Here is a 57,671-nt window from a genome sequence, read left to right on the forward strand (position 1 = left end):
CTTCACGGTCGGCGTTGGTGTCGGCTTCACGGTCGGCGTTGGTGTCGGCTTCACGGTCGGCGTTGGTGTCGGCTTCACCGTTGGCGTTGGTGTCGGCTTCACGGTCGGCGTTGGTGTCGGTTTTACAGTCGGTGTTGGCTTTGGAGTTGGAGTGCACACAGGTGTAGGTGACGGTTTTATGGTCGGTGTTGGCTTCACTGTAGGTGTAGGCGTTACCGTCGGTGTTGGCTTCACTGTAGGTGTTGGCGTTACCGTCGGTGTTGGCTTCACTGTAGGTGTTGGCGTTACCGTTGGTGTTGGTTTCACAGTCGGTGTTGGCGTTACCGTTGGTGTTGGTTTCACTGTCGGCGTTGGTGTCGGTGATGGACTAGGTGTCGGCGTTGCGGTCGGCGTCGGACTCGGCGGCGGCCCCTCTCCCTCGTACAATCCCAGGTGCATCTCTACCCCGCCGCTAAAAGATTTTGCAATCAGGGTTCCGTACAGCTCTGCTCCGGCATAATGAACATCCGCTCTAGGTGCGAGGATCGTCCCGAAGAATGAGGTATAAGCGATATTCACCTCAGAAGCTTCGTAAAAGTTGAACAATACCTGACTGGCTCTGCCGTTATTCATTGAAAAGCTCGGCACATTGACTGTAGACCCGCTTATATTAATAATCAGCGTAGCGTTCTGTGCAATGTTGAATTCGATATAGTTGGTCTTCGCCAGTGTCGAGGCATCCAAATGAACTACATTGAAACGATCCGGTGCACTTATCTTGAGCTGTCCATAATGATTATCGCCAATCTCATTCGTGTCGGCCAAGGCCCCATACTCTGTGGATCGGGAGATCAGAGCTTGCTGCTCGGCTGCAAAATCAATCGGGCTGGCATTTTTCTTCCCGCCTTTGATGTTGACACCAGGCTCATTGGCTGTAAAGCTATCCCCAAATACCACATTTCCATAGATCTCTCCACTGCCTAAATGTACAAAATTCTTACCGGCCACAAGTACATCCGTCGGCGAAGCATCCCTGTATGCCCTGGCTACTCCGTATCCTCCGGAGAGGGTAATGTTCCCCGCCGCTGCCAGGCGGCCTTCAATCTGGTCATTGGCTTGTTTAAAATCCCCGAGGATAAAAGCATTAAAATTCCCTGCAACCCCCAAAACCGGTGTTGGCGTATACGGCACCCCTGAAGCTGCTCTAACATCCGTCCCCCACGTAAAGGCACTGGATAGGGTCAATAGGCCTGCCATAAGGATGGCAGCTGTTTTACGTACTCTTTTCTTCAATAGTCCACACCTCCTAGTTACTATTCTATGAATCTGTCACGCGACTATAACAACAAAAAAACCGCCACGAAGGGTTAGCTTCACGGCGGCCGGACGACCCTAGCCTCAACTTTAGAGACAGTAGATTCCTGACTTTGCGTCCCGTTCTTTCGATACGGTTTGCGTTTGTACATGATTTCGGTATGCAATTAAGATTTGTTTATGTAAGATCATTGTTGAGTCTATGACATTTGTTACTTTTGTACTAATTTCAGTTTATCCGCTCCCCCACCCTGTTGTCAATCCATTCCCAGTATATTTTTTGAAATTATTTTTGCGAAGATTCCTCATTTAACCCTTTTATCATAAGGCTTCAGGGGCGAATCTTTTTTTATATGCTGACGAAAAAAGTCGAGAAATCAGAGGATTGGCTGTAGCCGTTTATCTCTCTTACCTATAATAATATCAATTTATATTATTTAAATTTGATGCATTTGTCCTATTTTATCGCCTTCAGACCCCTCCTACTCATTGTCTGCTCCTGTTCAATGCAATTTTACCTATTTACAGGCACCTCAGCTCGAAAAAAAAGTGCCGCCCATAGGGACGACACCTGCTAATAGACTTCATATATTTTGAATAAAATGTCGCCTAGGCAGACCCGAACAGCTGAACCCAGCCAATCATCGATACCCAGAGCGGAACACTTAGAATGATCCCGAATACCAAACCACGGCGGAGGCTTCCTTCACGACTCATTGCCATTCTCCTTTGAGCTGATTTATTTTTCAATCTTTAATATTTCAATTTTAATATAAAATAATTCATCTTATTTTTTGTGAAATATATCACATTATTTGAGTTAATTTATAAAACCCATTGATTATTTTTTGAAGGATGAGTTACAATGCGAATATACGTTCTCTTCGAGGGGTTGAGAAGGATGCAAAGAGCAGAGAGCCAGGACAACCTGCTGGTCAAATCTTATATTTTGCTGCCGCTTATTCTATCCGCCTTCGAGCGCGATGCTTCTGCTATAGCCTCTGAGCTGCGCACGCCTGCACCTTATCTGGAGGTAATCCAGTCGGCCGCTCATGCCGCTTCTGCCGATCTGCGGGAGGTCCGTGCCGGAATGCGCGCACGTGGTCTGAAGGTCTATGAGCAGCAGCGGCTGGAGACGGGTGTTGAAGCCAAATTTGTCTGCAGGGGCTATCACGAACGGATGCTGCTGCTGGATGATGTGATTGCCGCCCAGGCCACTCTGCATATGCGCAGATATCTGGGTATGGAGAAGATGGAGCAGCGCTAACAAAGAAGCCTGCCGCAAGCGGCAGACTTCTGCATTAAATGATCGCCCGGATGCGGCTACATTAACAACGTCCAATACCCCAATGTGCCGCATATCACCACCACAGCTACCGGGTACAGGATTCTCCGGCTTACCTGATCCCTGAACGCAAGAAACAAACAAAGCATACAAAGCCATGCAATTAGAAGGCTTCCCATCTATTATGCATACGCTCCTTCCCGGCATTTCTGCCCCTCTCCAGCGGTAGACCGCCTCAGAGCACAACTCTCCTTATATATAGGAAGATTTCCCGCCGAATATCCCAATTATACCAGCTGACAGCCAATCTGGAGCAATTTTTCTTCACATTGCCGTCAAGAAATTCACAATTCCTCTTCCAGCACAGGATATTCCCAGAAACCCAGACGTCCCTTAGCAGGTATGGGATGTACCAGCGGAACAACCTCCTCCAGCATCCAGGCATACCTTCCTTCGGCATAATTGCCGAATACATATTCATTGCCGCCCGGCCAGCCTTGCTGCGCAAGCTCCGGCGTCACCTCACAGCAATCCGCAATGCGGCTGACTGCAATGATCTTGCCGGTTGGCAGGTTGTCCGCAGTGTAACCGTAACGTGCCAGCAACGACTGATACGGCTCCGTCCGGCAGATCGCCTTATTCACCTGCATCCCGGCATGAATGGCTAACTCTCCCCGCTGGGCGGTCCGCCAGGTCCGGGTTTCGATTTGTTTTTCTCCCAGCGCAATTAACGTGGCCCACGGCTGGCGAATGGTTAGGCATTTCATAATGCAGCTTGCCTCCTCTGTTGAACACCTTTTTACTCAGAATGACTATGGCCTTCTATGGGAAACATTAATAGCTAAGAAGGGGGACTGACGAACTATGGGTAACGGATTAGATCAAGGGTACGGGGTATTAAAATGCAAATTATCCAATGAGAATACCATATATAAGCTAGGTGTCAAAAATAATCATGTCCAGGTACTGGTTGAGGTTGAAGGTGATATTAATAAAAAGTACAGGGTGGCTATCAATATCAGATCAAGCGCAAAAGCGGAACATTTACCGGAGGACACCGCAAATCAGGTGCTTTATTATGTGGGCGAAGATTTCAAAGCGGAAGAAACGGCCCGTTGGCTCACGCTTGAATCCGGCTTCACGAAGATCACCGGGCATAACCGGAGCCTTGCCCTTGATTATATCAGGGGAAACCTGGTGATTCCCAGTAAGATGGTAGCTCTGCCTAATACGAACCGGAATGAACCCGAAGACAGCGATCCCCGCAACAATCTTTATGATAAAATCACCTCTTATCTCAAGGAGGCACATCAACAGGATGCAACCCTGTACGTATTCGGCGAGCCTTGGGGACCCGAAGAGGATAAGCCTGATAAGTACTTCGGCTTCTCCCCTGGGCAGGGCGTTCATAATATTCATATGAACCAAGGCAATGCGGGCGGGTACGCCAGTGAAAATGGCACATGGCAAGACGGCGGCGTCCTTATTCATTTCGAGAATGAACACAGATGGGTGGCTATCTTCCTGGCCTTCCAGTCCCAATCCTGGTGCACTAACGACCAGGGAGATGCCACCAAGCCGGTTAGTGAATGTAATCATACCAATGCTTAAGGCCAATAAAAAACGCGGTCCCCAGAACCGGAAGGCCGCGTCAAGCTTAATTCATAAGAATGCTGGTGAAGGGAATTGAACCCCCGGCCTACGCATTACGAGTGCGTTGCTCTACCCCTGAGCTACACCAGCGAACAGGCTTTGCTGTCCTGCCAAACACAAAATATTATAACTCTTCCAGCGGAAAACGCAACCCCTTTTTCCGCTGGCTGCTGTGTCATCAGCCCTGCATCAGCCCTAGCCCGCGGAAATAATCCAGTGCGAGCTTAGCGCTTGCAAGAGAAGATACCTCATATGCCTCTTGCTCCACAATATAATAGAGAATTCCGCTCTGCTCCGCGATCTCGAAGACGCTCCGGAAATCGACCTCTCCCTTTCCGAGATCAGTCTCCTCATTGTCTGCTCCGAAGTCCTTAATGTGAACCAGCGGAACACGGCCGGCGTACCGCGACACATAATCAACGGGCCGGGCTCCCCCCCTGTATACCCATCCCAGATCAAACTCAGCCAGCATATGCTCGGCAGGAATCTGCTCCAGCCAGATATCGATGACCGCCTTGCCGTCAACCTCTTTGAATTCATAATCATGGTTGTGGTAGCCGTACTGCATCCCCGCCGCCCGGACCATTGCGGAAGCCTTCTCCAGGAATGGAATGATTCTCGTTACATCCTCTATGGAAGGGTTCGGCGGAAGCGGTGCCGACGGGGTGATCATATATTGCAGTCCGAGCTCTACACCGTATTCAATCTCTTTGGCTAATGCCTGCTCCATCTTATCCAGACTGCTGAAGTCCAGGCCTACATGCGCCGAAGGGGCCGCCAGGCCAAGTTCATCCAGCTTACGGCGCAGTTCCCCTGCAGATACACCGAAATAACCGGCGAATTCCACTGCCTGGTACCCCATCTCTGCCACCTTGGCCAGTGTGCCGAGGAAATCGCGTTCCGTCTGGTCACGCAGTGTATACATTTGAATTCCGATCTGCTGTGCTGCTTCTGTCATTAAGAATCCGCTCCTTATCGGTTGATTCTGATTAGATACTATTGTGGTTACTCTCCCTGTAGCTTGCGCTCCACAGATTCCAGCTTGCTGCGGCTGGTCGAGGTCTTGTCGCGCCGGTCATCGATCTTGAGTGAGGTTGAGACTCTCTGTGCCCCGGCGGTAAACGGCGACTCATGCAGCGCTTCTACCGCAGCCAGAATCCGCGCTACCGGTCCCTCAATAATTGTACCCATAGAAGTTAGCTCATAGGTAATGCCCTCCACCGTCTGCAGCACACGCTGCATCTCGGCCACATAGCTGCTGAGACTGGTGCTGCCTGTCCCGATCGGAATAACGGTCACTTCGCCAATTGCCATTGTGATCTCCCTCCTAATTATCTGGTATGCCTGAGTCTCTTATTTATCCTCTTATTGTAACGCTTCGCCAGGCTTGCTACAAATCACCTGCACCCTCTCTATTCTATTAATATCCGTCAAAATGATTACCAGGATTAGACGCACTCTATTTATGGATTCTTTGTGGCGTATTTTCGGAGATTTTATGAAAAATTCACGGCAGATTCATAGGAAAGTTGTGGATTACCTGTGGACTAACTGTGGATCAGCTGTGAGTAAAAGCGCCGAACCCGCTCCCCGTGCGGGATTGCAAAAAAACATTTACAAACACAATATATTGCGGTAGCTTTAATAGATAACAACAAAATATAGTAGAAACGGGTGTTTCACCCCTTGTAATAGAGGTGCGACTTAATAGGGAAGCGCGGTGCAAAACCGCTGCGGTCCCGCCACTGTAACCGGATGCTCCCAGGGTGCGATGCCCAGGGCCGCATTCTCCGGCTAAATGCCACTAAGGGGCGGAATAAGCCCCCCGGGAAGGCGCCGGAGGAGTTGCCGGAAGCCAGGAGACCTGCCTGTTTCGGTGGCACCGCTTAGACTCCTGCGAGGAACAGGGGAGGTGTCCGTATGCGGCCTGCCATAGCAGAGTTAGCCTTCCGTCAATCGGGCCAGAGGCTGCCGATACCTGAGGACGATCGTGGATTATCTTCAGGTATCGGCTCTGCGGAATGTACAAGAACGGGCGTAAGCTATTTGCCCAGTGTCTGCTCGTATATTCCACCCAGACCACAGGCAAACTTCCGCTTTCCGGATCTTTGCATCATGCATTCGGGCATTTCCGGCCTTCCCGGCCGGAGGTGCTTTTTTAACGCTTACAATACCCGAGAGGAGAGAGTTATATAATGACGCTGCTGGAGAAACGTTATAACGAAGGACAAGCTGCACAGGAGGATCTTTTGGAAGAGGTCATTCATCTGGGACGGGATATTATCGACAGCCGGGATCTGGATCTGCTGCGCGAGAACGCCAACCTGAACGGGGAGAGCTTCTCCGGCAAAATGAGCAAATTCGGCAGTGAATACTCCAAATGGTATGCCCGCAACTTCACCATGCCGCCGCAGCTGGTACAGGCTACCCTGGATAATGTCGTCTATGTGCATGACCTGGATCAATACGCCATCGGAACCACCAACTGCATCTTCATCCCGTTCGAACGGCTTCTCCGTGAAGGCTTCAACACCGGCAACGGCAGCGTACGGCCTCCCAACTCGATTATGACGGCGATGTCGCTGGTGGCGATTATTTTCCAGTCGCAGCAGAATGCGCAGTACGGCGGTGTGTCCGCCAACAAGCTGGATTATGATCTGGCTCCTTATGTGACCAAGTCCTTCTCCAAGCTCTTCCGCAAAGGTCTGGAGTATTTCGAGGAGAATGCAGAGGTTTCAGAACTTGGGGAGATTACGATGAGCCGCAGCGATCTGGCTGAGCAGTATCCGCGCGCCTTCCGTTTTGCCCTGAAGGAGACGCAGAGCGAGACCCTGCAGGCCGCAGAGAGTATGGTACATAACCTGAATACGATGTCCAGCCGCTCCGGCGGCCAGATTCCTTTTACCAGCATCAACTACGGGACCTGCACCTCCCCGGAGGGCCAGCTTGTGATCAGCTCACTGCTGACGGCTACGATGAACGGACTGGGCAGCGGGGAGACGCCGGTGTTCCCGATTCAGATCTTCAAATGCAAGCAAGGCATCAACCAGCAACCGGGTGACCCTAACTATGAGCTGTTCCTGAAGGCAGCGGAGTGCTCGGCGCGCAGATTGTATCCGAACTTCGCCAACCTGGACGCTCCGCTGAACATGCAATATTATGATCCGGCTGACCCGGATACCGAGTTCGCTACGATGGGCTGCCGGACCCGTGTGCTCGGCGACCGCTTCGGACGCAACCATTGCTCCGGCAAAGGCAACTTGTCCTTCAATACGCTCAACCTGGTGCGTCTTGGACTGGCCCACGGCACGATAACCGGCCGCCGCCTGGCTGCTGATGAAGAAGGGTTCTTCGACGACCTGAATCACTATATGGATATTGCGCTGGACGGTCTGCTGCACCGCTTCCGTATCCAGGCTTCCCAGAAGGCCAAAGCCTCCGATTTCATGATGCGTGAAGGCGTCTGGGAGGGCGGCGAGCAGCTTGCCCCTGATGACAGTGTAGGCGAACTGCTGAAGCACGGCAGCCTGTCGCTGGGCTTCATCGGGATGGCCGAATGCATGAAAGCCATGTACGGCAAGCATCACGGCGAAGATATGGAGATTCACGCCAAGGCTGTAGCCATTGTCCGCCACATGCGTGAATATTGCGACCGCAAGAGCGAGGAGCTTAACCTCAACATCACCTTGTTCGCAACACCGGCCGAAGGTCTCTCCGGTAAGTTCACCAAGATCGACCGCAAGGTGCTCGGTTCTATCCCTGGGGTAACCGACCGTGAATACTATACGAACTCGTTCCACATTCCGGTCTACCATGAACTTAGCGCAGCCAAGAAGATCAGCCTGGAAGCCCCGTTCCATGAATATTGCAACGCCGGAGCGATCTCCTATGTCGAGCTGAACGGCAATGCCCGGAGCAATCCTGCAGCCTTCGTCAAAATCATCAAATATGCGCTGGAGCAGGACATCAGCTACTTCAGCATCAACCATCCGATTGACCGCTGCTCCGGCTGCGGCTATGAAGGGGTCATCGGCACGAATTGCCCGACCTGCAATGCCCATGAGGATACCACCCATATCCGCCGTCTGCGCCGGGTTACCGGGTATCTGACCGGTGACTATCAGACCCGTTTCAATGCGGCCAAGCAAGCCGAAGTCCGGGACCGTGTTAAGCATCTATGAACATCTGCGGATATTATCCGGAGTCGATCAATGAAGGGGAAGGCCTGCGGGCCGTCCTCTTCGTCAGCGGCTGCCGCCACCGCTGCCCGGGCTGCTTCAACCCGAAGACCTGGAACTTTAACTACGGGGAGGCCTTTACCCCGGAGCGCCGGCGGGAGATTATAGAGGAGATTGCAGGCAATCCGCTGCTGGACGGCTTGACGCTGGCGGGCGGGGACCCTTTTTTCTCGGCTGAGGAGGCTGCAGACTTCATACACGAGCTGCGCGCCGAGCTGCCGGCCTTCCCGGTCTGGATCTATACCGGCTATACGTACGAGGAGCTTACGGCTTCCCCGGGCTCTGCGGAATGGAAGCTGCTGGCCTTGTGCCAGGTCGTGATCGACGGACGGTTCGTCGAAGAGCTCAAAGACCTTACCCTCTCCTACCGGGGAAGCAGCAACCAGCGGATCATTGATATTCCGGCGAGTCTGGCGGGAGATAGGGTTGTTCTGTGGGAGCCGGAGCTGAGCTTTCAAGGAGTATAACTCCTAAATAGACAAAGGCACTAAACTCCCGCATCCGGGTGGTTTAGTGCCTTTTGATTGTACCGGGGATGATCGGACCGGCAGCGTAACCTTATTCCGCGGCTCCTGTCTGTCCTGCCTTGCGCCCCACCTTATGCTCCGTCTCCTCCGCCAGCTCTTCCAGCACGCTGTTCAGGCGTAAACGCAGCTCTTCAGCCAGCTCAACTACGCCCTGGTCGTTACGAACCGCCTGGGAGTCTACGGCGTAGACGCCGCCAAGAATGTAGCGGGCGCCAAGCACGGACAGTACCGGCTTCAGTGCATAGTCGATCGCCAGCAGATGTGCAAGACTTCCGCCCATGAAGAGCGGCAGGACGATTTTGCCGGCCAGCCCTTTTTGCGGCACCAGATCCAGGAAGGTCTTCAGTACTCCCGTGTAAGAAGCCTTATATACCGGACTGACTACGATTACCGCATCAGCTTCCGCTACGAGCCCATTCGCCTTGACAATGGCCTCGCTCTCGAATTTGGTATGGATCAGATCCTCCGCAGGCAGCTCCGCCACATTGATCCGCTCCACTTCATACCCGCGCTCCCGCAGGGCATTCTCTGCATACTCAATCACGGCATTGATCCGTGAGACCAGCGAGGGTGTTCCGTTAATTACGACTATTTTGGCCATTTCCGCACCTCTTCCGTCCGCATAATAGGATAAACCGGGCTGCTTCGCCGGGCATCAATACTTTAAATTAGTAATAATCCTAGCAGAGTACAAGGAATATTGTCAAACCCCTCTTATGCTTGCAAACTGCTGCCGCTCTGGTTATAATAAACGGCAAACCTATATCCCGACCAGGCCAACGACCGGCATCCAACCGCGAGGCGTCTGCGACCGGAGCAGCTTCCTGTTCCCTAAGTTTACCGGGTTTCGCCCGTTACCGCGAAGACCAAAGAGGGCCTGATTCCGCGCTGCTTAGCTGCTATACGCGAATGAGGTCAACCTGGGTGGCACCGCGAGCTGACGCTCCTCGTCCCATGGATGAGGGCGTTTTTTGCGTTTTTTTACCCACACTTAAGGAGCGGATGCAGATGTTGGATATGAATTGGATCAGGGAGAATGAGGACCTTGTACGGAAGACGGCCGAATGGAAAAGATTGAAGTTCCCCCTGGAGGAACTTCTGGAGTGGGATGACCGGCGGCGGGAGGTACGCCGGGCCACCGAGCAGCGGCGCGCGGAGCGCAACGCGCTGACGAAGGAGGTCGAGCGCCTGCTGCGCGGGGGCGACCCTGAAGGCGCCGAGCACGCAAAGGCGCAGGTGCGGGGCACCCTCAGCGAGCTGGCGCTGCTGGAGGCGGAGCTGGCAGAAGCGGAGCAGCGCTGCGGCGAGCTGCTGCTGGAAGCGCCGAATCCCGTGTCGGCGGATACGCCGATCGGGCCGGATGACAGCGCGAATGTGGAGCTGCGGCGGCATGGCGCGCCGCCGGTATTCGGCTTCCGCGCGCGGGACCATGTCGAGCTCGGAGAGCTGCACGACATCATCGACCTTCCGCGCGGTGTCAAAGCCGGAGGGCCCCGCAGCTATGTGCTGAAGGGGGCCGGGCTGCTGCTGCACCTCGCCGTGCAGCGGCTGGCGCTCGATGTGCTGATGCAGCGCGGCTTCACCGCGATGGATGTGCCCGTGATCGTCCGGCCGGAAGCGCTGGAGCGGACCGGGTTCTTCCCCGGCGGCCGGGACCAGACCTACGAGCTGACAGGCGAGAAGCGCTGGCTGGCCGGGACCTCGGAGGTGTCGCTGGTCTCGCTGTACAGCGATGAGATTCTGGAGCTGGATCAGCCGCTGCGGCTGGCCGGGATGTCGGCCTGCTTCCGCCGCGAGGTCGGCTCGGCCGGCCGCGATGTGCGCGGGCTGTACCGGGTCCACCAGTTCTCGAAGATCGAGCAGGTGGTCATGTGCAAGAACGATCCGGCAGAATCAGAGCAGATGCTCCAGGAGATTCTCGGCAATGCCGAGCATATTCTTCAGCTGCTGGAGCTGCCTTACCGGGTAGTCGCCGTCTGTAGCGGAGACATGGCGATGAAGACCCATAAGCAGTATGACATCGAGACCTGGATGCCGGGCAGAGAAGCTTACGGGGAGACCCACTCGGCTTCCAATCTGCTCGACTTCCAGGCCCGCCGCTCGGGCATCCGCTACCGTGATGAAGACGGGCGGCTGCAATACTGCCATACCTTGAACAACACAGCGGTGGCCACGCCGCGCATTCTGATTCCGCTGCTGGAGAACCACCAGCAGGAGGACGGATCGATCTATATCCCGCAGGCGCTGCGGCCGTATATGGGCGGGGCGGAGCGGATTGAAACGGGAGTGAATCACGGCTGATATCCGGCTCTACAACGTCGACTATAATTGATTTTCTATTAATAATCGATAATAGCCATTCCCCAATATTGGGGAATGGCTATTTATATAGATTTTATACTAAACATTACTACTATTTTTATGCATTTCTAATAAACTTCTCTATTATTCTTTTGAATTGGTCTCAATTTAATATATATTTATATGAAGCGACCCTTTATTTAACAATTAAATGGTAGAATAATGGGGAATGCCAATCATAGTTTTGAGAGGAGTGGGTTTAGGATCATGGTTATTTCTCACAGGATGCGAAGATGGCTGTCTACAGGGTTATCCGTGCTAATGCTGCTCGGACTGTTAACGCCTGCTGGACAAAGTGCACAGGCAACAGCGGATAACAGTAATATTGTAATCTCACAAGTCTACGGTGGCGGCGGCAACGGCGGCGCTAAATACAAAAATGACTTCATTGAATTATACAATCCTACGGATACAGCAGTGAGTCTTGAGGGATGGAAGGTGCGTTATGCCAGTGCCAATGGTGACCTAATTAACACATCCGACATCTCAGTATTAACAGGAACCATTGCCGCGAAGGGATACTTTCTGATCCAGCAATCGGCTGGTACCGGAGGTACGGTTGAATTGCCAGCCCCTGATTATACAGGAACATTAAAGCTTGGAGCTACCAATGGCAAAATTGACCTTGTAGATGCCTCCAATGCAGGTGTTGATATGGTTGGCTTCGGAACTGCCACTACTTATGAAGGCAGCGGAGCTACAGCCGCACTAAGCAGTACCCTTGCCGCAGTGCGCAAGACCGCAGACATTTCACCTGCAGATAACCGTGCCTTCGATACCGATAATAACTCTAAGGACTTCACCGTCCAGCCCCCTGATCCCCGCAATAGCCATTATGGTCTCAGTCAGACTGTAGCGCCGGTTATTGCCACTCCGTCTGCCAATGCCTGGCCCGCAGGCACTGAAATCTCCCTTAATACTTCAACCGTTGGCGCATCCGTGTACGCCGCAGTCTACATAGACGGCGCCGAAGCGGCATTCAAGCCATACAGCACCCCTATCCTACTAAATGCACCCACGACAATCAAAACCTATGCTGTATCCGATGCAGTCTATAGCACAGAATCGAGCTATGATTACACTCTCCTTAAACAACAGGATATTGCCTCTGTCCGCCCGGCACCTAAGGGTCAGAACGTATGGACGGAAGGAACGGTTACACACATCGACGGCGCAAAAATGTACATTCAGGATGCCACTGCTGGCCTTGTGCTGTACGGGTACCCTGACTTCGCCAAAGCAGGAGATATTGTTAATATTCAAGGTGTTATGGATATCTACAGTAACCTCCAGGAACTTAAACCGTCCGCCGGGCTTAACTACAGTGTAGTGACTCCGGATGCCGGTGTTCCTGCTCCCCAGTTAATTACCGCCGCAGAACTGACAACAGCAAATGGTGAAGCTTATGAGGCTAAACTTGTCACACTTGAGAATGTAACAATCAAAAGTAAAGACGGTAAGAATGTCACCGCCATTCAAGCTGAGCAGCCGTTCAGAATTTACTCTGACCTGCCTCAACTGACCGCAGAAAAGCATTTTGATAGAATCACCGGTGTTATTGAACAGTTTAATGATGTCTATCAATTCATTCCGCTGAATGCCGAGAGTCTGGTAGAAGAGCTATTCTCTGTGACCGCCAGCCCCGGCGCCGGACGAATCATTAGCGGAGGCTCTGTAACACTATCCAGTCCTACAGAAGGAGCAGCTATCTATTATACGCTCGACGGCTCAGAACCTACCGTGACCAGTACGTTGTATACCGTTCCGGTTACGATTACTAAGGATACTGTAATTAAAGCTATCGCTTCCATTCCGGGCCAGACCAGCAAAGTATTCACGTTCAGTTATACCGCTTCAGCGCCTCCGCGCATCCATGATATTCAAGGGGAATCCCATTCCTCTGAATATGCCGGCCAGACCGTTACTGATGTCGAGGGGATTGTTACCCAATATGGATATACATTTGCGAACGGCAATTATAAAGGATTTTTCATCCAGGACCCTAAGCCGGATAGCAATGACAATACCTCTGAAGGCATATTCGTATACAGCACGAATGCCAGCCTGAAGCCCGATATTGGAGATCATGTGACTGTATCGGGTATGGTGTCGGAGTACAATGAGGGCAGCAGCAAGAATCTGACTTCCACCCAAATTACACTCAGTACAATCAAGACAGTTGCCAAAAACGTAAAACTTCCAGAGCCTGTAGTTCTGGGCAAAGGCGGGCGGATCATCCCGTCCTCAGTCATCGACGATGATAAACTAACCGAATTCCAGCCCGATGAGGATGCTATGGACTTTTATGAATCGCTTGAGGGGATGCTCGTTACACTTCCGACTCCTACGATTCTCAGTCCGTATTGGACAAGCGGCGGCGGTACCTCCACCGTATATAACATTCCTACGAGAGTGGACAATATGATGGACGATGTTATTACACCGGCAGGCGGACTTGTTCTAAAAGGCGCCAAAAACCTTAATCCGCAACGGCTGCTGATCGCCTATGGCAATCCCGGCCAAGAGGTTGGTACCGGTGATACATTCAACGGTGATGTGACCGGAGTAATCGGCTACAACAATGGAAATTTCAAGGTTATTCCGGCGAATGGAAGTCTGCCCGGCATTACGCAAGGAAGCTTCACACAGGAGACCTCTACGATTGCTGTAGCTGAGGACAAGCTGCTGGTGGCTTCGTATAATATCGAGAACTATTACCCTGGCGTAGGAGCCGCGAAGATTCAGAAGCTGGCTCAGTCCATCGCTGTAAATCTCCAGAAGCCGGATATTATCAGCGTCGTTGAAATGCAGGACAGCAACGGCGAGACTGACAACGGTATCGTGGAAGCCAATGCCGCCGAGCTGATCGAAGCGATTCAGACCGCCGGAGGCCCGGCGTACCAGTATATTGATATTGCTCCATCGGATAAAGCAGACGGCGGTGCTCCCGGCGGTAACATCCGGGTTGGATTCCTCTACAATCCGGTAAGAGTCAAGCTGTCTGACAGCATCAGCGGACAGAAGGGTTCCGCTCTGCAAGCGGTCAGCTACAATGCGGCTGCGGACAAGCTCACCTACAATCCGGGAAGAATTGACCCGGCGAACGATGCCTTTAAAGAATCCCGCAAGCCGCTTGCGGCACAATTCGAGTTCAAAGGCAAGAAGGTCATTGTAATTGCCAATCACTTCAATTCCAAGTCGGGGGACAACGGCCCGTTTGAGAACGTTCAGCCACCGGTTTTGTCAAGTGAGACACAGCGTCACAAGATTGCCGCCGTCGTGAACGGCTTCGTCAAGGATGTGCTCGCAGCCAACCCGTCGGCGAATATTATTGCCATGGGCGACTTGAATGATTTCCAATTCACCAAGACCGCAGATATTCTCAAAGGTAATGAGCTGGACAATCTGATTGACAAGCTGCCGCTTAATGAACAGTACACTTATACGTATGACGGAAACTCACAGGTACTGGATCATATTTTGGCGAGTAAAAATATTGCGAAATCCGCAGAAATGGACGTTGTCCATCTTAATGCAGACTTCCCGGCATCGCGTGGACGGGCATCCGACCATGATCCGGTAGTCGCTCAGTTCGACCTATCCAACTTCGCTCTGCGTGTGCTGCACACGAATGACACGCATGGACATCTGGAGACGATTGCCAAGCGTGCTACGGCGATCAAGCAGGAACGCAATCCCTATACTCTACTGTTAGATGCAGGAGATGTGTTCTCAGGGACACTCTATTCCACTACGTTTAAAGGCATGGCGGATGTTGATTTCATGAACGACCTCGGCTATGACGCGATGACCTTCGGCAACCATGAATTTGATCAGAATAAGGAGCATCCTGAATACCTGAGAAATTTCGTGGAAGCGGCGAAATTCCCGTTCGCGAGCGCAAACATTGACTTTACCTCTAAGAACAGTGAGCTTGCAGACCGGTACCACAACGATATCGTTACCATCGGCGAAGGTGACACCGCGTATAACGGGAACATCTATCCGGCTGTAATCAAAGACGTCTACGGGGAGAAGGTCGGTGTCTTCGGCCTGACCACTGAGGATACGGTCGGATTATCTTCTCCGGGGGATAAGATTAGCTTCAAGGACCATATAGAGAGCGCGAGGAACACTGTAGCGATGCTCGAAGCTAAAGGGGTTAATAAGATTATCGCGGTAACCCATCTGGGGTATACCGTAGACAAGAATCTCGCTGCCGCCGTCGACGGCATTGACATCATTGTCGGCGGGCATTCTCATACCAAGATCGACAACCCTCCTGAGCCGGTTACCAACGTTGGTACAGGTAAGCCTGTGCTGGTGGTCCAGACAGGAGAATACGGCCAAAATCTGGGTGAGCTGAATGTTGTCTTTGACAAAAACGGTGAAATTGTATCGTACAACGGAAAGCTGCTGGATGTAGCCAAATACGCTGAAGATCCGGCGGCCAAAGCCAAGCTCGCTTCTGAATACGATTCTAAGCTCTCCGCCGTTCGGGCTGAGAAGGTAGGATATTCAGACGTTGATCTCTACACAAACCGCGACATCGACGGGAAATCCGTCCGCGTGGTGCGTAAGGAAGAGACGCCGATAGGTAATATGATTGCGGACAGTATTGCGGAGAAGGTTACCGAGCTGATGCCTAACTTCGTGTCCAAGGAGGAGCTTGGTACGATCAAAGGCGTCGTGGCCATCCAGAATGGCGGAGGGATCCGTGCAGCGATTGATAAGGGTGAGATTACGATGGGCGAAGTGTTAACCACACTCCCATTCAATAACAGCCTGGTTGCCCTGAAGGTTACCGGCGCGGAGATTATCTCCTCCCTGGAGAACGCAGTCAGCGGCCTGGAGCTAGACCAGGGACGTTTCGCCCATGTCTCGGGGATGAAATACACGTATGATTCGACTAAAAAACCAGAGATTGTGAGTTCATTGACCGGTCAGGTGACCCAGACCGGGGAACGCATCATCTCCGTTGAGATCAAGCAGGCGGACGGATCTTACCAGCCGATTGATCCGGCAGGCTATTATATTCTGTCCACGAACTCCTTCATGGCTGGCGGCGGGGACTTCTACCGCGCACTGGCTTCAGCCAAGGCGGATGGACGTTATTATGAACTGGGTCTTCCCGACTTCGAAGTCCTGCTGGCCTATCTGAAGAAGCATAATCCGGTAACTTCAAGCGTTGAAGGACGGATCACCGATCTGAAGGGTGCCGTTCCAAACCCAAGTCCGACTGTAACGCCTACTCCGGCTCCAACCACGGCACCGGAAGGCGGAAGCCCAGGGGGCACCGGAGGAGTGACTCCTACGGCAACGCCATCAGTAACCTCTACTCCAAGCGCGGCAGCACCGCAGGTTACCACGCTTACAGCAGCAGAGCTTACAGCGAAGCTGGCCGCACTGCCAGCCGGTTCTAGTGAGCTGATCATTCCGCTTACAGCGTCGGCAGGAGGCGCACAGGTTGTCCTGCCAGGCAGTGTGCTGGTTCAGCAGGCGGCTGCCCGCCCTGATACCGTGCTTACCTTCACCTCATCAGGCGGAGCCTCCTACTCCCTGCCGCTGAGCGTTGTGAACGGATCAGCACTGGCTGCAAGATTTGGCACCGGGGAGTTCACGGTCACTGTCTCGCTGCTTCAGGCCGGACCTGCTGCACTTGACGGTCTGAACAAGGCCATTGCCGCACAGGGCAATGTGGTCACACTAGCCGGCCCCGTCATTGAATTCAGTGTCACTGCCCAGGCAGGCACCACCAATGTACCGCTGAACAGCTTCGGCAGCACTTATGTGAAGCGGACAATCACGGCCACAGGTGCACTTGATGCCAAGGGTGCGACCGGTGTCGCCTTTGACCCGGCCACGGGCAAGCTTTCCTTCGTGCCTTCTGTCTTCGCAAGCCCGGCAGACGGACATACAGAGGTAACGATCAAGCGCAACAGCAACAGCTACTACACTGTCGTTAAATCGTCCAAGACCTTCGGTGACACTGCCGGCCATTGGGCACAGGGCTCCATTGAGCTGCTGGCCTCCAAGCTGGTGATTAACGGCACCAGCAATACCGCCTTCTCACCTGCGCAGTCTATTACACGGGCAGAGTTCGCAGCCTTGATCACCCGCTCGCTGGGGCTTGCACCGGCAGCAACAGGAACATCCTTCAGTGATGTCCGTGCTGGCGCATGGTACACGGATGCTGTACAGACAGCAGCAGCCGCAGGTCTGATTACCGGTTATACCGATGGCAGCTTCAAGCCGGGCAGTCCGATTACCCGGCAGGAGATGGCAGCCGTCCTGTCCAAAGCTATGAAATACACCGGCAAGACCCTGACGGCCGATTCGGCTGTACTGGCTAAATTCCGCGATGCCTCAAGCATCCCGGCCTGGTCCAGAGCAGCGGTAGCAGAGATCGCCGCCGCAGGCATCATCCAGGGTACCCCTGATGGTGCGTTCGCTCCGGCGAAGCTGGCTACCCGTGCGGAAGCGGCTACGATGCTGGAGAAGACCTTGAAGTCGCTGCAATTCATTAACTAACGCACGCACGCTACAGCGTTATACGAGGTTTAAATCAGTAAAGGCGGTTCCCAAGGCGCATGATGCGCTGCGGGAACCGCCTTTTTTTGAATAATAAGATTTGCCAAACCAGAAAAGTTCGTTTATGATAAAACAAATATAAGTTCTATGTTTATAGAACTTTTTTTTAATTCCAAGCTCAGTTATCCTTCACTATCTATTATCTCTGTTATATCTAACCCCACTACACCAGAAAGCAGGAATTCCTTATGGATTATAAAGTAACTGTGGACTTCGCGCCTGTCTATGAATGCATTACCAGCCTGAACGCTTTTATCGGCAAGCAAAATCATACGGCTATGGATGCCGGGACCTCCTGGGTCCGCCAGGTCCAGACGCAGTTTGCCCCTGTCATGCTCCAGCGCATGAAGGAAGTGCTGAAGCTCACCGATAATTTCAGTCTCTCCCCCTACATCTGGAGCTGTCCCGGAGAGCGTACGCCGGAGGCATTCCTGCATTGGTTCGAAGAATTGTCTCCGGGGGAGCTCTACGACATTGCCGGGCGGTTCGGGCAGAGTGTGCCTGCGAATCTTGCCGGGCTGCGGGATGCTGCGGCTGAAGTGATCCGGGTGTGGAATGACAGCTATTTCAGCAGCATTGATCCGGCCATTATGGAAGGGCTGCGGCAGGAGGCCGAAGCACGGGCAGCGATGCTGGACGGCACGAATGATATGGCCATCTACGAGGCAGCTACCGAAGGAATGCGGCTCTATCCGTCTAAGACGCTGAAGCAGGTTATTATCACTCCGCAATATCATGCCCGACCGCTGGTCATCTCCTCTCAATATGATGAGTTTGTGTTCACCAGCTACTCTTGTGATGCGCTTCCCCCCGAAGAAGGACGGCCCACTGCCGCGCTACTGCGGCTTACCCGGGCGTTATCGGATGAGACCCGGCTGTTCATTCTCCGGCAGCTTACCGGCAGCCAGATGAATTTCACAGAGATTGTGAAGGCGGTCCAGCTGTCCAAAAGCACGATTCACTACCACCTGATCGCGCTGCGCGCAGCAGGTCTGGTCATCGTTCACACCAGCGGCAAAAGTGTCTCCTACAGCCTGCGGCTGGAGGCTCTGGACGATCTGCCTGGGCAAATTGAGGATTACCTGAAGGGGTGAGAAAGTTGCAGAAACGGAGCTATTACGGATTGTTATCCACGGTTTCACTCAGCGCCTTCGGCGACGCCTTTGGGCTGCTGGCCATGGAGTGGCTGGTCTATGACCTGACTGGCTCCAAGGTAGCGATGGGGGCGCTTGCGCTCAGCTCCATGATTCCCGAGCAAGTGCTGCGCCTGCTCGGCTCGCCGCTATCCGACCGGCTGCCCCGCGTGCGGTTCATGGCCTGCCTTGCCGTGCTGCGGCTGCTGGCGCTCCTGCTTCCGCTCGGCATGGGCCTCGCCGGCCATCTCCAGCTCTGGCAGCTGTTCGCGGCCGCCAGCCTGAGCGGCGCCTGCTCCGCGCTGTTCCTGCCGACGGCCATGGCCGTCATCCCGGAAATCGCCGGAACCGGCAAGCTGATGCGCGCCTTCGCCATCATTGACGGCTGCAAGGGCGCTGCCGTGCTGCTCGGTCCAGCGCTTGCCGGTATCCTGACCGCGGCCAGCGGCGCCTTGCCAGCGCTCGGGGTCAACGCCGTCTGCTATATGGCTGCGATTGCCATGCTGCTGTGGCTGCCCCGGATGGGCAAGCCCGCCGGGCCGCCTGCTGCTGCCGTTTCCGTATCCGGCTATCTGCGGGAGGTAGCCGAAGGCTTCTCGTTCTATCGGCGGTTCCCGGCCATGCTGACGATCATGATGATGGCTGCCGTCAGCAATCTTAGCTCCACAGCCATATGGACGATGATGGTCCCTTATGTCCGCGAGGTGCTGCACCGCAATGCGGCGGCTGTAGGTACGCTGTCTACAGCTTCTGCGCTTGGGTACCTCGCCGGACTCGGGGTCATCTCCATCATGGGCGAGATTAAGCAGCGGCGCGCTGTCATGCTGGGCAGCCTGGGCTTGTCAGGTATCGTCACCATGCTGTGGGGCTTCATCCCCAGCTATGCCTTCGCCTTGTTCGCCGTATTCGCCGCCGGGCTGATGGGGCCGTTCTTCAGTTCCCTAAGCTCCTCCCTGCACGGGCGGCTCGTACCCGGTCAGCTTCAGGGCCGGGTGAATTCGGTCCGCTTCCTGATTGGCGGGAGCCTGTCGCCGATTGGCGCCTTGGCAGCCGGTACGGTCGCTGAGCTGTACGGGGTTCCTGTGCTTTTGATTGCCGCAGGCCTTCTTCCGGTGCTGTACGCCGGAGTGGCCCTGCGCCTGCCCGGCCTGAAAGCGCTGGACGGCGACCTGTCTGTGCTGGAGCAGCGGGACCGCCAGCGCCAGGAGGCTGCGCTGACGGGCAATGCATCTATGTAGATGGACCTTAAGGAGCTGACAGTGTTGCATTCCGTGCAGGATCTCTGCGTAGATCGCCCCTATCAAGCTCCAGTGTTGCACTTTATGCAAGATTTTTCTTAATTTGTTACTGATTATGGCACATTGTTGCAGCTTTTGCAGGATTTCGGGCGATTCGGGGCTAACGGGAGCTGGATTGTTGCATTTCGTGCAGGATCTCCGCACAGGCCGTTCTTATCGAGCCCCATTGTTGCATTTCATGCAGGATTCCTACACACTGCCCCCTAGCGAGCCCCAGTGTTGCACAATGTGCAAAATTCCCGCGCACGCCTTACGCCGCCCCACGCCAAACAGGCGATGCCACATGCGCATCGCCTGTTTATCGTAACTCTACCTGCTGTGCTGCTATCCAGTAACTGCTACTCAGGACTCCAGCCCGCCCTCACTGGTCACATAATGACTGGTGTCCCCGTGCAGCACAATCTCCGGCACGCCGTCAGTAATATCAATTCTGCATAGGCAGGTAGGGTGAATGTAGGGCAGATCCCATAGCTTGTCCATGGCCCGGTCTTCAAAATAAGCCATCAACACCTTCACTACTACCGTATGGGTGGCAATAAGGATCGTGCCGCCTTCGTGCAGGTCTATGAGCTCACGCAGCTTGCCGAGCGCACGCTCCTGCACTGCTGCGAAGGTCTCGCCGCCCTGGATGCTGAACAGCGCCGGGTCCCCCCAGAATAGCTGGTGCTGCTCCGGGTACTGCTCCTCCAGCTCACCGGCCTCCCGGCCTTCCCAGACGCCAAGGTTAATCTCTTTGAACTCATCATAAGCGGTAAGCGGGATCTCCCGCCCGCCCCGGATAATCTCTGCCGTCCGCAGCGCCCGGGGGCTGGAGCTGGCATAGACCGCGTCCAGATGGACATCCTTCATAGCCTTGCCCAGCCACTCCGCCTGCTGGACGCCCAGCGGCGTAAGCGGCGAATCCTGATGACCCTGCATCCGCTTCTGCACATTCCATTCCGTCTGCCCGTGTCTTGTAATATACACCGTTGTAGTCATGAATTCCTATTCCCCTTTACCCAATTATGTATCGATGATTGGACCATTCCGGCCGCTATGACACCAGCATGTGCCAATCGTCTCATTCAGGGTCTACCTGCGGCGGCGCTCCAGCCACTTCACCCCATAATCGACAATCTCCCGCTGCGGGACCAGCTGCGCCGCAGATGCTGCAATGAAGCCCTTGGCAATCCGCCCGGTCTCCTTGTCAAAGTCCGCGCCAAGCTGAGCGAAATCATCCGAATTCCAGTTGTAATCACTGAACTCCACCCATTGCCGGACGCCATCCACCAGCATCGGAGCACCTGCGATAACCTCCTGCTTCCCTGCATAATCGGCCCGGTGCTCCGCGAGATGCAGCGAGGTATTGTTCCCATGGTCCACGCCAAGCAGCAGCACGCTTCCCCCCAGCTCATAGATCCGGGCCAGCGGCGACCGCTCTCCGAAGGCATATTCCAGGCCATGGCTGTCAATAATGACATCCCGGTGCTTCCCCCAGGCGGCAAAAGAATCAATCGGATGGCTGCTGCGCCGCACACCCCGCTGCTTGCGGAAGCAGTCCGGGATAATCCCCATACCGCGAATAGGCGTCAGGTCCGGGTCATACGCCGGCATATGCTCCCGGATCTCCGGCCACCAGGCCTCCGGCACCGGCGGTCTGCTCCAGCCTGACGGATCGGTCAGATCCGAGGATTGCGTCGGCATCACCAGCGTTCCTTCCTCGCCCAGCACCTGCTCCAGCGCGAGGATCACGGCAACGGGTCCGCCTGCCACCCACTGCCCGAGTGACTTCAAGGAGGAGTGCAGCAGCAGCGTCATGCCTTCTTGCACGCCCAGCTGCCGAAAATCGGCGGCAAGCCTATCTACCGTAATCAGTGTTCCTTGGATCTCTTCCATACAAATACCTCCAGACCTTCCATCTATCCTATCATAGACCAGAACCTCAAGTCTTGCCACCCGGCCCTTAACTCCCGCTCTTTATCATTCCTGCAGCTGCTCTAATCCTAAGACTCCTTATCCTCAGCCTGGCCGGGATAACGCCCCATCAGCAGCTTCGCCCGGTACTCTCCGGGGGAGATGCCCTCCAGCTCCTTGAATACCCGTGCGAACTGCTTGCTGTTCTCGAAGCCGACGGACTCAGAGACGGAGGCCAGCTTGACCCGGTTATCGGCCAGCAGCTCTTTGGCGTGACGGATGCGGACTTTTTTGAGATACAGCACGAAGCTCTCCCCGGTATAGGCCTTGAATGCCTCACTGAAATAAGAATAGTTCAGGGACACATAATTACTGACCATCGCCATGTTCAGCGGACGCGCATAATTCGCTTCGATATACGCCAGCGCTTCCTCCATATCGGCATGCTCGGTATGAGCGGATTTGATGCCTATAATATAATCGTTAACGCTCAGGAGCAGATGCTCCAGCGCACGGTAATAGTCGTGGAAATGGCGGAAATTATGCAGGTTGCCCACTTGGCGGTAGAGCTTCAGCACCTCCACCGAAGCTTCGCCATGCGTACGGAACACCTCATCCAGTACGCGTTCATTCATACTCCGTCCTACATTCTCCAGGTAGCTCAGATCCAGCCTCAGCAGATGCTCCGTCTGAAAAATAACGCCAAGCAGCGCCTTGATTTCCTTCTCCCGCCCGGTTCCCAGCATATTAAGCAGCTTCCGCAGCTCTTCCTCCGGGAGCGGGAAGCTCAGCCGTCCAGCCTGAATATCCGCATAGTCCACGAAGCTGGCCTGCGGCGACAGGAAGGTATATTGCAGCGCCCGGCAAGCCTCCAGATAACAGGCGCGGAACTGCCCGGCGCTGCGGCTCTCCCTGCTGATTCCGAGCAGCAGCCGCGTAAGCTCCTTGGACTCGGCCCTCTTGGCCAGCTCCAGGAAGCTCTCCCCGCCACCGACCAGCACCAGCTTCCCGTCTCCGTCCGTCAGAATCTCCTTGAATTTGTGCTCTAGCGGTCCGCCCAGCTGCTCCAGCAGCCCCTGCACTTCTGCAGGCTTCATCCGTGTACCGTCACTGTGATAATAGTTCAGCACTCCTACTGTAAAAGGCACTTCAAGCCCCGCAAGCTCCTCATGCTGCGCAGACGATACCTCGCCCTCCTGCTGCATCAGGAGGCTGCGCAGACGGGCCGCCCGCAGCTCGCGGCGGTAGCCCTCTGCTTCCTGCAGCTGCTTGTGGCTGCTGAATTCCCGCTCTTCCCCTTCCTTGGCTATCCGCTCCAGAATCTCGAACAGCTCCTCACGGCGGATCGGCTTCAGCAGATAATCCTTGACGCGGTAGCGGATCGCGCTTTTGGCATATTCGAAATCATCATGGCCGCTGAGTATAATGACAGCCGGAGCCCCATCCGCCGCTGCTTCCGCAGACAGCCGCGCCAGCAGTGTAATTCCGTCCATGATCGGCATCCGGATATCGGTGATAATCACATCCTGCCGCTCCTGTTTGTACAGCTCCAGTGCTTCCGCGCCGTTGCCCGCCATCGATATGCTGTAGACAGCCGGATATTCCCGTTCAATCATCGCCTTCAGGCCTAAACGGATCATTTTTTCATCATCCACAATCAGCAGATTAGTCATAGCTGTTATCCCCCGTCAATAGAACTTTGGGCAGTGACATGTACACGGCCGTCCATTTTCCCGCTTCGCTCTGTACCTCCAGCCCGTAGGCTTCACCGTAGAATAGCTGCAGCCGCTGGTGCACATTGCGCAGTCCGACGCCGCCCGCCTTATATCCTCCGCTGCTGATCCCGGAAGCGTCCGCTCCAGGCTCCTCTTTCGCATAGATCGCCTCATGCAGCGCCAGCAGCCGCTCCGGCGTCAGTCCCAGACCATTGTCGCGCACGACAATTAGAATCTCCGTCCCGACCTCCGTCAGATCAATCCGCACCACGCGGTCCTTAAGCTCGACTCCGTCCGCATTCCAGGCATGCTTCACACTGTTCTCGACAATCGGCTGCAGCGACATTTTAAGCACCTCCACTTCCAGATAAGCGCTGTCAATATCCAGCTCTAACCGGATGGTATGCTCGAACCTGATGTTCATAACCTCCACATAATTCTCAATATGGCGGATCTCGTCCCTCAGCTTGACGTATTCTCCGCTCCACTTGAAATTATAACGCATCATGCCGCCCAGCCGGGTCAATGCATCCGAGATGGTCCGTTGGTTCTCGATTTCGGCCAGCATCTTGATATTCTCCAGCGTATTATAGAGAAAGTGGGCATCGATCTGATTATGCAGGGTGCGCAGCTCCGCTTCCTTGGAGAGCGCCTGCTTATGGACCGCCTGGGCCACCAGCGTATTGATCGTATTCAGCAGCTTCGAGAAATGATGGGCCAGCTCCCCGACCTCACCGCCGCCGTTGACCCGGATGCTGCCGTAAGGCTCACCTCTGCGGACCTTCTTCATCGTCTCGGTCAGGCGGCGGAGATTCTTCAGAATAAATGCGTTCATGATATAGGCAATGACCGTTACCAGGAAAATAAAAACGATATTCGCCCCAATAATCAGGTTGCGGGTACGCGAAATATCCTTCATTAATCCCTTCATGGAGACCACCGTGACCAGGGAAGCATTAATCTGCTCCAGCGGCGCTTGAATCAGCAGGAATGAATTCCCGTTCTCCTCGTAATCCATCTCCCATCCGCCCATCTTACGGTAGACATCCAGCCGTTCTTTAACGGCCGCAGAGAGTCCCGGATTCTCCTCCAAGAAGGAGTGGTCCGTCCGGGTGAACAGGTTCAGCTCCTCATCTGCGATCATCATCTGCGATTCATTGTCCTGCACAGAGGTGAATGCCTTAGGTGCGAACTTGCTCAGCTGCATATCGACCTGCACCATCCCGACATGATGCCCGGCAGGAATGCTTTTCTCTTTAAGCAGCGACACCTTGGCCGGACCAGCCTCCACCTCCCCTGCGTAGCGCTTCATGAGGTCGGGATCCCGCTTCTGAAAGGACCAGTAATGCTGTCCCTCCATCTGCAGCGCTTTTTGAAACCACGGTTCCATCGATACCCGGTCCTCACTGAAAATAACCGGCCACAGCTCATGCACATTCTTATTGCTGGAGAACAGCCGCAGATGCTCAATATTCGGATTATTGAATTGCATCTGGCTCAAGCTCACAAAGGTAGTTGTATTGAAATCGATCAGTTCTCCAAGCGAAGGCTCATCCTCGCTGACCAGATAGCTCTCCACCCCTTTATCCGAGGAAGCCATCTGGGCGACCCGTTCCATCGCTTCAATCTGGTTGAGCACATACAGCTTCTCCATCTGGAGGAGATAGCTGTTCTTCTCAATAGAATCACGCTTATAAGTATTATTGATCGCTCTGTACGAATAGAGGGACACCAGCAGGCTGGGTCCCAGAATAATGAAGATATATGCAGCAATCAGCCGGCTCTGCAGTGACCTCCGCCCCCACCAATAGCGGAAGGAATTCCATAATGCCCCTGTTCGTTCGCGCATGCTCACCTCTTGAAAATAGCCCAAAAGCCCGCAGTCTGCGGGCCAATGGGTCTTATATTTAAAAACTTACATTCCGAGTTTCTTTTTGTTCTCTTCATATTTCGTCTGGCGGTAGGCATCGAAGGTCGCCTGGCCGTCCTTTTCTTTCTTGGCGAGATAATCGCTCCAGATCTTATCGAAGTCTGCATCGGAATCCGCCATCAGCAGTTTCGGCAGTGTTTTACCGCGCAGTTCCTTCAGTTTGGTAGCGATAATGCCTTCCGGCGAGTTGCCGGTAGGGTCAATCAATTGGAATTCAGAGGTATTGACGGATTTGCCCTTTGTCCAGTCTTCCAGTTGCTTGTAAGGCTCCACAGATTCCGGCTTCCATTGTTCGGTAATATTGGTGTTCTGCATCATCCAGAAGGTGAAGGATGAACCGTATTGCTTATCAAAGGCTCCGCGGTCACTGTTCATCAGCTTCAGCGCTTCAGGCAGGAATTGGTCCTTGCCGTCAATTGTATCATAGCTGACCCCTTTTTCACCCAGGAAAAGATCCTTTTGGCCTTCTTCACTGTTCAGATAGCTGAGGAATTTAATCGCACGCGCTTTATCCTTCACGTTCTTGGAGATCAGGGTCACCGTCCAGCCTGAGATTCCGGGGCCGTCCAGGGCCGGAGGGTCCATCTTGGTGTTGGCCGGTCCGTCAACTGCAATGTACACCTGCTCAGGGTTCTTCTGGAAAATCGTACCGAGCTGGGAAGCGAAGTCTGTGCGCTGATACAGCATGGCGAAGTAGCGCCCTTGTACGATCTTCTCTTCCATCTGCGCACGCTTGTCAATGAAGATATCCTTGGCCAAGAGCCCGTCCTGGTTGGCCTGGCGGAGCGTTTTCATCCAGCGGACATACTCCGGATCCGTCTCACGGTCATAGACCTTGCCGTCCTTTTCCCAAGGAATGTTCAGGAAGTTCTGAATGTAGCCTTCCAGCGAGTCGTTGCCGGTCTCTTTAAACTCATGCAGCCCCAGCGGGATCAGCGGCTGGCCGTTCACCTCAGGGAATTTCTCCTTCGCAGCCTTCAGCGCGGCGAGGAAACCTTCAGGAGTACGCATATCCGGGCTGCCGATCGCTTCATAGATATCCTTGCGAACCGCAAAGGTCTGGTTGGATACATAGGCGTCGCCATATTGCTTATAATCAGCCGGGGAGGACGAGGAGTTCGGATACCCGTAGACATTGCCGTCCGGCTGAGTGTACCAGCCGAGCTTATCCTTATCCGATACTTTGTAGAAGTACGGGTCATATTCATCGGCCAGCTTGTTCAGCGGAAGAACCAGATCGCCTTCAATCATTTTTTTGATCGCATCTTCCCAGAACCCAAGGGTAATGAAATCCGGCAGCTTGCCGGAAGCAATCAGCGTGTTCAGCTTCTCGTTCTCATTGCCTGCAGGCACGATGAAGTTAAGGTTAACGCCGGTCTTCTTGGTCACATATTGGGAAGTAGGGTCTACACCCCATTTATTCGGGAACCAGGCAAAGTTCAGATACCAGTCAAAGGTAATCGGTGAAGTATCGCTCTTCCAGCCCGGTTCATCGGCCGAAGCCGCAGGTGCCGGAGTTGCAGCGTCTGTTGCAGGTGCCGCCGTAGCCTCCGTGTTCGCCGGCTTGTCATTCGCCTTGTTTCCGGATGAAGCATTATTGCTGTTACCACAGCCCGTTGCAGATAAGGCCAGCATGAGTCCCAACATCAGCAGGACCGTTTTCTTCGGCTTATGTTTCATGCCCATTTGTTTACCCCTTTTCTAGATCATAATATTTATAAGCTCAACCCCGTAGCCCTTCAGACACCCGGGCGTTGGAGGAGTTACCTGTGGCTTGCAGATACTTAGCCCTTAATCGAACCAATCATCATACCTTTGACGAAATAACGCTGCAGGAACGGATAGACGAATACGATTGGCAGTGTGGTCACGACCATGGTGGCCAGCTTGATCGACTGTGAGGTGACCGTTCTTGTGGCCGCGCTGCCCTGGACAGCGGTCATCATGGTATTGGAGCTGGATTGGGCCACGACCCGGAACAGATAGGTCTGAATCGGCTGAAGATCCACGTTGTTGATGTAGATAATGCCTGTAAAATAATCATTCCACTGGTAGACTCCGTGGAACAGGGCGATGGTGGCAATGACCGGCATGGAGACCGGCAGCACAATCCGCAGCAGAATCGACCAGTCGTTGGCCCCGTCAATCCGCGCCGCTTCATCCAGACCATCCGGAATTTCCCGGAAGAAGGTCATGAAGATAATGAGGTCGAAGAAGCTGAACATCACCGGGATGATATAGACCAGGAAGTTATCCAGCAGATGCAGGTCGCGGTTCAGCAGGAAGGTCGGGATTAGCCCGCCGTTGAAGAACAGGGTGACCGTACCGATCAGAATGTAGATTTTGCCGCCCACCAGATCCCTGCGGGATAGAGCATACGCGACCATTGCTGTGAAGAATACATGCACGGCAACACCGACTACTGTCTTGGCTACGGTAATGGCCATCGCCAGCATAATGCCCGGACTTGCGAAGACCGCCTCGAAGTTCTTCAGTGTGATGATGCGCGGCCACCAGTAGATTCCGCCCAGCATGGCGTCATTGCCGTCATTGAAGGCGTTGACCAGCACATACCAGATCGGATAGAGCGTCAGGAAGCAGACGCAGAGCATGACCAGATTATTGATGATGTCGAAGATGACTTCGCCTTTGGTTCTGCGTTTGAGTGCAAACATAGATAGATCCTCCTTGTTCTAGAACAGCGACGTGTCGTTGATTTTTTTGGATACCTGGTTAGCAATCAGCAGCAGAATCAGTGCAATGACCGCCTTAACCAGAGTGACCGCCGCAGAGTAGGAGAAGCGGTTAGAGACAATACCTGTCTGATAAATATAATAGTCAATGACGTTAGAAGCACTTTCATTCAGCGAGTTGCGCAGCACCAGAATCTGGTCGAAGTTGGAGCTCAGCACTCCGCTGACCGCGAGAATGAACAGAATGCTGATCGTGCCCCGGACGGACGGCAGCGTAACGAACCACATTTTCTGGAACCGCCCGGCTCCGTCAATCGTCGCCGCCTCATACATCTCCGGAGAGACACCGGCGATCGCCGCCAGATAGATAATGGCTGACCATCCCAGCTCTTTCCAGATGTCGGAGCTAATGATAATGGTCCAGAAGTAGCTTGGCTCGGCCAGATACGTAATCGGCTGGTCAATGAGGTGCAGCGCCATCAGGATACTATTGATAATCCCCACATCGGCCAGCCAGGTGGCCAGAATCCCGCCAAGCACGACCCAGGAGAGGAAATGCGGCAGATAGGAGATCGTCTGAATCGCCTTCTTATACCGGAGGGAACGGACCTCATTAAGAAATAAAGCGAAGATAATCGGCAGCGGGAATCCGATAATCAGCTTGATCAGACTGATTCCCAGCGTATTGCGTATAACATTGGGCAACTCGTCGTCGTCGAATAATTCCCTGAAATGCTGCAGGCCCACCCAGGGGGCTTCGGCAATCGATTTGACGATGTTGTACTCCTTGAAGGAAATAATCAGGCCATAGATTGGAATGTAGTTGAATACAATCATCCAGGCTACGCCAAGCAGGGCCATCGTCTGCAAATGCCGCTGGGCTACAAATTTCCTCCAGAGTGAATGTTTCCGACCTGAACCGGTTTCGATTGACGCCGGAATGAGCGGACCCATGACCGGGTCCTGCTTGGTATTTCGTTTGTTCTCCATCGTGTGGACCTCCAGGATACCTATCTGTTTATGTGAAGCGTTTTCATCTCTATGTAAGTATTGTATGCGTTTTAGGTATACGGTAAAAGGCCTCATATTTCGTATTTAGGGGCTCATATTTCGGCTTGGAGTATTCTTCTGGGCTCCCCAAGCCGAGCCTCTTACACATGCAGAACCGCATGCTCCTCCGACAAAACAAGATAGTCACCGATCACGCCGTCCTCAAAGGCAGGCTTGCGGGGCTGGCCGTTTCCCAGCGGGGGCAGATCCTGATGGTATTTGTAGAAAACAAGCTGGGATCGCGCCCCCTCCTGCGTCAGCTCAAGCCGCAGCTCCTCATCGGTCAGACAGACAGCGGACACCACGCTCCCCGTTACTTTTGCCGTCAGCTCATCCCATTGCTCTTCCTCAGGCTTCCCTGCCCAGCTGGATATCCACGGCCGGTGGCTCTTGTTATAATTCAGGTGGCATTCAATCACTCTGCCGTCCAGCAGAATATATTGGCCCGATGCCCAGACGGCATATACGAGATACTGTCTAACGCCTTCCTTCTCCAGCAGCAGTCCGAAGAACCCGGGACCTCCCATGCCATAGGTTCCCAGATGGGTAGAGAATCCCACTGCCCTGCTGCCCAGCAGCGCGTCCTTGTCCATCTCTGTCATCGTCCGGGGTCTGGCGGTCATCATCGCCTCGCCTTCCTCCGCTTCATAGTGGAAGTCCCTGAACGAACTTTCTTCCGTCCAGCCTTTAGCCTCCCACGTCTCCCGTTCAGCGGCGGGAATAATCATGGAGTATTTCTCAATCAGTCCGATCTTAAGCTCGCTCATTCCTTCATCCTGCCCCTCTCCTGTTAACAGATGTATACCCATTATTATAAGCAACTTCACATCAGCCATTGTATTCTGTATTTCGCATTCAATCCAGACTTCTTATACATCAGAAAGGAGGCCCCTAAGGACCTCCTCCCCATTACTATCTATGCCCGTTATTCCATTACCGCACGGATCGCGGCAATCTCCCCGCGCCGCAAGGCTTCGGCATCTGCGCCGCGCAGCAAGCCGCCGGTAATCACGCGCTCCATACCGTCCCGGAAGGTCAGTGCCAGCGTCTGAATAACTGCCTTGCTGTCGCCGAAGGTATCCGCATGACGCGGATTCACATACGTCACTTCCGTGCTGCCCAGCAGCTTGAAGGAGACCTCTCCCTGCTCGTCGAACAGCCAGCCGGGAAGAGCCGGATGCAGCGCCAGCGTTAATTCGCCATCCCGGGTAGCGAACAGGCTGCTGCCTGCCATCATCGTTCTCCACATGCTCAGGAACTCGGCCGTGGATCCGCTCAGCCGGGCCACGAACCCTCTGCCATGTGTGGCAGGGTCGGGGTTGCCGCCGGTGGAGATGAACGACGAATTCTCCAGCGTGCTGCGTCCGTATACCTCAGGATCAAGGAACGGGATCAGCGACGTTCTCAGCTCACTGTAGAATTCTTCATACAGTCCCGCCTTCAGCAGCTCAAGCAAGTATTTATAGGACATGTGCAGGAAGTTCGATTCCCGCTCCTGCCAGCCTGCGGTGAACGCCCGGATGCGTCCGATCTCATGCCCCTCTTCCTCCAGTGATACCGAAGTCCGGTACATCGAGGTGACCGGATCGAACAGCCCGCTCCGCTTCACCTTGCTGTAGATAGCCTTGGCGGTCTGCTGATCCTCCAGTGTCTTCAGCCAGCGGGTTGGGCCTTCCAGGAAATACGGCAGCGCCGAAGCCTCGAATTCTTCTACGACTGCCTTCGGCAGTCCATAGCCGCTGATGACCGGCTCGCCGGCAGCATCCGTGACCGGCCGGAAGCGCGTAGCCTCGAAACGGAAATAGGTTGGCACCAGTCCGCCGACCATGTCTACCGCACGCGCAATCCCCTGATCCACTTTGTGCAGCCACTGCTCCAGCATTCCGCGGATCACTTCAAGGGAGACTTCGCCGGTCTCGCCCGTGATCCCGAACCGAACGGACGCCCGGTATGCCTCACGCGCTGCGGCCACACGGTCCCAATACGGGAACTCAGCCAGCGAACCGTCCAGCACTTCCGTTACAGCCTGGCCTACCTGTGTGAGCAGCGCCGCAATCTCCGATGGAAGAGCCACTGTGGAAGGAAGCCCGGCACTGTTCTCCAGCGCTTCCACCATGAAGACCAGCATCCGTTTCAGCTCCAGTGTCTCGCTCATGCCCGAGCCCATCAGGCCCGGCAGTCCGTTCATCGCATCGTTCCAGCCCGGCTTGTTCGCCTCCATCTCCACACCCATACCGTATGGATCAAGCGTGGCGAATTTGTTCAGGGCGAGCGACAGCATTTTCACAAACAGACTGGTCCGGTAGATCTCCCCGTGCCCGCCTTGTGTGCGCAGCCACTCGGTACCGGATGCCTTGCGCTTCAGCTTATGCAGCTTCTCCTCATCCTCCAGCAGAGCTCCGAACTGCCGCACCTTGCCGCCGCTGATCACGTACTTCTCGCTGCGCGGCAGGACATAGGCCGGAGAGTCGTAGAACGCATACGTCTCATCCCCGAACAGCAGCTCTCCAAGGCGCTCAGGATAAATATCCAGATAGCCTTCCACCAGGTCCAGGTTATACGTCCAGTGATCCGACCAGAACCCCTCGCCGAAGGCGGCTTCAATGTTCTGCTGCGACAACGCAAGCACCCCGCTGAGGAATTCCTGCTCACTTAGGGTTAACACGATCTGCTGATCGGCAATATAGTTAATCAGACTGCCTGCGGTGAAGCGTCCGGCCAGGAGCTGAGTAAGTCCCGCATGCTGCTCTGCAAGCGCCCCGGTCAGCCATGCCTTAAGCTGCTCCTCCGCACCCGGCAGAATCTCGAAGCTGGTGCCCTGTACACTGAGCGGGTTGTAGCCGTCTGCCTGAATCAGGCTATAGAACATTTTGATATTGAAGCTGCCCACCTTGGGATGGAAAAAGACGTCGTTGCGGCGGTTCTGGTTCATATCGCGGAAATTCCCGTTCCCCTGCGAATAATATTCGGGGGCCAGCGAGAAGAAGTTATAATCCCGTTCCATATCGCCATGCTTGCGGGAGTAGAGATGGACCACGAAGCCCTCTTCCCCATTGTCAAAGATAAACGGATATCCCCCGCGCAGGAAATTGTCGAGATAGGACTGGCGGCAATACGCGTCAAAGATCGGCGAGGACGTCCGGGTGGCGATATCCGCAGTTAACTCCTCGGTCAGTGCGGCAGCTTCAAGGGACTTGGCGGCAAAATACTCCTCACGGCACAGCTCCGCCGTCCGTTCATTAATCCGGGCAATATCATTTACATGCCCGATGATGGTGTTCAGCTTCAGCGAAGCCCCGGGGGCAAGCGTCCGGGCAGTGCCGCTAAATCCGCACGGCACCTTGTTGACCGGATACTGCGCCTGTGCCAGCAGCTCGGCCAGCGGAAGCGCCGCGAAGCGGTCAGGATAGGTCAGTGACGTATTTCCGCCAAAGATCACTTCATAATCTACAAGCGGGCGGAGCAGCTCTCCTTCCGCCGTGGAGGAGAGATAGAAATGCCCGCTCTCGATCTTGCCGATTTCGGCATCGTCATTCGTGCCGGAGCGCAGCTTGTAGAACGGAATCCCGTGCTCAAGGTTGAACACATCCATCCAGCTGCGGAGAAGGTTCCCCATCTCCTTATAGCCTCCGTTCGCCACTCCGAACGGAAGCACCTCCGGCAGACCGTCCAGCAGTTCAAGCGCAAGTTCAACTCCGCCGATATTCTGAATCTCCACCTGACGGACCAGCGCGGCATAATCATCCCCCGGAAGGTTGAAATAGTGGACTGTGGTCTTCAGGCCATGTCCGGCATGCGATTCCTCAATGGTCAGTCCGTTCGGCAGAATGGTCATGATCCGCTGGGCTGCCTGGTCCGGGCGGGCCGACTGGAACGGTTCATAGATCTCTGCGTTCCCCTTCAGCTTGATGAAGGTGCGGAAGCCGGTCGATGTTACATTCTTGTAGGAGATATTGGCCGGCGAGAACTCCATGATCGGCGAGTTTTTGTCCCGCACGCCGAAGCTGCTAATCCCTTGGCCGCGGTTCACATAGAATGTCCACATCGGTATCCCCTTCAGTCCGGCAAGGCCCGGCAGGAAGCTGGCGAACGGCTTGCCTTCATGGAACTGCTTGATCACAAATTTTCCTGAGTCAAAAGTATAACGGCTCATATTTACTCCTCCTAAAATATCAATGAATGCTTGCAGTGCAGGCCTACCCCTGCGTAATCAGATGTGTCGCGATAGAGTGCGCAGGCAGCGTGCATTCGGCGGTCTCAGCGCCCAGTCCCAGCGTCAGCGTACGTGCTTGCCCGCCTTCGTTCATCAGCACCACAGCGAGACTGCCGTCCGGATTGCGGAACGCAGCCGACAGCACATCTGCCGCTGCCGATTCAAGCCCGATCCGCACCGCACCCGGGGCGATGAATTTGCTGAAATGCCCGATGTAGTAATACGAGCTGTTGTAGTGGACCTCGTCAGTAGCCGTATCCGCGATCACCGGAGCATCGCAGAGATTGCCCACATGGTTCGGCCCGCCCGTCTCATCCAGCACCAGATTCCAGTCCAGGTAACCTTCGGTCCAGGCATTCAGATCGCCGATCATATTGCGGCCGTAGCGCTCACCCGTGAACCATTCGCCCAGACGCACGCCGCCCTCCTGACAGCCCTCGGTGAACAGCACATGCTTATCCGGGAAAAGCTCATGCACCTGCTCCACGTTGCCGAACTCCTCGCCGCCATACCAGTGGATACCGGTCCCCCAGACATACTGTGCAGCTTCCGGGTCCGACAGAATCGGGGTCACGCGCTCGACCATAATGTCGCGGTTATGATCCCAGATCACGATGTTCACATCGCCCATTCCGGCTTCGTGCATCACGGGGCCGAGATGGTTTTTGACAAAATCACGCTCTTCCTCAGCACTGTACACACAGGAATCCCAGGTCTGCACCGCTGCCGGCTCATTCTGCACTGAGACGGCCCAGACCGGAACGCCTTCCTTGCGGTAGGCCTCGATGAATTTGGTATAATACCGCGCCCAGACCGGCGCATACTCCGGCTTCAGCGAGCCGCCGTTGTTCATCTCCCCGTTCGTCTTCATCCAGGCGGGCGGGCTCCACGGGGAGGCCAGCATGGTGAACGGTCCGCCCCGGACCTCCATGGCATCCTTAATCAGCGGCAGCACCCACTTATGATCACGCGAGATATCGAAGGTCTTAAGCTCCGTATCCCCATCCTCCACATACGTATAATTACCGAGTGCGAAGTCGCAGCTATGGATATGCACACGGCCCATACTGTAATTCAGCCCGTCTACCGGGTCAAAGTACCGCCGGATGACCTCTGTACGCTTCGCTGGACTCATCCGGGACAAGGTATACGCCGCTGCTTCTGTGAATGCGCCGCCAAAACCAATAATGGTCTGGAACGCCTGCTCCGGGTGCAGCACGATATCTGCTTTTGCCGCTGCGCCCTCTGCGCTAAACTGAATGCCATCCTTGCGACTCAGGCGATCTCCTGTATCTTTGGCGGTGACTACGGTTTGAACGGTTGTCATGTCTATCACTCCTTTATTATTTTTGCCAGGCGAAACCAGGGACGAAAGAAATCGAAACCGGTTTCGATTTTGCCGAAAAAAAAGGTATTCCTGAATGTACGCACCTTCATCACATGCGCGGCGGTGCGCAGGAATCCCTCACAATAATCTCCACAGGCAGCACAAGTGCTTCCTGAGCCGTACCTGGACCGTTCATAGATGCCAGCAGCAGCTCCGCCGCCCGGGTCCCCAACATCTCAGTATTCTGGCGTACAGTGGTCAGCGCAGGCGTAACGTATCCGGCAAGCTCAATGTCGTCATAGCCCATCACCGAGACATCCTCCGGCACCGCAAGCCCCTGATCCTTAGCCGCCATTACCGCACCCAGGGCCAGCAAGTCACCCGAAGCAAAAACAGCCGTCGGCCGCTGCGGCAACGCCAGCAGACGCTTCATTGCACCATAACCATTCTCCAGCGCGTAGAAGGCTCCCTCGGCCACATATTCATCCGGCACCTCAAGATCCTGCTGCTTCATAGCCGTTCTGTACCCCAGCTCCCGCTGCTGTCCCGGATAGGTGTTCCCGCCTCCCGAGATATGGGCAATCCGGCGGTGTCCAAGACTGACCAGATAATCCACGGCCTGCAGCGCACCCGTCATGTTATCCGAGCAGACTGTATGCGACAGCTCCGTCTCGAAATCGAGCACCACGGTCGGAATATCACTCTCCAGCAGCTCCCGGAAATACGGGTCATCATAATCAGAGAGGAACACTACCACCCCGTCGACGCCGCGAATCCGGCAGTTCTCCAGATATCCGCTCTGCTTGCCGCCTACATCCTTCGAGATGAACATGAGGGCATAGCCCTTGGCTACGGCAACCTGCTTGAAGCTCTCAATCACTGCGCTGAAAAAAGGATGGCGGATTCCCGCCCCCGTATTCTCCACAAACAGCACACCGATGGTCCAGGATTTCTTGGTCGTCAGTGTACGTGCATGCGCATTGGGAAGATACCCCATCTCCCGGGCGGTACGCAGAATCTCCTCACGCGTCTTCTCCCGCACATCGGAATAGTTATTGAACGCCTTGGACACTGTGGTTGGTGAGTAGCCGGTCCTTTTGGCAATATCGTATATCGTGGTCATTTCCGGTTCACTCCCGCAGCTCAATGAAAGCCCTTTTATGTTCACTGACATTCTAACTTCTTTCGGCACGGCCGTCCAGCATAAAATATCTTTGGACCTCAGGCAGCAGCGTCAAGATCTGAATCACCATTCCAAGTGACATATAGAACACATGAATCAAGCTGACCATGTTCCACATGTAGGTCTGCACCATAATCCAGATAATCTGGCCGAAGCCGATATAGAGCGAAAAGCTCCAGGCCGCATGCCGCTCCTTGAACGGTGTCAAGGCGTAGCTCCAAGCCCACTGCGGCTGCTTCCAGAGACCGTACAGCACGAGCAGCGGGAGCACGCCGAACACGAACAACAGCAGCAGCCCAGGGACGGCAAAGCTGTGAAAGGGCATTCGTACCATTGCAGAGGCCGGCATGCCGAGCAATTCCCCGCTGGGATCAGTTAGCAGCGCCAGCCCGCCTGCGATGGCCCCCAAGCCCAAAAACCCTTGAAGTACCAGCAGCACCCTAACAGCACCTGGCATTTTTTTAGCAGCGTTCATCCTCATTCCTCATTCCCCATTTCAGGCACCTATTTTCCGGCTACGGATTAGGGCTATTTCTGGTTAGCGCCTATGCTTTATTGAGATTTTACAGATTTCTCCTCAAGATTGCCGGGAAAGAAATCACACTCCGGAAAATTTGCATGATGTGCCTGCTGTGTGAATGTCTGCGGTTTACGCTATACTAGTATCAATTAGGACAACTCCTGACATTAAAGCGGACGCATGCAAGCAGATGCATTTATCATTCACAATACAGAAGGGATTGGACGGTTGCGGCTTAAGGCTGCTTCTGCCAAGTACACTTATGACTGAGATTACAACTCTACCTCCATCCAAAAAATGCGCGTACTGCCATCAGCTTAAGCCGCTCGCTGAATTCCGCCGGCGCACAGGCAAGCGCGCCAAAGGCGTGTCCCGGCGCGGAGCGTGCCGGGAATGCCGCAAGCTCCGCGAGGCCGAGGCTTCCTTGCCGCCAGTGCGGGCAAGCGTAGCCCCTGCCCTGCCGGAGCGCCAGGCCGGACCGGCCGGTCCCCTCAAGCGGGACAAGGGGCCGGTCTCTATCTCCAAGGCAGCTGCGCCCGAGAAGGCAAAGCCGCCCATGGCCCAGCCCCGTCCAGCCTCCCGGCCGGAACGTGCCCGGGACGCCAGAGGCAGCGCGGGAGCGCCAGGCCTTAAGGGCAAGGCGCGTCCCCGGCATGCCGCCGAGACCGGGCGCAGCCTTCCGCAGCAGCGCGGGCCGAAGCCCGATCCGCAGGATGCTTCTGCCCTGATTCCTTCGGCCAAGGGCATGATTCTCATGCGCGGGCACAGCGATAAGGGCCGCCGCTGGCATCAGGAGATCGACCTTGAGCTTGCCGTGACGCTGGTCAAGGAGCATGCAGCCATCGTCGTGAACCGGCGTACGATCCGCCGCTTGTACAGCAATAAGGACTTCCGCGCCTATATTTTGACGAGGGACAACTATACCTGTTATTTCTGCGGTCAATACGGGGATACCATCGATCATCTGCTCCCCCGCGCCAAAGGCGGGCATACTACGCCGGATAACTGCGTCTGTGCCTGCAATTTATGCAATCAGACGAAGGCTGACCAGTTGGTGGAGCAATTCATGAGCCGGTAATGTTCTTGACCCGTCCAACCTGGCCGTCCGAGAGCCGCACCTTGATCCCGTGCGGATGGCGGGGCGAGTTGGTCAGGATGTCTTTCACTGTGCCGTGCGTGAGCTTTCCGGTCGCCTGATCCTGCTTCAGTACGATATCTACCTGAATGCCGGGGCGGATATCCGCTCTTACTTGTCCGTTCATAATACACTCTCCTTTCGTTAATATTTGCGTTATATATCGTCTACTTTCTCTTACAGATAAGGATGAACAGCCATGGCTTTTGGAATCAACCGGGCGGAATTAACCCGCTGGAAACAGGCCGTCTCCGCAGGGGAGATTGCGTTCCTGACCCATTACTGGATCGATAAACGCTACCCTGAGATCACAACAGTCACCAAGGTGGGCTGCAGCGATCTGCCCCGCCTGCGGGAGTGGTGCAGGAAGCACGGTCTCCCGACGCGGTATATTCATAACCGCCAGCCGTTCCCCCACTTCGACCTCATGGGCCCGAAGCAGGCGGAGATTCTCAGGCAGGAGGGCTTATGGGAGCACCTGGAACGCTTCCGTATGCTCTGATGAACGGCAGACTGCGGAGCGCCTGCGACCGGGCGGTTATTTCGGGTTCCGCAGATCCTTCATAATCCGGCGGCCGGTCGGGGTCTGGGCCAGCCCGCCCCCGGCCGTCTCCCGGTGCTTCTCGGGCATCGCAGAGCCGACCTCCAGCATGACCTTAATCACTTCATCGGACGGAATCACGCTGCGGACGCCGGCCAGGGCCATATCCGCCGCTGCAAGCGCCGTAACGGCACCGAAGCCGTTGCGGACAATGCATGGAATCTCCACAAGTCCGCCTACCGGATCACAGATCAGCCCCAGTGTATTTTTGAGCGCAAGCCCTACTGCATGTACAGCCTGTGCCGGAGTCCCGCCGCGCATCTCGGTCAAGGCTCCGGCCGCCATACCGATCGCTGAGCCCACCTCGGCCTGACAGCCGCCTTCCGCACCCGATACAAAAGAATTATTAGCAATAACATACCCTATCGCTCCAGCCGCGAACAAACCGGAGACCATATAATCATCGTCCCAGCCGAAGCGCTCCTGACAGCTCAAGAACACACCGGGGATAATTCCGCAGGAGCCGGCAGTCGGTGTGGCAATAATCCGGCCCATAGAAGCGTTCACTTCAGAGACGGCAAGGGCATACGCCATCGCCTGGCCTGCCGGTCCCCCGAGACAAGGCTCATCCGCTGCATTATAGGCGGCCACCCGCTGGGCATCCAGCCCTGTCAGGCCGCTGCGTGAGGTGGTGTCTTCGGTCATGCCGCGCTGCACCGCTTCCTTCATGACCCCATAATACTCGCGCATGGTGGCGAATTCCTGCTCCTGGGAACGGCCGGATTCGGCGCTCTGCTCCTCAAGCATCAGAGCGCCGATCCCAAGCTCCCGCTCCCCGCATAGTACAGCCAGCTGGCTGAGTGTTTGAAAATTCATGTTGTGATGTCCTTCCCCTTCTGTGTCTGTTCTTGTGTAATGCCGTTCAAATCGACTACCTTGACGCTCTTCACTGCCGGAAGCGCCCGCAGCTTCTCCAGCAGCTCCGCCGTGGCTGGCTCATCCAGCTCCAGCACCGTCAAGGCCGCACCGCTGCGGTTCTTCCGGTCGAGTGACATATGTCCGATATTGAACTGGCCCTCCCGCATGACCTCCGTAACACTGGCCAGCACCCCCAGATAATCCATATGCTGAATCAGCACCGTAGGGTACATGCCGGTCAGCTTCACGCTGAAGCCGTCAATATCTACAATCTCAATATTGCCGCCGCCGATGGATGTGCCGGTAAGGGTCATCTCCGTCCCGCTCTCCCTGCCTGTAAGGCGCAGACGGACCGTATTGGGATGGGGAAACAGCCCCGTTCCCTGACCGAAGGAGATGCTCATCCCGGCTTCGGCCGCAAGCCCAATGGAATACGGCAGCCGGTGGTCGTCCGTGGCGAAGTCAAGCAGACCTCCGGCGATCGCCCGGTCTGTCCCGTGTCCCTGATAAGTCGCGGCAAAAGAACCGAAGAACGTAACCTCGGCCTCTCGCGGCAGCTCACCAAGCACCTGCCTTGCGGCCCGCCCGATCCGCGCGGCTCCCGCTGTATGAGAACTGGAAGGCCCGACCATGGCCGGGCCTATAATTGAGAATACATCTTTAAATCTCATAGTTTTGGTCTCCCGCTATCTGAATTCGGCCATGTACAGCGAATGTGTAATGATGTCCATCCGTTCATTGTACAGCACCTATATATTATACTGCGTCCGCACCAAAGCTACACTATTACATGAATTGTGACCTATTATTCGCTGCTCTGCGAGTGGAAACGGCTTTGCCGTCCTTATAAAGGACGGTACCGTTTCAGCGAGAAATAGAAGGAGAATGTATAGCGTGAAGTCTATACATTCTATTTCGAGAAAAGCACCAAGCCGTCCCGCTCCTGCCAGCCGATACGGGTCCAGAAGCTTCGGCCCATGGCATTATCTTCGATCACCATGAGATGGCACTTCGTTATGCCCGCTTCGCGCAGTCCCGCAAGGCAACGCCTCACCAGCTCACGGCCTGCACCGCTTCCCCGGCTGCCGCTGGCGACAGCCACATGATACATATGGCCTCTGCGTCCGTCATGCCCGCACATCGCGGTGCCCATTAGGGTGCCGTCCTCCTTCACGCACACCTGGCTGATGCCCGGATTCCGCTCCAGATAACGGATGATATTTTCACGCGAGTCGGCTTCACTGAGACCCATTCCGTCCGTATTCTCCCACAACCGGTAAGCCGCTTCGTAATCGTCCCCTGTCATTGCTCTATATATCATGCATTCTCCCCATTTCTATGTTTATGACTCCACTTCACGCCGCACGCTTTTCTGGGCGCATGCATACCCATATACGGAAGAGCTGAGCAGGCAAGGAGGAGTAACCGCCGATGAACCCCATGTATCCTTCTTATGATGACAAAACGGTCTCCCATGTGCAGCCTGTTGCTTTTCCCCCTCAGCACCAGGACCGTTACCAGCTGATCCATGTCCAGGCTTCAGCCGGTCACGCCGGCCTTGTTCATTCCCAACCCGAGAGGATGTATAGCGATGAATCAACACAAGGATTTCAACCTGCCTTCTGTCCGCCTGAATGCGGGCATGTACGCTCTGACCAAGCTGTCGGCCGCCGGATTGACCTTCATCCTGATCTCCCTGTTCATGCTGATCCATGGCTATGAGAACGGAATTCCGTCCGGCTGGCCGGTATCGGTGCCTTATGCCATCTACGCTTACGGCCTGCCGGCTGCCATCCTGGCCGATGCGCTCCTGCGCATGTTCCGCTCCACCTCGCTCAGCCCGGCGCTGGCCCTGTACGCCATTGCCGGCTATGGCGCCGGCCTGTGGCTCGCTGCGGAGCAGGGCGGCGACTCCCTTGTCTCCGGCCTTACCGGCCTCGCAATCCTGCTGCTATTCCGCATCGCCCAGATCGCGGGCGAACGCTTCCCGATCCTGCTTCCCTTCTTCGCTCTGTTCATTCCGCTGATCTGTCTGGTCTTGTTCTGACCTGGCGGGTTCAGGCAGGGCGGAGCATTGGGGAGGGCCGGGATGGCGGGTAAGGCTGGATACCGGGCTGGATGGGATCAGTATCCGGAAACCGCAAACCCTTCTCACGGCACATTATGTTCGGTTTTCCGCATACATTGGGACCACACGCCTCCGTCACGCCCAATGTGGTCGGTTTTTCGACTATATTTGGACCACACGTCTCCGTCACGCCCAATGTGGTCGGTTTTTCGATTACATTGGGCCCGATGACCTCGCGCTGGCACATTGCGTTAACTCTTATCGTCCGGTGCATCGCGCTCAATAGGATGCCCGAAGCAAACAATTGGAGAAATGTGTCTTATTTCATCCGTTTCTGCCGTTTACAGGCAGGCAAGTGGAAAAGCTCCAACTAATAAAGTTAGTTTTGTCGCCTGGGGTGAAATGTGCTAAATTAAGTGCCGTTTATCCAACTAACGTCCCGCCAGAGCTCATCCGCTCATCAGCAGGTGGACAAAATCCACCTGTTATCCGCTAAAGCAGACAGCAGACTAACATAGACTTTGAACTCCAAGCAGCCCGTGCGCCAGAGCGAGCAAGAGCTTGAACTTGTTAATGAAATGGAGGGCTGGCGCTGTTGGTTGGAGACATCAAACCCGGTGCTTACATTTACAGCGCCTCGATAATATCCCCGGCGATCAGGGCAGCAGGATGGTCCCGCTTCCGGGCAGCACGTTCTCCAGCCAGCCCGTGTAGATAGACTCCGAACGCGGCGGCCTGATCCGCCTCCAGGCCCTGGGCCTGCAGACCGGAGATGATGCCTGTCAGCACATCGCCCGCACCGCCGGTACCCATACCGGGATGCCCGGTGATATTGATATAGGCCTGCCCTTCGGGCGTTGCTATTACGGTATGGGCTCCTTTTAGCACAAGGATTACCCCATGCTGAACTGCGTAAGACAATGCCAATCCGATCCGGTCCCGCTGCACCTCCGCTGTAGATATCCCCGCCAGACGGGCCATCTCCCCCGGATGAGGGGTCAGAATAACCGGATGGCGGCGGCTCCAGCTCCGGTAATCGGTATCCGCCAGTATATTCAGCGCATCCGCATCAATAACCATAGGACCCTCCGTCTCCTCCCATAGTCTGCGGAGCCACTCCGTGTCTCCTTCGAACCGGCCCAGGCCGGGGCCGATGGCTGTACAATCGCGGCTGGTACTCAGCCGCAGCACTTCAGCGGCCGTACCCGCATTCCACTCCCCGTCACCTCCGGTGACCGGGGCCAGCATCAGCTCCGGTACAGAACCGATCACATTGGGCAGCAGCTTCTCCGGCAGCGCCCAGGTTACCAGCCCGCAGCCTGCGCGCAGTGCAGCGCGGGCAGACAACAGGCCTGCGCCGCTCATGCGCAGGCTTCCTGCTGCAAGCAGGACATGCCCGTAGGTGCCCTTGTGGCCCTCGGGCGAACGGCGGCGCGCCAGGTCAACCTTCAGGCGCGCCGTCAGTACTTCCGGCGTCAGGAGGCTGACCTGGACGCCGCCCTCCCGGGCAAGGGCAGCGGGTATGCCGATGGAGCGGACCACGACCCGCCCGGCGGCCTGCGCGCCGGGATATTGCAGCAGCCCCCGCTTCAGGAACGCGAGGCAGACGGTCACTGACGCATGAATGCAGGGCTCATGCGTCTCCCCCGTGTCCGCATCCAGCCCGCTGGGGATGTCCGCGGACACAATGGCTCTGCCGCTGGCGTTCGCAGCGGCAATCAGCTCCGCATAGGCACCGCGCGGGGCTCCCGCGCTGCCTGTGCCGAGCAGCGCATCTACGATGCCGCTGCATGAGGCAAGGTCCAGGGCGTCCTTGCCGTAGACTACGGCAGGAATGCCCATAGCTGCAGCGGCATCACGCTGCAGCGCGGCTTCGCCGGCCAGCGACTCCGGCGCGGCCGCGTACACCAGCGTGACGGCGATGCCGGCCTCACGCAGGTGCCTGGCGGCGGCGAGGCCATCGCCGCCGTTGTTGCCCTTGCCGGCGAGGACGAGCCAATGCTCTCCTCCGGCACCGGCAAGCGTCAGCGCTGCATCTCCGCTGACGGAGAAGCCCGCAGCGTCAGCGCCGAAGCCAGGCGCCCCGCGCCCGCTTAAGGCGCCCGCTACGTCACCAGCTGCTTCCGCTCCGTTCCGCATCATTCCGCCACCTGTCGTTCCCGCTCCATCCCGCTTCGCTCCACCTCCAGCCGCTCCCGCTCCAGCCCCCCACACCCTGCCACCAGGCACACCAGCTTCACTTGCCCGGCGGCGGCATAGGGCGATGACCTCCTCGGCAATGGCCCGTCCCGCATTTTCCATCAGGGCGATGGCCGGGATGCCCAGCCGCTCGATCGTGTCGCGGTCGAATGCCCGCATCTCCTCCGCTGTCACCACATCCATTGGTCCAGACCTCCTTCATAGTTGCTTCGATTGTACTAAGTCCCGTTTCAGCAAGCAAATAACCCAGGTAGCTCATGGCAGCCAACGAGCAACAAGCCCCCAGAACAGCAAAAAGCCCTCCCGCTACGAAGAGGACTTCTATGTTAGATAGGTAATGATTCCAACTGCTTAGTCTTGAGGATCAGATAAGCATACTTGGATCCATAGTTGCATTCCATACACCTAAAAACACTCAAAAGCAAGGCTGGCCTCTTCTAACTGTAGTTTGTACAACTAAATCTGCCCAATTGGGGAGAATCCCGGCACAGCGGCATTTTTAAATGTACAGACTGCAACTAAACGGATAATCGGTGGAAAATCAGGCGTTTAAGTTGTACAAAGTGCGATTAAACCTGCCGCCGACTCTACCTCTGCCTTTTCACCTTCCGCCTCCGCGTATCCCCCCATCAATACCCTACAGTAAACCTGGCTCTGCTGAAATTGCCTTCCTCCAGCTCATCGATAACCGCCACGGCAAAATCCTGGATACTGATGCTGCTCCGGCCGTCTTCGTCTACAATCAGCCGGTCAAGGCCGATACGGAATTGGCCGGTACGGCGCCCGTCTACCAGAGCGGCAGGCGGACTAAGATACGTATAGTCCAGCTCCGACCCTCTATAGATCTCATAGGCATTAGCATGAGCCGAAGCCAGCGCGCGGTAGTCCTCCGGGAATCCGGCGGTGTCCATCAGCCATTCTCCCGATTCCGTCTTGAGGCTGCCTGCTCCGCCGACAATGATCAGACGCTCAAGCCCAGCCGCCCGCAGCCCCTCCAGCAGTGAATCCGCCACCCGCAGCAGATCATTCTCATGCCCTGCCGCCGGACCGAAAGCACTGATTACCTCCTCATGTCCGCGCACGGCTGCCGTTACCGAGGCCGGGTCCAGCAGATCAGCAGCCGTCACCTGCAGCCGCTCATGCTGAAGGCTGAAGGCTTCAGGTCTGCGTACCGCAGCCGTGACCTCATGTTTTCTTTTTAACGCTTCCTGTACGATGGCACTTCCAACCCTGCCCGATGCTCCAAACACTACAATATCCATTCTCCCGCTGCCTCACTTTCCTAATCTGCTATCCTTTAGCATTACACGAATTCACACGATTTATCGCCGCAGGAACATTCCCTGTGAAGCAGGCATTACCGGCTCGAATCCGTATTTGGCATACAGCTTGGCCGCTTCCCCGTCAGCAATGAGACTGATATATGCCTTCTCCGGCACACTGTCCAGGAATGCGCGGATTTCCCCCATGATGATTTTTCCGAGACCCCGTCCCTGGAAGGAAGGCTTCACTGCTATATCCGTCACTTGAAAAAAACATCCCCCGTCCCCAATAACCCTGCCCATTCCCACCAGTTGCTCGCCTGCATACACAGTAACTGCAAAAGCAGAATTAGGCAGTCCGACTGCCGCCCCCTCTATGCTCATCGGGCTAAGCCCGGCTTCCTGCCGCAGTGCGAGATAATCCTCTACCGGGGGCAGCTCCTGCCGGATCTCCAGCTGTGCTGAATTTGTCATGCTACTCCTCCTATTTACTGCAATCTGCAAGCATAACCCGCCTGCTATACTGATACCAATATATATGTATTTGTTCAAAATTGAAACGCCCCGCCTCCTCCGGCGTACAATAACTCAAAACACAGCACTTGCTCTCTGCGGGCGGGCAGGTTATTCTTACCCCGTGTCCTTGGGTAAACTGTGGATAGACAAGCAACACTACTATTTTGGAAGGTTGGTGAAGTAATTATGTCTCCTACAGGGAAACTGTTTAAATGGGGAACTTTCGCTTATGAGGCTTTTCTGGCGCTGCCGATTATCGGGGGAAGCTTTGTGGTGGCAAATGCCTGGGCGCCGCTAGGAATCGCTTTTCTCCTGCATGCTGTAGCCATAATCATTCTGCTGAGAGAGCGCGGTCCGATTATCGGGAATGCAGTGGGCGTGGTCACCTCGGTGGTTGCCCTGATTCCTTTTGTCGGCTGGGTGATGCATGCCATTACCGCTATTATTCTGCTCGTAGAAGGGCTGAGCGGATCACGGCGCAATCCACGATACTGATAGTCAACACATTAATCTGTGAACAAGGAGTAGACTACCAACTATGATTAAAGGATTATACGAAGCCCATTTACCCGTTTCTAATCTGGAAGCATCTATTGAATTCTATAAAAGGCTGGGACTGAAATTCGCCTGGCGCGATGAGGACACCGCGTTCTTCTGGATTACAGAGGGGCGGAGCTGGATCGGATTATGGGAAGGGCCGGAGGTTCAGACCCCTTATCACCCTTCCCTGAGGCATATTGCCTTCGAAGTCACTTATGAGGATCTGAAGCAATCGCTCGCCTGGCTGCGTTCCCTACAGATTGACCCGGTTCCTTTCGGCAGCAGAAGCACGGTTGAGCCTTTTATCCGCCCCCATCAAGGCAATGCCTCGGTTTACTTCAATGATCCGGACGGCAACTCTCTGGAGCTGATGTGTCATATCGAAGTCCCTCAGGGGTTGAAGACGATCACAAGCAAGCTGTCTTTTGAGGAGTGGGAGGAGCTGTGCAGGAAGTCCAGCGATTAGTTCCAGCAGCTGTGCCGGGAGAAACGTGCAGGGAAACCGACATGTATACTGTTTTCTGCATACATTCGGGCCACATGCCTGCGTGCCAGCAACTGTATGCTGTTTTCCGCATACATTCGGGCCACGCGTCTGCATGTGAGCACAATGTATGCTGTTTTCCCCATACATTTGAGCCACACGCCTGCGCGCCACTTATTCACAACAGAAGAAAATCATAATTTCCTATACTACAAGAAAGACCTTCCATTGGTTGCCCAATCGAAGGTCTTTCTGTATTATCCTCGTCCCCCTGCACGGGTATCGGTCCGCCGGCTTCCGGTCTCTCCACTACCACGTGAATTTGCTGTGCTGTTCTCGAAACGTTTGCGCTCCGTGCGCTCCATCTGTACGATTTGGCCTTCATGCACTACGATGTGCAAGGAGCCGAATTCCATATCGTCGAGCAGTTCCGTTATCCGCGCAAGCCATACCTCATCCACCTTCAGTGGTTTAGCCATTCGCAAGCCTCCCTTTCCCGGTTAGGGAATAACTCTGCCTAAATTCCGTTATTACCAACTTGTATACTATGAATTAACTTAGCACGGCACCCAATAGCTGTCAATGAGCATTTTTGCGTACAAGCAGGCTTTTTACAACCATCGTCACCAGTGCCAGCAGGAGCAGCAGAGAAGCCACCGCGAAGGATGCCGAGAACTGATATTCGTTGTACAAAATTTCGACATGCAGCGGCAACGTATTCGTCTCCCCGCGAATATGCCCGGACACCACCGAGACGGCCCCGAACTCACCCATGGCCCGTGCATTACAGAGAATAATGCCATAGAGCAGGCCCCACTTGATATTCGGCAGCGTTACGCGCCAGAAGATCTGCCACCCGTGCGCACCGAGCGTAATGGCAGCCTCCTCCTCCTGTGTGCCCTGCTCCTCCATCAGGGGAATCAGCTCACGGGCGACGAACGGGAACGTGATAAACAGCGTAGCCAGCACGATGCCCGGCAGAGCGAAGACGATTTTGATATCGTGGTCGCTTAACCAGGGGCCGAACCAGCCATGCGAGCCGAACACCAGAATGAAGATAAGCCCGCCAATCACCGGTGATACGGCAAAAGGCAGATCGATCAGCGTCACCAGAAAGCCCTTGCCGCGAAAACGGAACTTGGTTACCGCCCACGCCGCCGTTACCCCAAAGACCGTATTCAGCGGAACCGTAATGGCGGCGACCAGCAGCGTCAGCTTCAGCGCCGAGGCGGCATCCGGGTCGGTCAATGCGGCCCAGTAGACATCCAGCCCCCGCTTCAGCGACTCCACCAGCACAATAATCAACGGCAGCGCAATCAGCCAGAGCAGGACCAGTCCCGCCAGGGAGATGAGCACCCATTTCACCGTTTGTGACTCCGCCCTTGAAGGCGATGACGCGCCTGTACGCGGCCCGGGGACATGCAGGGGAACCGTACCGGCCATATTTATTCCTCCTAAAAGTTTTGTTAGTATATGCATCCTGAATCCGCTCCTAACAAAACTCGCTTCGGAAGCATACGCTTAAGTTTTATGAAGCATTTGCTTCATTGTTAGACACCGCAATAAAACTCGCTTGGGAAGCACACGCTTAAGTTTTATGAAGCATACCCGTTCTCTCTTATCGCGAGCTCCTCCGCGCCCAGTGCTGAAGGCTGTTGATGACCAGCAGCATCAGGAAGGAGAGCAGCAGCAGAATCAGGGCCACGGCGGTGGCTCCGGCGTAATCGAACTGCTCCAGCTTGGACATGATCAGCAGCGGGGCGATCTCTGTGCGCATCGGCATATTGCCGGAGATGAACACGACAGAGCCGTACTCGCCGATACCCCGGGCGAACGCCAGGGCGAAGCCCGTAAGCAGCGGCGGGAGCAGCTCGGGCAGGACAATCCGCAGGAAGGTACGCCCGCGGCCTGCCCCCAGCGTAGCAGCGGCTTCCTCCATGTCCCTGTCCAGATCCTCCAGCACCGGCTGCACCGTACGGACGACAAAGGGAATGCCGATGAACATCAGCGCCAGCGTGATGCCCAGCGGCGTGAAGGCAACCTTGAAGCCCAGCGGCGTCAGCAGGGAGCCGATCCAGCCGTTCTGGGAATAGAGGGCGGTCAGCGATACGCCCGCCACAGCTGTAGGGAGCGCGAACGGCAGGTCGATCAGGGCATCGAAGATTCTTTTGCCGGGGAATTCATACCGCACCAGCACCCAGGCCAGCAGCAGTCCCAGACCAACATTGATCAGGGCCGCAGCGCCCGCCGTACTCAGACTGACACGGTAGGAGGCCAGGACGCGGGCATCCGTAGCCACATCCCAGAATTTCGCCCAGCTCAGCCCCGTTGAATTAAAGAGCAGCGCGGACAGCGGCAGCAGGACCACAAGACTCAGATACAGCACGCTGAATCCCATCGTAATCCCGAACCCCGGCAGCAGCCTGCGCCTTGATACCGTCCTTGCAGCAGCTTTGGTCGTGACATTCATCTGCCCATTCATCCTTTCCTGCCTTCGGCATATGGCCGATCAGCCTCTGGCGGAATTCCGCCTGTCAGTATGGTCTTGCCGCTTCTGCATCATCGTTCACGAACTCCGCTGTCAGCTGCCCGGTACGTAGATTTTGTCGAAAATCCCACCGTCATTGAAATGCTTCGCCTGCGTCTCCTTCCAGGTTCCGAATTTATCCGCCAGGGTGAACAGCTTGATCTCCGGGAATTGATCCTTGAACTCGGCCTTTACGCTATCCAGTGTCGGACGGTAATAGTTCTCGGCAGCAATCTTCTGGCCTTCCTCGGTGTAGAGATATTTCAGATAGGCATCTGCTACCTCGCGCGTTCCTCTTTTATCGACGACCTTATCCACCACAGCAACCGGCGGCTCAGCCAGAATACTCTCTGACGGATTCACAATCTCGAATTTGTCCGGACCCAGCTCCTTGATGGACAGATAAGCCTCATTCTCCCAGGCGATCAACACATCACCGATGCCGCGTTCCACGAAGGTAGTGGTTGAGCCGCGTGCTCCGGTATCCAGGACCGGTACATTCTTGAACAGCTTTTGCACGAATTCCTGAGCCTTGGCTTCATCATTATTATTGTGGTCCAGCGCATAGCCCCAGGCAGCCAGGTAGTTCCAGCGGGCACCGCCGGAGGTCTTGGGGTTAGGGGTGATGACCTCTACGCCGTCCTTCAGCAGATCCGGCCAATCCTTGATGCCCTTCGGGTTGCCTTTGCGGACCAGGAAGACGATGGTGGAGGTATATGGGGAGCTGTTATGCTCATATTTACTCTGCCAGTCCGCGCCAATCAAGCCGGCCTCCTGAAGCGCATCAATGTCATACCCGAGCGCCAGCGTAACGACATCCGCCTCCAGGCCATCCAGTACAGCCCGGCTCTGCTTGCCCGATCCGCCATGCGATTGCTTAACGGTTACCTTCTGGCCGGTCTCCTTCTCCCAGTAGGCGGCGAAGGCCTTGTTATAGTTCTCATACAGCTCACGCGTCGGATCGTAGGATACATTCAGCAGCTCCACCGGATCTTTGGCCTGTGTTTGGGTGGCTTCCGGTGCTGAAGATGCATTCGCAGCCGCTTCTGTTGCTGCCGGGGCCGCTGTTCCTGCACCCGCACTATTCCCTGCATTACTGTTCCCGCAAGCCGTAAGCCCTGCCGTCAATATCAATGCAACCCCGGCGAGAAGCCCCTTCTTGATCCCTTTTGTCATCCCAACCACTCCCCCATAATAGTCTTGTAACAAGCAATAGACGCAGGAAAGCCCGCTTGCGGCAAGTCAAACCGGTCTTATAGACACGTATCTGCGAGCCTGAAGCAGGCGTTCCTCCGTCTGTACGGTAAGAACTTATTTGATTATTCCTACCCATTTAGTAGGTTATACAGATATAATACTGAACGCTTCCCGCGCTGTCAAACCTTTTTTTCACTTTGAATGAAAGACGGCGATCGCTGGACCCGGGGCAGGAAGTGGCGCCCGTTCCTGTAAGACCCACTTGTTATTGTTGCCCCAAAGTAATATCATTGCTACATCTTATTGAGCGAAAATAGAGCGAATTCATATAAATAGAAACGGCATCGCAGTTTCTATTATTGCCGCTTACACCGGGGGAAATAATCATGGGAATGGATTTGGAGTATGGTCCCGCGCCGCAGGGACCACGGCTGCACAGGCGTGTATTCAGAGAACTGGGCAGACGTATCCTGGAGACGTACAGGTATGATACTACTTTATGGAGGACTGCGCTCAGCGGCCCGTGGACGCTATGCATTCTGGCTTTTTCTATAGTTATTATGGGTATTCCTACCGGACTCGGAAGCGCAGCGGATATTATGCTGGCAGCCGGCGCGGGGACGCTAGTTATGGCGCTGGCCGGCAATCTGCTGGCTGTGCTGCTCTCCCTAACCGGACTCCGCTGTCCGCATCTGTTCGCAGGCTCTTTGCTCAGCACCTATGGGACTGTATTGCTGATCCTGTATTTTTCCGATCTGGAGCTTGGAGCTGCAGCCGTTGTCGCCTGTATCGCAGCCTTGGCCTGCGGGATAGGGGGACTTGCGGCCGGTCTGCTGCGGACCCGGAGAATGTTCACCGGTGGTCTGCTGGCAGCGGCACTCTTGCTCTCCCCCTTCGCACTGGCCTATGGCTATGGGACGGGAAGCAGCCCGGTACCTGTACCCTCGCTTCAGAGTCTGGCGGCGGACGGACAGGTGCTTCCCGTAACGGCGGACGATCCCGCCCAGCCGGGCGACTATGAGTTCCACACCTTCACCTATGGCAGCGGCAAGGATCTGCAGCGCAAGGCGTATGGCAAGGATGTCCTGCTAGCCTCTGCTTCCGTGGATGCTACCGAATATATCTCTTCCTGGCCCGTGCTGCGGACCCTGTTCTGGGGGTTCGATCCCGCTTCCCTCCCGCTGAATGCCAGAGTGTGGATGCCGGATGGGGACGGGCCTTATCCGCTGGTGCTCATGGTCCATGGCAACCATATGATGGAGGACTTCTCCGAGGACGGCTATGCCTATCTTGGTGAATTACTGGCCAGCCGGGGCTTCATCGCGGTCACCCTGGATGAGAATTTCCTGAATTATTCGGCCTGGTCGGGTATTCCGGACAACGACTTCAAGGCGCGGACCTGGATGATTCTGAAGCATCTGCAGCAGATCGGCAGCTTCGCGGAGCAGCCCGGCACCCCCTTTTACCAGAAGGTTGATTATGACTCTGTTGCACTGCTTGGCCACAGCCGCGGCGGGCAGGCCGTAGCCATGGCTGCGGATGCGGCACGCTGGTTCGGCAGTGATCCGGTTCTGGACGCTATTCAGCAGTTCCATATTACTTCGGTTATTGCCCTGGCTCCTACGGATAAAATGATCGACAGCAAGCAGGCCCGTCTAACCGATGTGAGCTATCTGACACTCCAGGGCGCCCGTGACGGCGATGTACATGATTTCTACGGGGATCGTCAATATATGCGCTCTTCCTACACCGGCAATACCCCTGGCTTCAAAAGTTCGCTCTATATTGCCGACGCTAATCACAGCCAGTTCAATACGGACTGGGGGCTATATGACCAGACGCTGCCTACCGGCCTGTTCCTGAAGCGCTCCCGGATCATGGACGGGGAGGAGCAGCGGAGAATCGCCAAGGTCTATGTCTCTGCCTTCCTGGAGACCACGCTGCACGGGAGGAGCGAGTACCGGCAATTGTTCCGCGATTACCGCAGCGGTGCCCGGTGGCTGCCGGATACCGCCTACTATAACCGCTTCCAGAGCGGGGCCTATATCACGGTGGCGGACTATGATGAAGACCGCAACCGAGACGCCGTCCAAGGCGGGACTGTCTCTACTACTACGGGGCTTCACTGGAGCGAAGAGGCCGCAAAGGACCGCGAACGGAACAACAAGCCCTCTTACGGTATTCTGCTGGAGCGCAGCAGCAGCCCGGATCAGGAGCATACGGATCTTGAGGCTGCTTACAGCATTAGGCTTAGCGACACGCTGACTCAGACGCTTGCGGAATCCCCTGCCGTAGAGGGACTGACCTTCTCTCTGGCGAACCATAATTCCGGTCCTAACGAGGATGGAGATTCCAAGCCGCTGCCGGAGGCAGAGCTCTCCCCGGAGGTAGAGGTGGAGCTGACCGACAGTAAAGACACCTCTGCAAGAATTCCCCTGGACGAAGTGATGGATATTCTGCCGCTGCCACAGACTGAGTTTACGCTTAGTCCATGGCTGGAGGAGCGGATCAGTGACGGCAAATTCGGCAACCTCTCGGAAGCCGTCTACCAGACGTACAAGCTGCCCTTCGAGCTGTTCCTTGAGGAAGAGCCCGAGCTTGATCCGGATAGTCTGACAGACATCACCTTTTATCTGCAAGGGACAGAAGACAAGATTATGCTGGATGACATCGGCTTCTATGAGCGGGAGGACCCGCTGACAGGAGTGAATTAACCGGACATCATTCTATTTATAAAAAGCCAAAATTGCCCCCTGTCCGCCATACTGCGGACAGGGGGCTTTGCTGTTCCTGCACAGAGATGCTTGTCCAGGTTAGTCCAGGGCTACAAGGCAGACAGGTGCCGGCACTTCCAGCTCATTGCCGGTAGGGATCAGCCGTCCGGTCTCACTGTCTATGCGGAAGGAGGCAATATTGCCGCTGTTCTGGTTAGCAGCGAGCAGCATGCCGCCGATCAGAGCGAAATTACGCGGTGTCCGTCCCCCGGAAGTCACCCAGTCCTCCGTTTCCAGCAGACCCGTAGCCTTATCAATATGGAACAGTGCGATGCTGTCATGCCCACGGTTGGATACGTAGAGGTAGCGTCCGCATGGTGATACATGGATATCTGCAGCCGTATCATCACTTCCGGCGGTATAATGCTCCGGGAGACTGCTGATACTCTGCAGGAGCTTCAGATTGCCCTGAGGCTCATCATTGGCGAACACGGTAACCGTATTGTTCAGTTCATTAACCAGATAGATCCATTGCCGCGAAGGATGAACCGCCAGATGGCGCGGTCCTGAGCCTGGAGGAAGCTCTACCTCCCGGTGAGTGACCAGCTTCCCGTCCTCCACACGATAGAACACGATCTGGTCGAGACCGAGATCACAGACCAGCACATGATCACCCGTCTTGTCCGGAATCACGGAATGGGGATGGGGGGCCTCCTGACGGTCGCTGCGGATTCCCGAGCCCTCATGCTTCACCTGGGAGGACATCTCCTGTAATGACCCGTCCTCATTCAGCGGGAACACATTGACATTCCCTCCCGTATAGTTAGACACGGCTATGTAATCTCCCTTCGGAGCCACCGAGACATAGCAGGGCGCGCCGCCCCCGGTCGCTCTGCTGCCCAGCGGATGCAGCGCTTTGCTGCCGGGATCAATGGCGTAGGCATGAACCTCACCCTCATCCTGCTCACTCACAGCATATAATACCGTCTGCGCCGCATTAACCGCCAGATAGGAAGGGTTCTGGATCCCCCGGGTACCGCCCATAACCCTCATTTCTCCGCTCTCCTTATCCAGCGCACCGAGCAGGATGGCCTCTCTCTCCTCACTGTTGTACGTTCCAATATAGAATAATACTTCATTAGGCTGGTGCATGGCAGCGGCTCCTTTATTGTATAGTATATAAGCTTATATACCCTGTACACCCCTATACTCACTCAGCGGGTGAACCATAAATTCACTATAACATCTTTATGTACCCACTACGTTATCAGGGTTAAACAGCATAAATTTGGACAGACTGGAATACTAAATAAATGTGTGCCGGCAAAATTTAACACTTGGTTTAAACGCTGTGCATGAGGTTAATAGTAACCATCGAAGACAACAAACACAAAAGGAGCTGAAAGTTAATGAGTTTACTATGGATGTTGATTGTTGGTGGCGTAATTGGTTGGCTGGCCGGGTTGATTATGGGTAGAGACATTCCGGGCGGAATTATCGGCAACATTATCGCTGGTATTCTCGGTTCATGGCTCGGCGGCATGCTGCTGGGAAGCTGGGGACCTAAGATCAGCGACTACTATGTCTTCCCTTCACTGATCGGTGCTGTGGTTCTGATCTTTATCGTAAGCCTGATTCTGCGTTCGGTTGGCGGACGTAGCCGCTCTTAAGCTCTATGGCAGCATTCTTTCCTGAAGCTGCTGAACTATACTTAGCAAGCAGACCCGCCGGGGTTAGACTCTGGCGGGTTTGCTGTGTGCTTCAGGCAGATCACCCGTATGAGGCAGGCTGCGCATCATTAATGAAATCCGTTCATTATCTGCTATAATGAAGTAAATAGTGACCGAAATCACAGAGGAGGAACGTGAATTATGGGTAACATCAACCCCTCACTTCTGCATGTGGGCTCCACGCTGGGAGCAGTATTCATGGCGCTGATGGTGATTTTTATCCGCATGAAGGCCAGCGCCCGCCCGGTAACCATCCGCAAAATATGGATTCCGCCGCTTGGCATGTCCACCGGCTTCGCCATGTTCGTCGTACCGGAAGTGCGCTTCCCCTGGTGGTGGGCGGTAGCGGCTTTCCTGGTCGGCTGGTTTATTTTTGCCTACCCGCTAATCCGCAGTACGCGGTTCGAAGAACGTGAAGGGCTGATCTATGCCCAGCGCTCCAAGAGCTTCGCCTTCATTCTGCTTGGACTGCTGCTGGTCCGCACCCTGCTCCATGAGTTCATCAACCGGTATGTCTCTGTTCCGCAGTCCGGCGGATTATTCTTCATTCTGGCCTTCGGCATGATCCTCCACTGGAGACTGTTCATGTATAAGCACTATACCGGAATGCTGCCTGCCGAGCCGCAGATTCCGCAGCCCCGGGTCTAGGGTGAGGCCGGGATGGATTATATAATTATGTACAAGGGGGTGTCCCCGGCAGCCTTAGGGAGGACTGCCGGGAACACCCTTTCCTTCTGTCTTCCCAAATACCCATCAGCTGCATATTATAATTCATAAGAACCCTGATACTCTAACCTTCCATGTGAATTATGGCCAAATAACGGACGGGTGCGGCGGGCATTTTCGGTGCGATGTCAGGTAACTTGCGATGAGATCAGTTAGAATAGTACCATACTTGTAGAGAGTGGGGACTGGGCAATTGAAAAGTAAATCGAGAAAAGTGGCAATCGTCGGCTCCGGCATGGTCGGCTCAAGCGTTGCCTATTCCATGGTGAATCAAGCCATATGCGATGAGATCATGATGATCGACCGTACCTACGACCGCGCCATGGCACAAGCGCTTGATCTCTCGCACTGCATGGACTTCACCGGAACACGCACCAAGGTCTATGCCGGCACCGCCAGTGACTGTGCGGGGATGGATGTCGTCATTCTGACGGCAGGCGCCAATCCCAAGCCGGGGCAGACCCGGCTGGATGTACTGGATGCCGCTGCTGTAATTACCCGGGAGATCATCACCGAGATTATGGCGGGCGGCTTCGATGGGATCTTCGTCGTCGCTGCGAACCCTGTAGATATTGTAACTTATATGGTCTGGCAGATCTCCGGCCTGCCGCGGCACCGGGTGATCGGCACAGGCACCTCCATCGACTCCTCCCGGCTGAAGACACTGCTGTCGGAGGTGTTCACGATTGATCCGCGCAGCGTCAACGGCTACGCCCTTGGCGAACACGGGGAGTCGCAGTTCGTAGCCTGGTCCCATGTGACAATCGGCGGCAAGCCGATTCTGCAGATTATGGAGCAGCACCGCGAGCGCTTCAGCAGCCTGGACCTTATGGATATCGCCCGCAAGACGAAGGATGCCGGCTGGGAGATTTTTACGCGCAAGGGTTCGACTCACTTCGGGATCGGCAGTGCCCTCGCTTATATCACCCGCTCCATTCTGAATGACGAGCACAAAATCATCGCCGTCTCCGCCATCCTGGACGGGGAATACGGACAAAGCGGCGTATGCGCCGGAGTTCCGGCCATTATCGGCAGCAGCGGTATTCAGGAATTGCTGGAGCTGAACCTCAGCGATACAGAGATGGCTAAATTCACCGACTCCTGCAATATCATCCGCGCGGGAATTGATAGCCTCACGCTGGAGGAGCAGCACTAAGCTTAACAGCACAGCCTATACCGCAAACACCCCTCTGCTTCACACAGTAACCTGTGGGGCAGAGGGGTGTTTGCGATGATTTTACCTGATATTATTGAAACTTCTCGATCTCGCTGCGCAATTCGCTCATCAGCTGGTTGAGGGATTCGGCTGAGGTGACAACCTGGCCCATCAGATTCCGCTGCTCGGTGGAAGCCTCCGCCACCATCTCGGCGCTCTCGGCAGAATCTCTGGCAATAATCAGCATGTCGGAAATGGAGGCCGTAATCTCTTCTGTCCCGGCGGACATCTGCTCGTTGACGGCAGAGACGTCCTGGATCTGAACCGATACCTCACGGATGGACGAGCGGATATGGTCGAAGGAGGTGCCTACATTCTGCATTTTACCCATCCCGTCTCCGATCTCAGCAATGCTCTTCTCCATAGAGACCTCGGCCGCTCTGGTGGATTCCTGAATCTGACGGATCAGCTCCACAATGTTCACAATGGCGCTGTTCGTGCGCTCCGCCAGCTTCTTCACTTCATTCGCCACCACGCCGAACCCGCGCCCGTGCTCGCCTGCTCTGGCCGCTTCAATCGACGCATTGAGCGATAACAGCCCCGTCTGATTGGAGATTTCGGAGATTACGTCAACAATCTGGCCAATTTGTTCGGATTGCCCGCTCAGATTGCTGATCAGGGCCGAGGTCTCCTCCGCAGCGCCGCTGATGACATTCATCTGCTTAAGTGTGGATTGAATCTCCACATAGCCGTTCTCGACCTCGGCGCTGACTGTCTCCGCCTGGTCGGACACATTAACCGAGGATTCCGCAATCCGCTGCAGCCCGATCGCCATCTCCTCCGTAGCTCTGGCCGCCTGCTCCGAGCCTTTGAACTGCTCGCCCATTCCATGCGCGACCTCCTGGACGACCGTCTCAATCTCTGCCGATGTATTCGAGGTCTGACTGGCGTATTTCAGCACGCGTTCTGCCGAGACAGCAACCTGCTCCACGGTAGCATCGATTTTGCCGACAATGCCGGACAATGATCCGATCATATCATTAATGCTCTGGCTC

47 protein-coding genes, 1 tRNA gene and 2 riboswitches (1 of these 50 running past the window's edge) are annotated in these 57,671 nt (G+C 55.2%); of the genes, 17 read left to right on the forward strand and 31 right to left on the reverse strand.

Features of this window, described 5'->3' with window-relative positions; translation table 11 throughout:
* Window positions 1-1,272: choice-of-anchor A family protein (locus C173_RS34055; protein WP_200869609.1), on the reverse strand; the 1,272-nt coding region annotated here is incomplete at its 3' end.
* An 81-nt stretch (window positions 1,273-1,353) separates the two neighbouring features.
* Window positions 1,354-1,446, reverse strand: a riboswitch (cyclic di-GMP riboswitch).
* A 748-nt stretch (window positions 1,447-2,194) separates the two neighbouring features.
* On the opposite strand from C173_RS34055, the gene C173_RS30865 reads away from it, so the two are divergent.
* On the forward strand, window positions 2,195-2,560 hold the full coding sequence (locus tag C173_RS30865; protein WP_051478700.1) for a hypothetical protein: 366 nt from the start codon (window positions 2,195-2,197) through the stop codon (window positions 2,558-2,560).
* Window positions 2,561-2,922: 362 nt separating this feature from the next.
* Here the strand turns inward: C173_RS30865 and C173_RS30870 are convergent, their stop codons facing one another.
* Window positions 2,923-3,345, reverse strand: coding sequence for an ASCH domain-containing protein (locus C173_RS30870; RefSeq protein WP_036732659.1), 423 nt, complete (start codon window positions 3,343-3,345; stop codon window positions 2,923-2,925).
* A gap of 97 nt (window positions 3,346-3,442) precedes the next feature.
* Between C173_RS30870 and C173_RS30875 the strand changes: the two genes are divergently transcribed.
* Entirely contained in the window at window positions 3,443-4,189 is a 747-nt protein-coding gene (locus C173_RS30875; RefSeq protein ID WP_036732662.1) for a YukJ family protein, read from the forward strand.
* A gap of 60 nt (window positions 4,190-4,249) precedes the next feature.
* On the opposite strand, the gene C173_RS30880 is transcribed toward C173_RS30875, so the two are convergent.
* The 3 genes from C173_RS30880 to C173_RS30890 form a co-directional block, all read right to left on the reverse strand.
* Window positions 4,250-4,321 (reverse strand) — tRNA-Thr (locus C173_RS30880).
* Between the two features lie 88 nt (window positions 4,322-4,409).
* The gene (locus C173_RS30885; RefSeq protein WP_036732665.1) at window positions 4,410-5,189 is read right to left on the reverse strand and encodes a sugar phosphate isomerase/epimerase family protein; all 780 of its coding nucleotides are present in this window, start codon (window positions 5,187-5,189) and stop codon (window positions 4,410-4,412) included.
* Window positions 5,190-5,236: 47 nt separating this feature from the next.
* Complete coding sequence (locus tag C173_RS30890; protein ID WP_036732667.1) at window positions 5,237-5,545, reverse strand: MTH1187 family thiamine-binding protein; 309 nt, start codon at window positions 5,543-5,545, stop codon at window positions 5,237-5,239.
* A 341-nt stretch (window positions 5,546-5,886) separates the two neighbouring features.
* Window positions 5,887-6,117, forward strand: a riboswitch (cobalamin riboswitch).
* Window positions 6,118-6,426: 309 nt separating this feature from the next.
* On the opposite strand from C173_RS30890, the gene C173_RS30895 reads away from it, so the two are divergent.
* Both C173_RS30895 and nrdG read left to right on the forward strand, forming a co-directional pair.
* Window positions 6,427-8,412 carry an anaerobic ribonucleoside triphosphate reductase gene (locus tag C173_RS30895; RefSeq protein ID WP_036732668.1) on the forward strand — a complete coding sequence of 662 codons (1,986 nt, stop codon included), beginning with the start codon at window positions 6,427-6,429 and terminating at the stop codon, window positions 8,410-8,412.
* Window positions 8,409-8,936: an anaerobic ribonucleoside-triphosphate reductase activating protein gene (gene nrdG / locus C173_RS30900; protein WP_036732670.1), complete on the forward strand. Its 528-nt coding sequence runs from the start codon at window positions 8,409-8,411 to the stop codon at window positions 8,934-8,936. The genes C173_RS30895 and nrdG overlap by 4 nt, the downstream gene beginning before the upstream one ends.
* 91 nt (window positions 8,937-9,027) lie before the next feature.
* Here the strand turns inward: nrdG and ssuE are convergent, their stop codons facing one another.
* On the reverse strand, window positions 9,028-9,597 hold the full coding sequence (gene ssuE / locus C173_RS30905; protein WP_036732673.1) for an NADPH-dependent FMN reductase: 570 nt from the start codon (window positions 9,595-9,597) through the stop codon (window positions 9,028-9,030).
* A 407-nt stretch (window positions 9,598-10,004) separates the two neighbouring features.
* On the opposite strand from ssuE, the gene serS reads away from it, so the two are divergent.
* The 4 genes from serS (at window position 10,005) to C173_RS30925 (ending at window position 20,319) form a co-directional block, all read left to right on the forward strand.
* Complete coding sequence (gene serS, locus C173_RS30910) at window positions 10,005-11,297, forward strand: serine--tRNA ligase (RefSeq protein ID WP_036732676.1); 1,293 nt, start codon at window positions 10,005-10,007, stop codon at window positions 11,295-11,297.
* 285 nt (window positions 11,298-11,582) lie between these two features.
* On the forward strand, window positions 11,583-17,888 hold the full coding sequence (locus C173_RS30915) for an S-layer homology domain-containing protein (protein WP_235192085.1): 6,306 nt from the start codon (window positions 11,583-11,585) through the stop codon (window positions 17,886-17,888).
* Window positions 17,889-18,136: 248 nt separating this feature from the next.
* Window positions 18,137-19,042, forward strand: coding sequence for an ArsR/SmtB family transcription factor (locus tag C173_RS30920; RefSeq protein WP_036732679.1), 906 nt, complete (start codon window positions 18,137-18,139; stop codon window positions 19,040-19,042).
* A gap of 5 nt (window positions 19,043-19,047) precedes the next feature.
* A complete protein-coding gene (locus tag C173_RS30925) occupies window positions 19,048-20,319 on the forward strand; it encodes an MFS transporter (protein WP_036732687.1) in 1,272 nt (423 codons plus the stop codon).
* Between the two features lie 402 nt (window positions 20,320-20,721).
* Here the strand turns inward: C173_RS30925 and C173_RS30930 are convergent, their stop codons facing one another.
* The 12 genes from C173_RS30930 to C173_RS30985 form a co-directional block, all read right to left on the reverse strand.
* Window positions 20,722-21,357, reverse strand: a complete 636-nt coding sequence (locus C173_RS30930; protein ID WP_036732690.1) for a histidine phosphatase family protein — start codon at window positions 21,355-21,357, stop codon at window positions 20,722-20,724.
* A 93-nt stretch (window positions 21,358-21,450) separates the two neighbouring features.
* Window positions 21,451-22,254: an aminoglycoside N(3)-acetyltransferase gene (locus tag C173_RS30935; RefSeq protein WP_036732692.1), complete on the reverse strand. Its 804-nt coding sequence runs from the start codon at window positions 22,252-22,254 to the stop codon at window positions 21,451-21,453.
* A 107-nt stretch (window positions 22,255-22,361) separates the two neighbouring features.
* Window positions 22,362-23,945 carry a response regulator gene (locus C173_RS30940; protein WP_036732694.1) on the reverse strand — a complete coding sequence of 528 codons (1,584 nt, stop codon included), beginning with the start codon at window positions 23,943-23,945 and terminating at the stop codon, window positions 22,362-22,364.
* A complete protein-coding gene (locus C173_RS30945; RefSeq protein ID WP_036732696.1) occupies window positions 23,938-25,836 on the reverse strand; it encodes a sensor histidine kinase in 1,899 nt (632 codons plus the stop codon). The genes C173_RS30940 and C173_RS30945 overlap by 8 nt, the downstream gene beginning before the upstream one ends.
* 66 nt (window positions 25,837-25,902) lie before the next feature.
* Window positions 25,903-27,603 (reverse strand): extracellular solute-binding protein, encoded by a 1,701-nt coding sequence (locus C173_RS30950; protein WP_036732697.1) that lies wholly within the window; start codon window positions 27,601-27,603, stop codon window positions 25,903-25,905.
* A gap of 98 nt (window positions 27,604-27,701) precedes the next feature.
* Window positions 27,702-28,592 (reverse strand): carbohydrate ABC transporter permease, encoded by an 891-nt coding sequence (locus C173_RS30955; RefSeq protein ID WP_036732706.1) that lies wholly within the window; start codon window positions 28,590-28,592, stop codon window positions 27,702-27,704.
* 18 nt (window positions 28,593-28,610) lie between these two features.
* Window positions 28,611-29,564, reverse strand: coding sequence for an ABC transporter permease (locus C173_RS30960; protein ID WP_051478710.1), 954 nt, complete (start codon window positions 29,562-29,564; stop codon window positions 28,611-28,613).
* 197 nt (window positions 29,565-29,761) lie between these two features.
* Window positions 29,762-30,469, reverse strand: coding sequence for a hypothetical protein (locus C173_RS30965; protein WP_235192086.1), 708 nt, complete (start codon window positions 30,467-30,469; stop codon window positions 29,762-29,764).
* 116 nt (window positions 30,470-30,585) lie between these two features.
* Window positions 30,586-33,813 carry a hypothetical protein gene (locus tag C173_RS30970; RefSeq protein WP_036732712.1) on the reverse strand — a complete coding sequence of 1,076 codons (3,228 nt, stop codon included), beginning with the start codon at window positions 33,811-33,813 and terminating at the stop codon, window positions 30,586-30,588.
* A gap of 43 nt (window positions 33,814-33,856) precedes the next feature.
* Window positions 33,857-35,200: a glycoside hydrolase family 30 protein gene (locus tag C173_RS30975; protein ID WP_036732714.1), complete on the reverse strand. Its 1,344-nt coding sequence runs from the start codon at window positions 35,198-35,200 to the stop codon at window positions 33,857-33,859.
* 109 nt (window positions 35,201-35,309) lie between these two features.
* On the reverse strand, window positions 35,310-36,323 hold the full coding sequence (locus C173_RS30980; RefSeq protein WP_036732717.1) for a LacI family DNA-binding transcriptional regulator: 1,014 nt from the start codon (window positions 36,321-36,323) through the stop codon (window positions 35,310-35,312).
* Between the two features lie 52 nt (window positions 36,324-36,375).
* Complete coding sequence (locus tag C173_RS30985) at window positions 36,376-36,858, reverse strand: hypothetical protein (protein ID WP_036732719.1); 483 nt, start codon at window positions 36,856-36,858, stop codon at window positions 36,376-36,378.
* A gap of 307 nt (window positions 36,859-37,165) precedes the next feature.
* Here C173_RS30985 and C173_RS34060 point away from each other — a divergent pair, with 307 nt between their 5' ends.
* On the forward strand, window positions 37,166-37,981 hold the full coding sequence (locus tag C173_RS34060; RefSeq protein ID WP_036732892.1) for an HNH endonuclease: 816 nt from the start codon (window positions 37,166-37,168) through the stop codon (window positions 37,979-37,981).
* Here C173_RS34060 and C173_RS30995 read toward each other — a convergent pair.
* Window positions 37,968-38,165, reverse strand: coding sequence for a YwbE family protein (locus C173_RS30995; protein ID WP_036732721.1), 198 nt, complete (start codon window positions 38,163-38,165; stop codon window positions 37,968-37,970). The two genes, C173_RS34060 and C173_RS30995, sit on opposite strands and share 14 nt — an antisense overlap.
* A 72-nt stretch (window positions 38,166-38,237) precedes the next feature.
* On the opposite strand from C173_RS30995, the gene C173_RS31000 reads away from it, so the two are divergent.
* A complete protein-coding gene (locus C173_RS31000) occupies window positions 38,238-38,540 on the forward strand; it encodes a hypothetical protein (protein WP_036732723.1) in 303 nt (100 codons plus the stop codon).
* 36 nt (window positions 38,541-38,576) lie between these two features.
* On the opposite strand, the gene sdaAA is transcribed toward C173_RS31000, so the two are convergent.
* The 3 genes from sdaAA to C173_RS31015 all read right to left on the reverse strand — a co-directional run bounded on the left by sdaAA (window position 38,577) and on the right by C173_RS31015 (window position 40,803).
* On the reverse strand, window positions 38,577-39,455 hold the full coding sequence (gene sdaAA / locus C173_RS31005; protein WP_036732726.1) for an L-serine ammonia-lyase, iron-sulfur-dependent, subunit alpha: 879 nt from the start codon (window positions 39,453-39,455) through the stop codon (window positions 38,577-38,579).
* Window positions 39,452-40,168: an L-serine ammonia-lyase, iron-sulfur-dependent subunit beta gene (sdaAB, locus tag C173_RS31010; protein ID WP_036732729.1), complete on the reverse strand. Its 717-nt coding sequence runs from the start codon at window positions 40,166-40,168 to the stop codon at window positions 39,452-39,454. Before sdaAB ends, sdaAA begins: the two co-directional genes overlap by 4 nt.
* A 239-nt stretch (window positions 40,169-40,407) precedes the next feature.
* Window positions 40,408-40,803, reverse strand: a complete 396-nt coding sequence (locus C173_RS31015; protein ID WP_235192087.1) for a GNAT family N-acetyltransferase — start codon at window positions 40,801-40,803, stop codon at window positions 40,408-40,410.
* 285 nt (window positions 40,804-41,088) lie between these two features.
* On the opposite strand from C173_RS31015, the gene C173_RS31020 reads away from it, so the two are divergent.
* A complete protein-coding gene (locus C173_RS31020; RefSeq protein WP_036732735.1) occupies window positions 41,089-41,544 on the forward strand; it encodes a hypothetical protein in 456 nt (151 codons plus the stop codon).
* Between the two features lie 648 nt (window positions 41,545-42,192).
* On the opposite strand, the gene C173_RS31025 is transcribed toward C173_RS31020, so the two are convergent.
* The 3 genes from C173_RS31025 to C173_RS31035 form a co-directional block, all read right to left on the reverse strand.
* Window positions 42,193-43,947, reverse strand: a complete 1,755-nt coding sequence (locus tag C173_RS31025) for a bifunctional ADP-dependent NAD(P)H-hydrate dehydratase/NAD(P)H-hydrate epimerase (protein WP_036732739.1) — start codon at window positions 43,945-43,947, stop codon at window positions 42,193-42,195.
* A gap of 446 nt (window positions 43,948-44,393) precedes the next feature.
* Entirely contained in the window at window positions 44,394-45,026 is a 633-nt protein-coding gene (locus C173_RS31030; RefSeq protein WP_036732742.1) for an NAD(P)-dependent oxidoreductase, read from the reverse strand.
* 60 nt (window positions 45,027-45,086) lie between these two features.
* The gene (locus C173_RS31035) at window positions 45,087-45,500 is read right to left on the reverse strand and encodes a GNAT family N-acetyltransferase (protein ID WP_036732745.1); all 414 of its coding nucleotides are present in this window, start codon (window positions 45,498-45,500) and stop codon (window positions 45,087-45,089) included.
* A gap of 228 nt (window positions 45,501-45,728) precedes the next feature.
* On the opposite strand from C173_RS31035, the gene C173_RS31040 reads away from it, so the two are divergent.
* Together C173_RS31040 and C173_RS31045 are read left to right on the forward strand one after the other, a co-directional pair.
* On the forward strand, window positions 45,729-46,037 hold the full coding sequence (locus tag C173_RS31040; protein ID WP_036732747.1) for a hypothetical protein: 309 nt from the start codon (window positions 45,729-45,731) through the stop codon (window positions 46,035-46,037).
* Between the two features lie 43 nt (window positions 46,038-46,080).
* A complete protein-coding gene (locus tag C173_RS31045; protein ID WP_036732749.1) occupies window positions 46,081-46,548 on the forward strand; it encodes a VOC family protein in 468 nt (155 codons plus the stop codon).
* A gap of 275 nt (window positions 46,549-46,823) precedes the next feature.
* Here C173_RS31045 and C173_RS31050 read toward each other — a convergent pair whose 3' ends face one another.
* From C173_RS31050 to C173_RS31065, 4 genes are all read right to left on the reverse strand, one after another.
* Window positions 46,824-47,045: a YezD family protein gene (locus tag C173_RS31050; protein WP_036732753.1), complete on the reverse strand. Its 222-nt coding sequence runs from the start codon at window positions 47,043-47,045 to the stop codon at window positions 46,824-46,826.
* 100 nt (window positions 47,046-47,145) lie between these two features.
* Complete coding sequence (cysW, locus tag C173_RS31055) at window positions 47,146-48,009, reverse strand: sulfate ABC transporter permease subunit CysW (RefSeq protein ID WP_036732755.1); 864 nt, start codon at window positions 48,007-48,009, stop codon at window positions 47,146-47,148.
* Between the two features lie 175 nt (window positions 48,010-48,184).
* Window positions 48,185-49,048, reverse strand: coding sequence for a sulfate ABC transporter permease subunit CysT (gene cysT / locus C173_RS31060; protein ID WP_235192088.1), 864 nt, complete (start codon window positions 49,046-49,048; stop codon window positions 48,185-48,187).
* A gap of 99 nt (window positions 49,049-49,147) precedes the next feature.
* Window positions 49,148-50,269 carry a sulfate ABC transporter substrate-binding protein gene (locus C173_RS31065; protein WP_036732757.1) on the reverse strand — a complete coding sequence of 374 codons (1,122 nt, stop codon included), beginning with the start codon at window positions 50,267-50,269 and terminating at the stop codon, window positions 49,148-49,150.
* A 407-nt stretch (window positions 50,270-50,676) separates the two neighbouring features.
* Here C173_RS31065 and C173_RS31070 point away from each other — a divergent pair, with 407 nt between their 5' ends.
* On the forward strand, window positions 50,677-53,004 hold the full coding sequence (locus C173_RS31070; protein ID WP_051478708.1) for a poly(ethylene terephthalate) hydrolase family protein: 2,328 nt from the start codon (window positions 50,677-50,679) through the stop codon (window positions 53,002-53,004).
* 99 nt (window positions 53,005-53,103) lie between these two features.
* Here C173_RS31070 and C173_RS31075 read toward each other — a convergent pair whose 3' ends face one another.
* Complete coding sequence (locus C173_RS31075) at window positions 53,104-54,156, reverse strand: lactonase family protein (protein ID WP_036732760.1); 1,053 nt, start codon at window positions 54,154-54,156, stop codon at window positions 53,104-53,106.
* Between the two features lie 257 nt (window positions 54,157-54,413).
* Between C173_RS31075 and C173_RS31080 the strand changes: the two genes are divergently transcribed.
* From C173_RS31080 to C173_RS31090, 3 genes are all read left to right on the forward strand, one after another.
* Window positions 54,414-54,674, forward strand: a complete 261-nt coding sequence (locus C173_RS31080; protein WP_036732764.1) for a GlsB/YeaQ/YmgE family stress response membrane protein — start codon at window positions 54,414-54,416, stop codon at window positions 54,672-54,674.
* A gap of 201 nt (window positions 54,675-54,875) precedes the next feature.
* Window positions 54,876-55,382 (forward strand): CcdC family protein, encoded by a 507-nt coding sequence (locus C173_RS31085; protein WP_036732774.1) that lies wholly within the window; start codon window positions 54,876-54,878, stop codon window positions 55,380-55,382.
* A gap of 271 nt (window positions 55,383-55,653) precedes the next feature.
* Window positions 55,654-56,616, forward strand: a complete 963-nt coding sequence (locus tag C173_RS31090) for an L-lactate dehydrogenase (RefSeq protein ID WP_036732776.1) — start codon at window positions 55,654-55,656, stop codon at window positions 56,614-56,616.
* Window positions 56,617-56,707: 91 nt separating this feature from the next.
* Here C173_RS31090 and C173_RS31095 read toward each other — a convergent pair whose 3' ends face one another.
* A protein-coding gene (locus C173_RS31095; RefSeq protein ID WP_036732898.1) for a methyl-accepting chemotaxis protein crosses the window boundary here: on the reverse strand, window positions 56,708-57,671 show its 3' portion. Its footprint extends 1,031 nt past the window's final position; 964 of the gene's 1,995 nt are visible here — the last part of the coding sequence; its start codon lies off the right edge, out of view — the gene reads right to left on this strand; the stop codon is at window positions 56,708-56,710.

The sequence above is a fragment of the Paenibacillus sp. FSL R7-277 genome (assembly GCF_000517965.1).
Classification (GTDB): Bacteria; Bacillota; Bacilli; order Paenibacillales; family Paenibacillaceae; genus Paenibacillus_AQ; species Paenibacillus_AQ silagei.

Excerpts from the sequence above, each read along its gene's own strand:
- C173_RS30865 (WP_051478700.1), top strand. The coding sequence starts at position 2,195 with ATGCAAAGAGCAGAGAGCCAGGACAACCTGCTGGTCAAATCTTATATT.
- C173_RS30870 (WP_036732659.1), bottom strand. The coding sequence starts at position 3,345 with ATGAAATGCCTAACCATTCGCCAGCCGTGGGCCACGTTAATTGCGCTG.
- C173_RS30875 (WP_036732662.1), top strand. The coding sequence starts at position 3,443 with ATGGGTAACGGATTAGATCAAGGGTACGGGGTATTAAAATGCAAATTA.
- C173_RS30885 (WP_036732665.1), bottom strand. The coding sequence starts at position 5,189 with ATGACAGAAGCAGCACAGCAGATCGGAATTCAAATGTATACACTGCGT.
- C173_RS30890 (WP_036732667.1), bottom strand. The coding sequence starts at position 5,545 with ATGGCAATTGGCGAAGTGACCGTTATTCCGATCGGGACAGGCAGCACC.
- C173_RS30895 (WP_036732668.1), top strand. The coding sequence starts at position 6,427 with ATGACGCTGCTGGAGAAACGTTATAACGAAGGACAAGCTGCACAGGAG.
- nrdG (WP_036732670.1), top strand. The coding sequence starts at position 8,409 with ATGAACATCTGCGGATATTATCCGGAGTCGATCAATGAAGGGGAAGGC.
- ssuE (WP_036732673.1), bottom strand. The coding sequence starts at position 9,597 with ATGGCCAAAATAGTCGTAATTAACGGAACACCCTCGCTGGTCTCACGG.
- serS (WP_036732676.1), top strand. The coding sequence starts at position 10,005 with ATGTTGGATATGAATTGGATCAGGGAGAATGAGGACCTTGTACGGAAG.
- C173_RS30915 (WP_235192085.1), top strand. The coding sequence starts at position 11,583 with ATGCGAAGATGGCTGTCTACAGGGTTATCCGTGCTAATGCTGCTCGGA.
- C173_RS30920 (WP_036732679.1), top strand. The coding sequence starts at position 18,137 with ATGGATTATAAAGTAACTGTGGACTTCGCGCCTGTCTATGAATGCATT.
- C173_RS30930 (WP_036732690.1), bottom strand. The coding sequence starts at position 21,357 with ATGACTACAACGGTGTATATTACAAGACACGGGCAGACGGAATGGAAT.
- C173_RS30935 (WP_036732692.1), bottom strand. The coding sequence starts at position 22,254 with ATGGAAGAGATCCAAGGAACACTGATTACGGTAGATAGGCTTGCCGCC.
- C173_RS30940 (WP_036732694.1), bottom strand. The coding sequence starts at position 23,945 with ATGACTAATCTGCTGATTGTGGATGATGAAAAAATGATCCGTTTAGGC.
- C173_RS30945 (WP_036732696.1), bottom strand. The coding sequence starts at position 25,836 with ATGCGCGAACGAACAGGGGCATTATGGAATTCCTTCCGCTATTGGTGG.
- C173_RS30950 (WP_036732697.1), bottom strand. The coding sequence starts at position 27,603 with ATGGGCATGAAACATAAGCCGAAGAAAACGGTCCTGCTGATGTTGGGA.
- C173_RS30955 (WP_036732706.1), bottom strand. The coding sequence starts at position 28,592 with ATGTTTGCACTCAAACGCAGAACCAAAGGCGAAGTCATCTTCGACATC.
- C173_RS30960 (WP_051478710.1), bottom strand. The coding sequence starts at position 29,564 with ATGGGTCCGCTCATTCCGGCGTCAATCGAAACCGGTTCAGGTCGGAAA.
- C173_RS30965 (WP_235192086.1), bottom strand. The coding sequence starts at position 30,469 with ATGGGTATACATCTGTTAACAGGAGAGGGGCAGGATGAAGGAATGAGC.
- C173_RS30970 (WP_036732712.1), bottom strand. The coding sequence starts at position 33,813 with ATGAGCCGTTATACTTTTGACTCAGGAAAATTTGTGATCAAGCAGTTC.
- C173_RS30975 (WP_036732714.1), bottom strand. The coding sequence starts at position 35,200 with ATGACAACCGTTCAAACCGTAGTCACCGCCAAAGATACAGGAGATCGC.
- C173_RS30980 (WP_036732717.1), bottom strand. The coding sequence starts at position 36,323 with ATGACCACGATATACGATATTGCCAAAAGGACCGGCTACTCACCAACC.
- C173_RS30985 (WP_036732719.1), bottom strand. The coding sequence starts at position 36,858 with ATGAACGCTGCTAAAAAAATGCCAGGTGCTGTTAGGGTGCTGCTGGTA.
- C173_RS34060 (WP_036732892.1), top strand. The coding sequence starts at position 37,166 with ATGACTGAGATTACAACTCTACCTCCATCCAAAAAATGCGCGTACTGC.
- C173_RS30995 (WP_036732721.1), bottom strand. The coding sequence starts at position 38,165 with ATGAACGGACAAGTAAGAGCGGATATCCGCCCCGGCATTCAGGTAGAT.
- C173_RS31000 (WP_036732723.1), top strand. The coding sequence starts at position 38,238 with ATGGCTTTTGGAATCAACCGGGCGGAATTAACCCGCTGGAAACAGGCC.
- sdaAA (WP_036732726.1), bottom strand. The coding sequence starts at position 39,455 with ATGAATTTTCAAACACTCAGCCAGCTGGCTGTACTATGCGGGGAGCGG.
- sdaAB (WP_036732729.1), bottom strand. The coding sequence starts at position 40,168 with ATGAGATTTAAAGATGTATTCTCAATTATAGGCCCGGCCATGGTCGGG.
- C173_RS31015 (WP_235192087.1), bottom strand. The coding sequence starts at position 40,803 with ATGACAGGGGACGATTACGAAGCGGCTTACCGGTTGTGGGAGAATACG.
- C173_RS31020 (WP_036732735.1), top strand. The coding sequence starts at position 41,089 with ATGAATCAACACAAGGATTTCAACCTGCCTTCTGTCCGCCTGAATGCG.
- C173_RS31025 (WP_036732739.1), bottom strand. The coding sequence starts at position 43,947 with ATGGATGTGGTGACAGCGGAGGAGATGCGGGCATTCGACCGCGACACG.
- C173_RS31030 (WP_036732742.1), bottom strand. The coding sequence starts at position 45,026 with ATGGATATTGTAGTGTTTGGAGCATCGGGCAGGGTTGGAAGTGCCATC.
- C173_RS31035 (WP_036732745.1), bottom strand. The coding sequence starts at position 45,500 with ATGACAAATTCAGCACAGCTGGAGATCCGGCAGGAGCTGCCCCCGGTA.
- C173_RS31040 (WP_036732747.1), top strand. The coding sequence starts at position 45,729 with ATGTCTCCTACAGGGAAACTGTTTAAATGGGGAACTTTCGCTTATGAG.
- C173_RS31045 (WP_036732749.1), top strand. The coding sequence starts at position 46,081 with ATGATTAAAGGATTATACGAAGCCCATTTACCCGTTTCTAATCTGGAA.
- C173_RS31050 (WP_036732753.1), bottom strand. The coding sequence starts at position 47,045 with ATGGCTAAACCACTGAAGGTGGATGAGGTATGGCTTGCGCGGATAACG.
- cysW (WP_036732755.1), bottom strand. The coding sequence starts at position 48,009 with ATGGCCGGTACGGTTCCCCTGCATGTCCCCGGGCCGCGTACAGGCGCG.
- cysT (WP_235192088.1), bottom strand. The coding sequence starts at position 49,048 with ATGAATGGGCAGATGAATGTCACGACCAAAGCTGCTGCAAGGACGGTA.
- C173_RS31065 (WP_036732757.1), bottom strand. The coding sequence starts at position 50,269 with ATGACAAAAGGGATCAAGAAGGGGCTTCTCGCCGGGGTTGCATTGATA.
- C173_RS31070 (WP_051478708.1), top strand. The coding sequence starts at position 50,677 with ATGGGAATGGATTTGGAGTATGGTCCCGCGCCGCAGGGACCACGGCTG.
- C173_RS31075 (WP_036732760.1), bottom strand. The coding sequence starts at position 54,156 with ATGCACCAGCCTAATGAAGTATTATTCTATATTGGAACGTACAACAGT.
- C173_RS31080 (WP_036732764.1), top strand. The coding sequence starts at position 54,414 with ATGAGTTTACTATGGATGTTGATTGTTGGTGGCGTAATTGGTTGGCTG.
- C173_RS31085 (WP_036732774.1), top strand. The coding sequence starts at position 54,876 with ATGGGTAACATCAACCCCTCACTTCTGCATGTGGGCTCCACGCTGGGA.